51 protein-coding genes, 1 other RNA gene and 3 pseudogenes are annotated in these 55,812 nt (G+C 71.7%); 30 read left to right on the top strand and 25 right to left on the bottom strand.

Translation table 11 applies throughout. The annotated features are described in order from the left end of the window. From QMK28_RS15975 to QMK28_RS15995, 5 genes are all read right to left on the bottom strand, one after another. Positions 1 to 1,678, bottom strand: a 1,678-nt coding sequence (locus QMK28_RS15975; RefSeq protein ID WP_326438367.1) for an ABC transporter ATP-binding protein, incomplete at its 3' end; no start/stop codon positions are given. Next, positions 1,675 to 2,982 (bottom strand): energy-coupling factor transporter transmembrane component T, encoded by a 1,308-nt coding sequence (locus QMK28_RS15980; RefSeq protein WP_326438464.1) that lies wholly within the window; start codon positions 2,980 to 2,982, stop codon positions 1,675 to 1,677. The genes QMK28_RS15980 and QMK28_RS15975, both read right to left, overlap by 4 nt. A gap of 380 nt (positions 2,983 to 3,362) precedes the next feature. Continuing rightward, positions 3,363 to 4,055, bottom strand: a complete 693-nt coding sequence (locus tag QMK28_RS15985; RefSeq protein WP_326438466.1) for an SCO2322 family protein — start codon at positions 4,053 to 4,055, stop codon at positions 3,363 to 3,365. Positions 4,056 to 4,393: 338 nt separating this feature from the next. Continuing rightward, positions 4,394 to 5,674, bottom strand: a complete 1,281-nt coding sequence (locus tag QMK28_RS15990) for a prenyltransferase/squalene oxidase repeat-containing protein (RefSeq protein WP_326438369.1) — start codon at positions 5,672 to 5,674, stop codon at positions 4,394 to 4,396. A 421-nt stretch (positions 5,675 to 6,095) separates the two neighbouring features. After that, positions 6,096 to 7,292, bottom strand: a complete 1,197-nt coding sequence (locus QMK28_RS15995; RefSeq protein WP_326438371.1) for an MBL fold metallo-hydrolase — start codon at positions 7,290 to 7,292, stop codon at positions 6,096 to 6,098. A gap of 191 nt (positions 7,293 to 7,483) precedes the next feature. Here QMK28_RS15995 and QMK28_RS16000 point away from each other — a divergent pair, with 191 nt between their 5' ends. Then, entirely contained in the window at positions 7,484 to 8,941 is a 1,458-nt protein-coding gene (locus tag QMK28_RS16000; protein ID WP_326438373.1) for an aldehyde dehydrogenase, read from the top strand. After that, a complete protein-coding gene (locus QMK28_RS16005) occupies positions 8,941 to 9,195 on the top strand; it encodes a ferredoxin (RefSeq protein WP_326438375.1) in 255 nt (84 codons plus the stop codon). Before QMK28_RS16000 ends, QMK28_RS16005 begins: the two co-directional genes overlap by 1 nt. Before the next feature lie 243 nt (positions 9,196 to 9,438). On the opposite strand, the gene QMK28_RS16010 is transcribed toward QMK28_RS16005, so the two are convergent. Continuing rightward, positions 9,439 to 9,660, bottom strand: a complete 222-nt coding sequence (locus tag QMK28_RS16010; RefSeq protein ID WP_326438377.1) for a DUF397 domain-containing protein — start codon at positions 9,658 to 9,660, stop codon at positions 9,439 to 9,441. Continuing rightward, positions 9,650 to 10,453, bottom strand: a complete 804-nt coding sequence (locus QMK28_RS16015; RefSeq protein ID WP_326438379.1) for a helix-turn-helix domain-containing protein — start codon at positions 10,451 to 10,453, stop codon at positions 9,650 to 9,652. Before QMK28_RS16015 ends, QMK28_RS16010 begins: the two co-directional genes overlap by 11 nt. Before the next feature lie 389 nt (positions 10,454 to 10,842). Here QMK28_RS16015 and QMK28_RS16020 point away from each other — a divergent pair, with 389 nt between their 5' ends. Both QMK28_RS16020 and QMK28_RS16025 read left to right on the top strand, forming a co-directional pair. Continuing rightward, positions 10,843 to 10,974: a hypothetical protein gene (locus tag QMK28_RS16020; protein WP_326438381.1), complete on the top strand. Its 132-nt coding sequence runs from the start codon at positions 10,843 to 10,845 to the stop codon at positions 10,972 to 10,974. Beyond that, positions 10,971 to 12,140: a methyltransferase domain-containing protein gene (locus tag QMK28_RS16025; protein ID WP_326438382.1), complete on the top strand. Its 1,170-nt coding sequence runs from the start codon at positions 10,971 to 10,973 to the stop codon at positions 12,138 to 12,140. Before QMK28_RS16020 ends, QMK28_RS16025 begins: the two co-directional genes overlap by 4 nt. Before the next feature lie 119 nt (positions 12,141 to 12,259). On the opposite strand, the gene tnpA is transcribed toward QMK28_RS16025, so the two are convergent. Next, positions 12,260 to 12,688, bottom strand: coding sequence for an IS200/IS605 family transposase (gene tnpA / locus QMK28_RS16030; protein ID WP_326438384.1), 429 nt, complete (start codon positions 12,686 to 12,688; stop codon positions 12,260 to 12,262). A gap of 50 nt (positions 12,689 to 12,738) precedes the next feature. Here tnpA and QMK28_RS16035 point away from each other — a divergent pair, with 50 nt between their 5' ends. From QMK28_RS16035 to tgmC, 8 genes and pseudogenes are all read left to right on the top strand, one after another. After that, positions 12,739 to 13,953, top strand: a complete 1,215-nt coding sequence (locus QMK28_RS16035; RefSeq protein ID WP_326438467.1) for an RNA-guided endonuclease InsQ/TnpB family protein — start codon at positions 12,739 to 12,741, stop codon at positions 13,951 to 13,953. Between the two features lie 244 nt (positions 13,954 to 14,197). Next, entirely contained in the window at positions 14,198 to 15,412 is a 1,215-nt protein-coding gene (locus tag QMK28_RS16040; protein WP_326438386.1) for a helix-turn-helix domain-containing protein, read from the top strand. A gap of 248 nt (positions 15,413 to 15,660) precedes the next feature. Beyond that, positions 15,661 to 16,896, top strand: coding sequence for a helix-turn-helix transcriptional regulator (locus QMK28_RS16045; RefSeq protein WP_326438388.1), 1,236 nt, complete (start codon positions 15,661 to 15,663; stop codon positions 16,894 to 16,896). Positions 16,897 to 17,223: 327 nt separating this feature from the next. Next, positions 17,224 to 17,475, top strand: coding sequence for a hypothetical protein (locus QMK28_RS16050; RefSeq protein WP_326438390.1), 252 nt, complete (start codon positions 17,224 to 17,226; stop codon positions 17,473 to 17,475). After that, positions 17,475 to 17,756 (top strand): DUF7848 domain-containing protein, encoded by a 282-nt coding sequence (locus QMK28_RS16055; protein WP_326438392.1) that lies wholly within the window; start codon positions 17,475 to 17,477, stop codon positions 17,754 to 17,756. Before QMK28_RS16050 ends, QMK28_RS16055 begins: the two co-directional genes overlap by 1 nt. Positions 17,757 to 17,867: 111 nt before the next feature. Beyond that, a pseudogene (locus QMK28_RS16060) lies at positions 17,868 to 17,972 on the top strand (putative ATP-grasp-modified RiPP); the annotation flags it as partial. A 143-nt stretch (positions 17,973 to 18,115) separates the two neighbouring features. After that, positions 18,116 to 18,469, top strand: a complete 354-nt coding sequence (locus QMK28_RS16065) for a hypothetical protein (RefSeq protein ID WP_326438395.1) — start codon at positions 18,116 to 18,118, stop codon at positions 18,467 to 18,469. After that, on the top strand, positions 18,466 to 19,599 hold the full coding sequence (gene tgmC / locus QMK28_RS16070) for an ATP-grasp peptide maturase system methyltransferase (RefSeq protein WP_326438397.1): 1,134 nt from the start codon (positions 18,466 to 18,468) through the stop codon (positions 19,597 to 19,599). The genes QMK28_RS16065 and tgmC overlap by 4 nt, the downstream gene beginning before the upstream one ends. A gap of 17 nt (positions 19,600 to 19,616) precedes the next feature. On the opposite strand, the gene QMK28_RS16075 is transcribed toward tgmC, so the two are convergent. Together QMK28_RS16075 and QMK28_RS16080 are read right to left on the bottom strand one after the other, a co-directional pair. Beyond that, positions 19,617 to 20,543 carry a helix-turn-helix transcriptional regulator gene (locus QMK28_RS16075; protein ID WP_326438399.1) on the bottom strand — a complete coding sequence of 309 codons (927 nt, stop codon included), beginning with the start codon at positions 20,541 to 20,543 and terminating at the stop codon, positions 19,617 to 19,619. Positions 20,544 to 20,568: 25 nt separating this feature from the next. Further along, a complete protein-coding gene (locus tag QMK28_RS16080; protein WP_326438401.1) occupies positions 20,569 to 21,180 on the bottom strand; it encodes a TetR family transcriptional regulator in 612 nt (203 codons plus the stop codon). 221 nt (positions 21,181 to 21,401) lie between these two features. On the opposite strand from QMK28_RS16080, the gene QMK28_RS16085 reads away from it, so the two are divergent. From QMK28_RS16085 to QMK28_RS16095, 3 genes are all read left to right on the top strand, one after another. Beyond that, positions 21,402 to 22,772, top strand: coding sequence for a glycosyltransferase family 4 protein (locus QMK28_RS16085; RefSeq protein ID WP_443050738.1), 1,371 nt, complete (start codon positions 21,402 to 21,404; stop codon positions 22,770 to 22,772). A 111-nt stretch (positions 22,773 to 22,883) separates the two neighbouring features. Then, entirely contained in the window at positions 22,884 to 23,729 is an 846-nt protein-coding gene (locus QMK28_RS16090) for a class I SAM-dependent methyltransferase (protein WP_326438403.1), read from the top strand. Next, on the top strand, positions 23,726 to 24,892 hold the full coding sequence (locus QMK28_RS16095; protein ID WP_326438405.1) for a prenyltransferase: 1,167 nt from the start codon (positions 23,726 to 23,728) through the stop codon (positions 24,890 to 24,892). The genes QMK28_RS16090 and QMK28_RS16095 overlap by 4 nt, the downstream gene beginning before the upstream one ends. A 103-nt stretch (positions 24,893 to 24,995) precedes the next feature. Here QMK28_RS16095 and QMK28_RS16100 read toward each other — a convergent pair whose 3' ends face one another. From QMK28_RS16100 to QMK28_RS16120, 5 genes are all read right to left on the bottom strand, one after another. Next, entirely contained in the window at positions 24,996 to 25,289 is a 294-nt protein-coding gene (locus QMK28_RS16100; RefSeq protein ID WP_326438407.1) for a hypothetical protein, read from the bottom strand. A 156-nt stretch (positions 25,290 to 25,445) separates the two neighbouring features. Continuing rightward, entirely contained in the window at positions 25,446 to 26,465 is a 1,020-nt protein-coding gene (locus tag QMK28_RS16105; protein WP_326438409.1) for an LLM class F420-dependent oxidoreductase, read from the bottom strand. A 210-nt stretch (positions 26,466 to 26,675) separates the two neighbouring features. After that, positions 26,676 to 27,524, bottom strand: coding sequence for a hypothetical protein (locus tag QMK28_RS16110; RefSeq protein WP_326438411.1), 849 nt, complete (start codon positions 27,522 to 27,524; stop codon positions 26,676 to 26,678). A gap of 211 nt (positions 27,525 to 27,735) precedes the next feature. Beyond that, positions 27,736 to 28,755 carry an N-acetylmuramoyl-L-alanine amidase gene (locus tag QMK28_RS16115; protein WP_326438413.1) on the bottom strand — a complete coding sequence of 340 codons (1,020 nt, stop codon included), beginning with the start codon at positions 28,753 to 28,755 and terminating at the stop codon, positions 27,736 to 27,738. A gap of 22 nt (positions 28,756 to 28,777) precedes the next feature. Then, positions 28,778 to 29,383 (bottom strand): class I SAM-dependent methyltransferase, encoded by a 606-nt coding sequence (locus tag QMK28_RS16120; protein WP_326438471.1) that lies wholly within the window; start codon positions 29,381 to 29,383, stop codon positions 28,778 to 28,780. Positions 29,384 to 29,664: 281 nt separating this feature from the next. Between QMK28_RS16120 and QMK28_RS16125 the strand changes: the two genes are divergently transcribed. The 4 genes from QMK28_RS16125 (at position 29,665) to QMK28_RS16140 (ending at position 34,785) form a co-directional block, all read left to right on the top strand. Next, positions 29,665 to 31,956 carry an acyl-CoA dehydrogenase gene (locus QMK28_RS16125; protein WP_326438415.1) on the top strand — a complete coding sequence of 764 codons (2,292 nt, stop codon included), beginning with the start codon at positions 29,665 to 29,667 and terminating at the stop codon, positions 31,954 to 31,956. Between the two features lie 129 nt (positions 31,957 to 32,085). After that, entirely contained in the window at positions 32,086 to 33,288 is a 1,203-nt protein-coding gene (locus QMK28_RS16130; protein WP_326438417.1) for a lipid-transfer protein, read from the top strand. A gap of 103 nt (positions 33,289 to 33,391) precedes the next feature. Continuing rightward, positions 33,392 to 33,958 (top strand): SigE family RNA polymerase sigma factor, encoded by a 567-nt coding sequence (locus tag QMK28_RS16135; protein WP_326438420.1) that lies wholly within the window; start codon positions 33,392 to 33,394, stop codon positions 33,956 to 33,958. After that, positions 33,955 to 34,785, top strand: a complete 831-nt coding sequence (locus QMK28_RS16140) for a hypothetical protein (protein ID WP_326438422.1) — start codon at positions 33,955 to 33,957, stop codon at positions 34,783 to 34,785. The genes QMK28_RS16135 and QMK28_RS16140 overlap by 4 nt, the downstream gene beginning before the upstream one ends. Before the next feature lie 96 nt (positions 34,786 to 34,881). Here QMK28_RS16140 and QMK28_RS16145 read toward each other — a convergent pair. Then, positions 34,882 to 35,018: pseudogene (locus QMK28_RS16145) on the bottom strand (LuxR C-terminal-related transcriptional regulator); the annotation flags it as partial. A 263-nt stretch (positions 35,019 to 35,281) separates the two neighbouring features. On the opposite strand from QMK28_RS16145, the gene QMK28_RS16150 reads away from it, so the two are divergent. The 3 genes from QMK28_RS16150 (at position 35,282) to QMK28_RS16160 (ending at position 38,412) form a co-directional block, all read left to right on the top strand. After that, positions 35,282 to 36,166, top strand: coding sequence for a MaoC/PaaZ C-terminal domain-containing protein (locus tag QMK28_RS16150; protein ID WP_326438424.1), 885 nt, complete (start codon positions 35,282 to 35,284; stop codon positions 36,164 to 36,166). 140 nt (positions 36,167 to 36,306) lie between these two features. Continuing rightward, positions 36,307 to 37,383 carry a Zn-dependent alcohol dehydrogenase gene (locus tag QMK28_RS16155; protein WP_326438426.1) on the top strand — a complete coding sequence of 359 codons (1,077 nt, stop codon included), beginning with the start codon at positions 36,307 to 36,309 and terminating at the stop codon, positions 37,381 to 37,383. Between the two features lie 75 nt (positions 37,384 to 37,458). Beyond that, positions 37,459 to 38,412, top strand: a complete 954-nt coding sequence (locus QMK28_RS16160) for a 3-oxoacyl-ACP reductase (RefSeq protein ID WP_326438428.1) — start codon at positions 37,459 to 37,461, stop codon at positions 38,410 to 38,412. A gap of 12 nt (positions 38,413 to 38,424) precedes the next feature. On the opposite strand, the gene QMK28_RS16165 is transcribed toward QMK28_RS16160, so the two are convergent. Further along, positions 38,425 to 38,586, bottom strand: coding sequence for a hypothetical protein (locus QMK28_RS16165; protein WP_326438430.1), 162 nt, complete (start codon positions 38,584 to 38,586; stop codon positions 38,425 to 38,427). A gap of 167 nt (positions 38,587 to 38,753) precedes the next feature. Next, positions 38,754 to 39,929 carry a hypothetical protein gene (locus tag QMK28_RS16170; protein ID WP_443050739.1) on the bottom strand — a complete coding sequence of 392 codons (1,176 nt, stop codon included), beginning with the start codon at positions 39,927 to 39,929 and terminating at the stop codon, positions 38,754 to 38,756. A 629-nt stretch (positions 39,930 to 40,558) separates the two neighbouring features. Here QMK28_RS16170 and QMK28_RS16175 point away from each other — a divergent pair. From QMK28_RS16175 to QMK28_RS16190, 4 genes and pseudogenes are all read left to right on the top strand, one after another. After that, a pseudogene (locus QMK28_RS16175) lies at positions 40,559 to 41,598 on the top strand (ABC transporter substrate-binding protein). A 248-nt stretch (positions 41,599 to 41,846) separates the two neighbouring features. Then, positions 41,847 to 42,707 (top strand): Nif3-like dinuclear metal center hexameric protein, encoded by an 861-nt coding sequence (locus tag QMK28_RS16180; protein WP_326438434.1) that lies wholly within the window; start codon positions 41,847 to 41,849, stop codon positions 42,705 to 42,707. Positions 42,708 to 42,745: 38 nt separating this feature from the next. Then, entirely contained in the window at positions 42,746 to 43,489 is a 744-nt protein-coding gene (locus tag QMK28_RS16185) for a zinc ribbon domain-containing protein (protein ID WP_326438473.1), read from the top strand. A 4-nt stretch (positions 43,490 to 43,493) separates the two neighbouring features. Further along, positions 43,494 to 44,732 carry a bifunctional RNase H/acid phosphatase gene (locus tag QMK28_RS16190; protein ID WP_326438436.1) on the top strand — a complete coding sequence of 413 codons (1,239 nt, stop codon included), beginning with the start codon at positions 43,494 to 43,496 and terminating at the stop codon, positions 44,730 to 44,732. Between the two features lie 551 nt (positions 44,733 to 45,283). Here the strand turns inward: QMK28_RS16190 and eda are convergent. Next, positions 45,284 to 45,955, bottom strand: a complete 672-nt coding sequence (gene eda / locus QMK28_RS16195; protein WP_326438438.1) for a bifunctional 4-hydroxy-2-oxoglutarate aldolase/2-dehydro-3-deoxy-phosphogluconate aldolase — start codon at positions 45,953 to 45,955, stop codon at positions 45,284 to 45,286. A gap of 95 nt (positions 45,956 to 46,050) precedes the next feature. Continuing rightward, positions 46,051 to 46,848 carry a peroxide stress protein YaaA gene (gene yaaA, locus QMK28_RS16200; RefSeq protein WP_326438440.1) on the bottom strand — a complete coding sequence of 266 codons (798 nt, stop codon included), beginning with the start codon at positions 46,846 to 46,848 and terminating at the stop codon, positions 46,051 to 46,053. A gap of 409 nt (positions 46,849 to 47,257) precedes the next feature. On the opposite strand from yaaA, the gene rnpB reads away from it, so the two are divergent. Then, an RNA gene (rnpB, locus tag QMK28_RS16205) (RNase P RNA component class A) lies at positions 47,258 to 47,661 on the top strand. A 426-nt stretch (positions 47,662 to 48,087) separates the two neighbouring features. Here the strand turns inward: rnpB and QMK28_RS16210 are convergent. The 3 genes from QMK28_RS16210 to QMK28_RS16220 form a co-directional block, all read right to left on the bottom strand. Then, on the bottom strand, positions 48,088 to 48,888 hold the full coding sequence (locus tag QMK28_RS16210) for an AAA family ATPase (RefSeq protein WP_326438442.1): 801 nt from the start codon (positions 48,886 to 48,888) through the stop codon (positions 48,088 to 48,090). Between the two features lie 65 nt (positions 48,889 to 48,953). Continuing rightward, a complete protein-coding gene (locus tag QMK28_RS16215; protein WP_326438444.1) occupies positions 48,954 to 49,415 on the bottom strand; it encodes an AAA family ATPase in 462 nt (153 codons plus the stop codon). 505 nt (positions 49,416 to 49,920) lie between these two features. Continuing rightward, positions 49,921 to 50,385, bottom strand: a complete 465-nt coding sequence (locus QMK28_RS16220) for a lamin tail domain-containing protein (protein WP_326438446.1) — start codon at positions 50,383 to 50,385, stop codon at positions 49,921 to 49,923. A gap of 314 nt (positions 50,386 to 50,699) precedes the next feature. Between QMK28_RS16220 and QMK28_RS16225 the strand changes: the two genes are divergently transcribed. The 3 genes from QMK28_RS16225 (at position 50,700) to QMK28_RS16235 (ending at position 53,760) form a co-directional block, all read left to right on the top strand. After that, complete coding sequence (locus QMK28_RS16225; protein ID WP_326438448.1) at positions 50,700 to 51,269, top strand: PadR family transcriptional regulator; 570 nt, start codon at positions 50,700 to 50,702, stop codon at positions 51,267 to 51,269. Continuing rightward, positions 51,256 to 52,089 carry an SGNH/GDSL hydrolase family protein gene (locus QMK28_RS16230; protein ID WP_326438450.1) on the top strand — a complete coding sequence of 278 codons (834 nt, stop codon included), beginning with the start codon at positions 51,256 to 51,258 and terminating at the stop codon, positions 52,087 to 52,089. Before QMK28_RS16225 ends, QMK28_RS16230 begins: the two co-directional genes overlap by 14 nt. Positions 52,090 to 52,224: 135 nt before the next feature. Further along, positions 52,225 to 53,760 carry an ATP-dependent DNA ligase gene (locus tag QMK28_RS16235; RefSeq protein WP_326438452.1) on the top strand — a complete coding sequence of 512 codons (1,536 nt, stop codon included), beginning with the start codon at positions 52,225 to 52,227 and terminating at the stop codon, positions 53,758 to 53,760. Positions 53,761 to 53,901: 141 nt separating this feature from the next. On the opposite strand, the gene QMK28_RS16240 is transcribed toward QMK28_RS16235, so the two are convergent. Beyond that, the gene (locus QMK28_RS16240) at positions 53,902 to 54,657 is read right to left on the bottom strand and encodes an SDR family oxidoreductase (protein ID WP_326438454.1); all 756 of its coding nucleotides are present in this window, start codon (positions 54,655 to 54,657) and stop codon (positions 53,902 to 53,904) included. Positions 54,658 to 54,693: 36 nt separating this feature from the next. Further along, positions 54,694 to 55,659 (bottom strand): DUF4429 domain-containing protein, encoded by a 966-nt coding sequence (locus tag QMK28_RS16245; protein ID WP_326438456.1) that lies wholly within the window; start codon positions 55,657 to 55,659, stop codon positions 54,694 to 54,696. Between the last annotated feature and the right edge of the window lie 153 nt (positions 55,660 to 55,812).

Genomic DNA, 55,812 nt, shown 5'->3' on the forward strand with positions numbered 1-55,812 from the left:
CCACGACGTCCGGGGTCGGTCCGTCGGCGACGACCTCGCCGTCCGCCAGGATGACGACGCGGTGCGCGAGTTCGGCGGCCAGTTCCACATCGTGCGTGGCCAGCACGATCGCGTGGCCGTCCGCCGCGAGGTCGCGCAGGATCTCGACGAGCCGGGCCTTCGCTGCGTAGTCCAGGCCGCGCGTCGGCTCGTCGAGGAGGACCAGCGGCGGGCGGGCCGTCAGGATCACGGAGAGCGCGAGCGCGAGGCGCTGACCCTCGGACAGGTCGCGCGGGTGGGTGTCGTCCGGGACGTCCGGGAGCAGGCGGCTGACCAGCGCGCGGCAGCTCCCGGCGGGGGCGTCCGCGTCCCGGTCGGCCGCCGCGCACTCGGCCGCGACGGTGTCCGCGTACAGCAGGTCGCGGGGCTCCTGCGGTACGAGGCCGACGTGGCGGAGCAGTTCGCGGGGGTCCGTACGGTGCGGTTCGACGCCGGCAGGGCTGGTTCGGCTGCCGCCGCTCCGGGGCCCGCCGCTTCGGCCGGTGCCGACCAGGCCGGTGCCGACCCGGCTCGCGCCGCCTCGGCCTCCGCCGGCCTTGCCGACCCCGTCCCCGGTCCCCGTACCGGCCCCGGCCCCGCCCCCGGCGTCCGTACGGCCGCCGACCCGCGCCGACCCGGAAGTGGGCGCGTGCAGGCCGACGAGGGTGTTGAGGAGCGTCGACTTGCCCGCCCCGTTGCGGCCCATCAGCGCGACCGTCTCACCGGGGCGTACGGCCAGGTCCACCCGGTGCAGCGCGTCGATGCGGCCGCGCCGGACGGACAGCGCCGTCGTCTGCCCGATGGGAGCGGCGGCGGCCGGAGGCGCGGGGGAGGGGGGAGTGAGCGCGGCCAGGCGCTCGCGCAGCGGGCCGGCCTTGCGGCGGGCGTCGCGTACGGAGAGCGGGAGGGGCCGCCAGCCCGCGAGGCGGCCGAGGGCGACCACGGGCGGGTGGACGGGGGAGACCGCCATGATCTCGGCCGGCGCGCCGACGACGGGGGTCGCGCCGGGGGCGGGCAGCAGGATGACCGTGTCCGCGTACTGCACGACCCGCTCCAGCCGGTGTTCGGCCAGCAGGACCGTGGTGCCCAGGTCGTGCACGAGGCGCTGGAGCACCGAGAGCACCTCCTCGGCGGCGGCCGGGTCGAGGGCGGAGGTCGGCTCGTCCAGGACCAGCACCTTGGGGTGGGTGGTCAGCACGGAGCCGATCGCGACGCGCTGCTGCTGGCCGCCGGAGAGGGTGGCGATGGGCCGCTCGCGCAGCTCCGCGAGGCCGAGCAGGTCGAGGGTCTCCTCGACGCGGCGGCGCATGGTGGCGGGGGCGAGGCCCAGCGACTCCATCCCGTAGGCGAGTTCGTCCTCGACGGTGTCGGTGACGAAGTGGGCGAGCGGGTCCTGGCCGACCGTGCCGACGACGTCCGCGAGCTCGCGCGGCTTGTGCGTACGGGTGTCGCGGCCGGCCACGGTCACCCGGCCGCGCAGGGTGCCGCCGGTGAAGTGCGGGACCAGCCCGGAGACGGAGTTGAGCAGAGTCGATTTACCGACTCCGGACGGGCCGACGAGCAGACACAGCTCCCCCTCGGGGACGGTCAGGTCCACGCCCTGGACCGCGGGGGCGGCGGCGTCGCCGTAGGTGACCGACACCTGCTCGAAGCGGATCACTGCGGGGGCTCCTTCGGGTTCTGCGGTTGGTCGGGGCCGCCGGGCCGCGGGGGGACGGCCCGGGTCGGGTCCCTGCTGAGGGGATCGAGGGGGGCGTCCACCGGGCCGCCGGTGGTGGGGCGGTCCGTACCGCCGGGGCCGAGAGCGGGGTCGCGCATCGCCCCGCCGGGTTCGCCGCCCGATCCGTCGGCGGCCCCGCCCGCCCCCCGCCTCGCCGCCGGGGCCCGCTGCGGCAGCGGTGCGACGACCGCCGGGAGCAGGCCGAGCAGTACCGAGAGCGCGGGCCACAGCGGCAGGGCCGGCGCGGTGAGCGGGACCGTGGGCGGGTGCAGCGCCTCGGGGGCGTACGAACCCGCGTAGATCATCAGCGCGCCGACCGCGATCCCCGAGGCGGACACCAGCCAGGCCCGTACGCCCCACCGGTCGGGCCGGTAGCGGCTGCGTACCGAGCGGCGGCCGCCCAGCCACAGCCCGCCGAGCGCGGCGGCGAGCCCGAGGAGCAGCACCGGCAGGCCGAAGCCCGCGCCCTGCGCGGCGAGCAGCCCGTACGTTCCGGTGCAGACGCCGAGCAGGCCGCCCAGCGTCAGGACGGTGGTGGTGCGGCGGACGGCGGGCGGTACGTGGGCGGAGCGGCCGTAGCCGCGCGCGTCCATGGCGGCGGCCAGCGCGACCGAGCGCTCCAGCGCGCCCTCCAGGACCGGGAGTCCGACCTGGAGCAGCGCCTTGAAGCCCTTGTCCGTACGGCCGCGCAGCCGCCGCGCGGCCCGTAGCCGCTGCACGTCGGCGACCAGGTTCGGCGCGAAGGTCATGGCGACGACGATCGCCACGCCCGCCTCGTACAGCGCGCCCGGCAGTGACTTGAGCAGCCGGGCAGGGTTGGCGAGGGCGTTCGCCGCGCCGACGCAGACGAGCAGGGTGGCCAGCTTCAGCCCGTCGTAGAAGGCGAAGAGCAGGCCCTCGGCCGTCACCCGGCCGCCGATCCGGACGCCCTTGGCCCAGTCCGGGAGCGGCACTTCGGGCAGCGTGACCAGGACGTGCGAGCCGGGGATCGGTGAGCCCAGCAGGACCGCGAAGACCAGTCGGATCACGATCACCAGCAGGCCGAGCTTGAGGAACGCGCCGTACGAGCGGGCCCAGGGCGCGTCCGTGCGGCGCGCGGCGACGACGTAGCCCGCCGTCACGACCAGCAGGGCGAGCAGCAGCGGGTTGGTGGTGCGCGAGGCGGCGGTGGCCAGACCCAGCGCCCACAGCCACCACGCGCCCGCGTGCAGCGCGGTGTTGCGGGTGGCGAGCGCCGGGCGCAGCGCCGACGCGAGGCGGGGGCGGCCGGGCGGGGGGCCGGAGCGGAGGGGGGTGCGGCCGGAGTGCTTCGAGGCGAGGCCGGAGTGGCCCGGAGGGGGGACGGGGCGGTCCGAGGCGGGATCGGAGCGGTCTGACGTCAGGCCGGGGCAGTCCGGTGGGGGGTAGGGATGGCCCGGGGCGGGATCGGGGCGGTCTGACGTGACGTCGGGGCGGTCTGACGTCAGGCCGGGGTGGTCCGAGGTGGGATCGGGGCGGTCTGACGTGATGTCGGAGCGGTCTGACGTGACGTCGGGGTGGGCCGACGGCACGCCGGGGCGGTCCGGGGCGACGGCTCGCTCCGACGGCTGGGCGTCGCCGTGGTTCTCGGGGTGCGGTTCGTGACTCATGCGCGGCGGCGGCGTGCCTGCCACACGGCGGCGGCGGCCAGCAGGCAGACGGCCGCGATGCCGCCGATCAGGCCGGCCGACGGGCCGGAGTCGCCGGAGTCGGAGCCGTCGGACGCGGCGGCGGAACCGGAGGCGGAAGCGCCGGGCCCGGCGGACGGGGGCGTGGACTCGCCGCCACCGGACCCGGAGCCGGACCCGGCGACCTGCTCGCCGCAGCCCGTCTCCGGGTATCCGGTGATGGAGCACAGCAGCGCGGCGGAGTCGTAGCGCAGCGGCTTCGCGGTGGCGGCCAGCGCGTCGCCGACGCTCGCGTCCTCGGGCACGCGAGCGCACTCCGTACGGGGCGCGGGCGGTCGCTCGCCGTCGGGCGCGTCCGCGGCGGTGCCGAAGTCGATGACGAGCGCGACGCGCTTGCGACCGTCCCGGGCGGCGGTGTCGGCGCAGATCGCGTCGAAGTCGGCGGCGCCGCGCGGCTCGGTCGCGTCGCGGGAGTCCTCGCTGACCGCGAACCGGAAGCCCTGGACGTCGCCGTCGGAGGGGCGGGCGGTGGACGGGCCCTGGGTCGCGTACGACCACGAGTCGCCGTCCCGGTCCCAGAACGACCAGTAGCGGTAGCCGTCGTCGGCCTGCGCGGGCGTCGCCACGAGCACCGGCGCGGCGATGGCCAGCGCGAGCACGACGACCGTCATCCGGCCGCCGAGCCGCCCACGGGTCCGCCCGCAGCCCCGCCGGCCGACGAGACGGCGGCGGCGCTGCGGGGTGGAGGCGGCGGGGGCGGTGACGGTGGTCGCCGGGGCCGGGCCGGGCTCGCGGGCGGGGAGCCGGACCTCGGCGAGGGCCTCGCCCGGCCCCCGGACGCGTCCGGGGTGCGAGGCGCGGGGCGCGTCGGCGCGTACGGTCGCCCGCGCCGCCGTTCCCCGCACGGCGTCCCGGACGGCGTCTCGCACGGCCTGACGCACGACCTGTGCCGCGCGGACCGCCCCGCCCCGGCGGAACGCCGGCGGGTCCGCCTCGCAGCGGAAGCGCATCAGGAGAGCTTCTTCTTGCGGCCGCTCAGCAGGAAACCGATGCCGATGCCCGCGACCAGGAAGGCGCCGACGTACCACCAGACGTCCGAGCCGACCCCGTCGTCGTCCTTCTCGTCGTTCTTGCCCGGGGCCTCGGTGGCGGCCGGCTTGGGGCCGGTCGCGTTGAGCTGCTTGACGAGGTCGGCGCCGCCGAAGTCGCGCGGGTCGCCGCCGGCGGCGTGCGTGGTGAGTACGAGCTGCGCGTACGCGGCCGGTCCTGACTGCTTCGCCCAGACCGCGGAGTTCTTCTTCAGCCAGGCGAGCGGCTTCGCGAGGGCGTCGCGGTGCTCGCCGGCCGCGAGGGCGAGGATCGCGTCCGCGGTGTTGCCGACGTCCGGCTGGTCCTTCGCGCCGGGCATCGCGGACTTCAGGTGCTGGCCGTTCGCGCCGAGCACCCCGGAGAGATAGGCGGCGGCGGCGTCGGCGGCGGCCTCGGCCGCATCCTCCGAGTCACCTGCGGGCTTCTTGCCGCCGGGCGCGCAGTCGAGCGGCGTGACGGCTTTGTCGTCGTCCTTCTCCAGCGGCTCCACGACGAAGCCCTGGCCCAGGCCGCCGAGCGCCGCCGAGCCCGTCGCGTCGTCGTTGGCGGCGAGCTTGCCGGCCTTGTCGGGCTGGAAGGCGAACGCGCCGCGCTCGCCCTTCTTCGCGTCGCAGCCGAGCCGGAAGGCCAGCAGCGCGTCGTAGCCGTTCTTGGCGCCCTTCTTCGAGGTGACCTTCTCCGGGTCGCCGCCGGTCGCGTCGAGGGTGCCGAGCACCAGCGAGGTGGAGTTGGCGTCGCTGGGGCCGCCGGGCATCGAGGGCCAGCCGCCGTCGTCGTTCTGCACCGACTTGAGCCAGGTCACGGCCTTGCGCACGGCGTCGCTGTGCCCGCCGAGCGCGGCCAGCGACTGCGCTGCGGCGGCGGTCTGGTTGGTGTCCTTCTTGATCTTCGCGTCGCACGGCTTGCCCGCGCCCGCGCGGAAGGAGGGGAAAGCGCCGTCGTCGCACTGCTGGCCGGCCAGCCAGTCCACGGACTTCTTCGCCGGGGTGACCCCCACCGTGTCCTGGGCGAGCAGTGCCAGGGACTGCCGCCACACACCGTCGTACTGCGGGTCGAGCGTCCCGTACAGCCCGGCGGGCAGCTTCGCCGGGGCCTTCGGCGACGGCGAGGCGTCGGCGAAGGCGGTGGGGGCGAGGACCGTGCCCAGGACGGCGGCGGCGGCGAGCGCCGTGCAGGTGCGGCGCGCGGGGACGGCGAACATGGGGGCCAAGGGGGCCATCGGGGTCGGTGCCTCTCGGTGGATGTCACGGCGTGGAAATCGCGGCAGGCGGTACGCGGCCGGGCACGGCCGCCCACCCGCGCGATCACGCGGTGGCACCGGGCTCGGGTCCGTATACCTCGACGGTCCGGTGACCGGCGGGCGCCGCGACGCGACGGTCCGTCCGGACTCCGGGAGCCAGCTCGCCTCCGCACGGGTGCTCCGGCTCGTACGGCCGTGGCCCCGCCCGGCACGGGGCGGGGCGAGGGCACGGGCCGTACTCACGGTTGCGGGTCAGCGCCGGATTCGCACCGGCTTTCCCCGTTCGGAGGCGGGATGAAGTTTGTCGCCTACACCTTAACCGGCGGCGGATCAGGACTCGGACGGCCTGGCAGCAGATGGCCCGGTACCGGATGGCCTGGGGTCAGACGGCCTGGTAGGTGACCGGGTCGCTGTCCTGCGTCGGCTCGGCGAGGCCGAGCTTGACGAGCCGCCGCACATGGGCCTCCGCCTCGGACAGCGCGATGTTCCGGGAGCCGTACGGGATCTGCGCCCAGGGGCGGTTCCACTCCATGGACTCGGCGAGCCGCCACAGGGTCAGGGGCCTGACGGCGAGCAGTTCGCGCAGGTCGGCCAGCCGGGCGGCGTGGTGCTCCAGCAACTCGCGGACCCGGCCCGCGGCGTCGGTGAAGGCGTACTGGTGGGCGGGCAGGACTTCGGCGGGGCCGAGCCGGCCGATGCGTTCGAGCGAGTCGAGGTAGTCGCCGAGCGGGTCGGTGACGGTGAGGTCGTCCGGGTCCTCGTAGAGGCCGATGTGCGGCGTGATGCCGGGGAGCAGATGGTCGCCGGAGAAGAGGCGGCCGTGGCCGGCGGGGGTGTGGCCGATGGCCCCGTGCGCGCCCCCGGCGTGTCCATGGGTGTGCGCGCCCCCGGCGTGGTGCGCGCCCCCGGTGTGGTGCGCGGCCCCGATGACGGCCGCGCCGCTCGCGCGCGGCCCTCCGGCCCCCGGCTCGTGGCTCAGCCCCGGGTGCCGCTCCTCCAGATGCAGGCAGACATGGCCGGGCGTGTGCCCCGGCGTCCAGATCGCGCGCAGCCGGCGGCCCGCGAGGTCGAGCAGCTCACCGGGCACGATCTCCCGGTCCGGCAGCGCGGCGCGCAGATGCGGGAGGGTGCGCATCCGGCCCTCGTCGCGGGCCGTGCGCAGCGGCGCGAGATGGTCCTCGGGCGCGCCGGCCAGGGTGAGCTTGCCGATCAGATAGTCGAGCCACACGCCGGGCCGGGACTCCCGGCTGCGCAGGACCACGTTCGTATCGGCCGCGTGCATCGCGAGCCAGGCCCCGGACGCCTCCCTGACCCGGCCGGAGAGACCGTGGTGATCGGGGTGGTGGTGGGTGATGAGGACGCCGTGGATCTCGCCGACGGCGACCCCGCAGGCGGCGAGTCCGGCGACCAGGGTGTCCCAGGAGGCGGGGTCGTCCCAGCCGGTGTCGATGAGGACCGGGCCTCGGTCGGTGTCCAGGAGGTGCACGAGGGTGTGGCCGAGGGGGTTGTCCGGGATGGGGACCGGGATGCTCCACACCCCGCCGCCGTGGTCGGTCACCTGATGTTTCAGCGGGGTCATCGGGTCCTCGTCTCTCGTCGGCGCGCGCATCGCCCACTATAACTAGAACTGGTTGCAGTCCGGGATCAAGTGGCCTTACGGGTAAGGCCGGTCGGCCGTCCCGTGGACTACTGCAACTAGAACTGGTATCAGTTCTGATGCAGTGTCAGAAGAAGTGTCACCGGGTGGCCGACACGTAGGAGGCAGCAGCGATGAGCGACCTCATAGAACACGGAAAGCTCTTCATCGGCGGCGAGTTGGTCGATCCGGCGGGCGCCGAGACCATCGACGTCGTCTCGCCGCACACCGAACAGGTCATCGGCCGGGTGCCGCACGCCTCGCGCGCGGACGTGGACCGGGCGGTGGCCGTCGCGCGCGAGGCGTTCGACGAGGGGCCCTGGCCGCGGATGCCGCTCGACGAGCGGATCGCCGTCGTCACCCGGATCAAGGACGCGATCCTGGCCCGGCACGAGGAGATCGCCAAGCTCATCAGCTCGCAGAACGGCTCCCCGTACTCCTGGAGCGTGCTGGCGCAGGCGCTCGGCGCGATGATGGTATGGGACTCGGCGATCACCGTCGCGCGGGACTTCGTCTTCGAGGAGCGGCGGGCGGGAGCGCTCGGGCCGTTGCTCGTGCGGCGGGAGCCGGTGGGCGTGGTGGCGGCCGTCGTGCCGTGGAACGTGCCGCAGTTCGTCGCCGCCGCGAAGCTCGGGCCCGCGCTGCTCAGCGGCTGTTCGGTGGTGCTCAAGCCGTCGCCGGAGACGCCGCTCGACTCGTACCTCCTCGCGGAGATCGCGACCGGGGCAGGGCTGCCCCAAGGCGTGCTGAGCATCCTGCCGGCCGACCGCGAGGTCAGCGAGTACCTCGTCGGGCACCCCGGCGTCGACAAGGTGTCCTTCACCGGCTCGGTCGCCGCCGGCCGGCGGGTGATGGAGGTCGCCTCCCGCAATCTGACCCGTGTCACCCTGGAGCTGGGCGGCAAGTCCGCGGCCGTCATCCTCCCCGACGCCGACCTGGAGGCCGCCGTCGCCGGGATCGTGCCCAACGCCTGGATGAACAACGGCCAGGCGTGCGTGGCGCAGACCCGCATCCTCGCGCCCCGCAGCCACTACGACGAGATCGCCGACCGTCTCGCGGCGGCGGCCTCCGCGCTGGTGGTCGGCGACCCGCTGGACCCGGCCACCGAGGTCGGCCCGCTGGTCGCCGAGCGGCAACGGCAGCGCTCGCTCGACTACATCGCGATCGGCCGGCAGGAGGGCGCGAAGGTGCTGACGGGCGGCGGGCGTCCGGCGGGCAGGGACCAGGGCTGGTACGTCGAGCCGACACTGTTCGGCGAGGTCGCCAACTCGATGCGGATCGCCCGCGAGGAGATCTTCGGGCCGGTCATCTGCCTGCTGCCGTACGAGGACGAGGCGGAGGCGGTCCGGATCGCCAACGACTCCGACTACGGGCTGTCCGGGACGGTATGGACCGCCGACGTGGAGCACGGCATCGGCATCGCGCGCCAGGTGCGCACCGGCACGTACTCGGTGAACACCTTCAGCCTCGACATGCTCGGGCCGTTCGGCGGCTACAAGAACTCCGGCCTGGGGCGGGAGTTCGGGCCCGAGGGCTTCAGCGAGTACCTGGAGCACAAGATGATCCACCTGCCCGCGGACTGGGAGGGCTGATGGCCGACAGCGGCGCGCGCGGCGACCGCTGGCTCGTCGAGGTGGACCGCGCGGTCTGCATCGGCTCGGGCCTGTGCGTGAGCAGCGCCCCGGAGGACTTCACGCTCGACGCGGTCGGCCGTAAGTCCCACCCGGTCGCGGACGAGACGGACGCGACGGAAGCGGTGCTGGCCGCCGCGGAGGGCTGCCCGGTCGAGGCGATCAGCATCCGGCTGCGGAAGAACGGGGAGGTGGTCTTCCCGCCGGAGGAGTAGCGGGCGGCGGGCGGAGAGCCGAAGCGGCGGTCGGCGGCCTACCGGTTGGGCAGTGGGTGGGCGCCCATTCCCACCCGTCGGCGTCGCCGGTCACGCGGCTGACCGGCCGGAGATCGTCCGGGCGTCCGGACGGGTCCGTCGAGCGCAGCGGGCGCGCCGGTCAGCCCGGGAACCGGACCGCGTGCGCTGCGGACGAAACCCCGCCACTCCAGAGGGCGACGGGGTCATACGGGGCAGGGGCGCTCAGGTGGCGAATCGCCCGAACTTGACGTCCTGGACGAACGCCGACCATGCGTCAGCGGGGAATATGAGGGCGGGGCCATGAGGGTCCTTGGAGTCGCGTACGGGAACGTCGGCGTAGCCGTCCGCGACCTCAACGCAGCTGTCTTGATCGCCCCCGCTGTAGGTGGACTTCCGCCAACCGGTCAGCGTGGATGCCTGGGGGGTGATGTGCTCAGTTGTCATCGTGTCCGTAGTCCTTTGCTGTCGCCCTCAAGAGGGCAAGTGACTCTTTCAACGGCAACGCGTCGCTCAGCGCAAGATCGTATGTGCCCTGGAAGCGTTCCACCAGCGCCGGGGAGTCGTGGAGCTTGCCCGTGAGCAGCCCCTCGACGTAGGCGATCGGGGGTTGATCCTCGAACCACATCAGCGTGACCATGCTCTGTAGCAGCGGGTGCACCCCCACACCGAACGGGATCACGTGAACGCGGATACGGCCGCTGTCCACCAAGTCCGCAAGATGGGTGAGCTGTTCCGCCATGACCGCTGGGCTGCCCATCGGACGCCGTAGTACTGCCTCGTCCAGCAGTGCCCACACCATGGGCGTCACTGGGTCGGCGAGGATGCGCGCCCGTTCAAGGCGTGTGACGACGCCCTTGTCACACTCTTCTTGGCTCCAGCGTGGGTACGCCGCTCCGCCTAGTACCGCACGGGCATACGCCTCTGTCTGGAGGATTCCTGGAACGAACGAAATTGCGAACTCTCGCAATACCGTTGCCTGCTGCTCAAGCTGGCGGGCTGTCTCGAAGCGATGGGCAACAGGGCTGCCATCCCCACTGGGCAAGAAGCTGGACAGCACGTTTCCCGTGTTCAGGGCCTTGTCCAGCCGCCTGGCGTCCTCTTTCGAGGGCCATCGCCGCCCGGCCTCGATGTGAGCGATGTGCGTACGAGTCATGATCGCCGCTTCAGCCAGCACCTGCTGCGTCAGCTTGGCTTTCTCGCGCTGTTCCTTCAGCCATTCTCCATAAGCCATGGCCATAACGTAACTCTCCTTTGTGACCTATGAGTTGTCACCCGCTACCCTCTGTTGAGGTTACCCACCTTGCCGGAATGTTGTGCCCAGATTGAGAGATGGCGACGATGCGAAGGGTGCACGACCATGGCGGACCATTCAGCACCAGCACCAGCCGCGACACCGGTCACGACAGGCGACCGCTGCGAGTTGGACGTGCTGATAGCGGCAGGTGGCTTCTGGCGTCTCGCTCCCGATTGGCTGCCCCAGACGTACGCGGAGCCAACCCCCTTCATTCTGCGCGATGTCGCGGCAGGACTCAGGCGGTTGAATTGATGATGAGCAATCGAAACTCGGCCGGGGTGTCACGGCACGGACACGGACTCTGTGCCGGCACAACAAAGGAGAGGTACACGATGAACGCGATCTTGCGGACCAACGGCGGTGGCGACGGAGGGAACGGCGACAAGCTGCCGGGTGGGCCGTGGCCCGTCCCGGACGAGAAGTCGAGTCCTGACGGTGGCCCGCGTGTGGTCGCCCGCCGATGACCACGGCTGAGCAGGAAGGGGGCCGGTCCGCGCTGGGCCGGTCCCTGCTCGAATCCAAGGCGCTTTCCTCGGATTGGTCCCCCGCGTTCACGGCAGTGCCCCGTTCGGCGTTCCTGCCTGAACTCATGTGGCCATTCGACATGGACACGGGTAGCAGTGTCGCGGTGAACAAGGCGGCCGATCCGGCTGCTTGGCAGGAGTACGCGGACGCGAACACGCCCATCGTCACGCAATGGGACGACGGGAAGCACAGCGGCACGGAGCCGGGCGAGGATTCCAGCAGTTCGGCGTCCATGCCCAGCGTCGTGTTCCGAATGCTCCGGGATTTGGACGTACGGGCCGGAAACACCGCAATGGAGATCGGTACGGGTACGGGCTGGAACGCCGCATTGCTGGCTCACCGCTTGGGCGCTGAAAATGTCGTCACAGTGGAAGTGGATGAAGCCGTTGCGGCGTCAGCTCGGGCGGCCCTTGAACGGTTCGGGCTGCCCGTCCGCGTCGTACATGGGGACGGATTCCTTGGCTACCCGGCGGGAGCGCCGTACGACCGGATCATTGCGACCTGCGGTCTCCGGTCGATCCCGTTCGCGTGGGTTCAGCAGAGCCGACCAGGTGGGGTCATCGTGGCCCCGTGGGGGACGCACTACAGCCACCAGGACGCGGTTGCCCGGCTGGTTGTCTCACGGGACGGAGAGAGCGCGTCGGGTGTTTTCACGGGGCCTGCGGAGTTCATGAAGCTGCGGGCCCAGCGTCGCCCGCCCGTGGTGCATGCCGAGTACGTCACGGGCAGTGTGGCCGAGGGGGACGAGTCGGCCACGACGATCTCGGAAGCTCAGTTCGTCGGGGAGAAGTTCAGCCCCCAACGCTTCGCCCTGGGGCTCCGCGTCCGCGACTGCCGGCACGCCGTTGCCGACAAGCGCGACGGCGCCCGGCCCGTCTGGTTCTACGGACTGACCGACCGCTCATGGGCGTGCGTGATGTTCCGCGACGGGGACACGGCACGCGTCTGGCAGTCGGGGCCGCGCCGACTGTGGGACGAAGCGGAGGCCGCCTACCGGTGGTGGGAAGGCAAGGGCAAGCCGGGGCACGAGCGGTTCGGGCTCACCGTTACGGCGGAAGGGCAAACTGTCTGGCTGGACGATCCAGCCGAGTCCTGGCCGGTGTGAGACTGCCTCGTCCATCCCTGATCTTCGCAGGGAATCCCGGCCTTTAGGCCGGGAGGGAATGCGATCCTTGGCCCGGAGCCGCGCAGCGGCGGAGCTCCCTTCGTCTCTATCGGTGACGGTCAGGCAGGGCGCTTCTGGTTTTCGATGTAGTCCTTGACGATGCCCAGCGGGGCGCCACCGCAGGAACCCGCGAAGTACGAGGGTGACCAGAACACCGAGCCCATGCCGATGCGGTTGATGCGCCCGGTGTACTCGGCTCGCAGGTAGCGGGAGCTGACGCCTTTGAGGCTGTTGACCAGCTTGGAGACGGACACCTTCGGCGGGTAGTGCACGAGGAGGTGGACGTGATCGCCTTCGCCGTTGAACTCGCGCAGCTCAGCGCCGAAGCTCAGGCACACGTCGCACATGATCTCCTCGCAGCGGGTGAGCATGGCGTCATCGAAGATGCCGCGCCGGTACTTGGTGACGAACACCAAGTGTGCGTGCAGGTTGTAGATGACGTGGTTTCCGCGTCGGATATCGGGGTCTGGTTCCCAGCGTGGTGACATACACCAAATGTAGTATGGTCAACGGAACCAGATGGAAGGGGGTGGGTCGGGTGATGCGTGCGTACAAGTTCCTCATGCGGCCCACCGTGGGGCAGGCGATCGCGCTCGGCGAGATGCTGCGGGATCACTGCTCCTTGTACAACGGGGCGTTGCAGGAGCGCCGCGACGCCTACCGTCACGTGTCGAAGACGAGCGTCAAGTACGGGATGCAGTCGGCGCAGCTCAAGGAGATCCGGGCGTTCGATCCGGAGCGTCAGGGCCGCTGGTCGTTCTCCTCGCAGCAGGCCACGCTGCGTCGTCTCGACAAGGCGTTCGTCGCGTTCTTCCGCCGCATCAAGTCCGGCGACACCCCCGGCTACCCGCGCTTTCGCGGCGCCAACTGGTTCGACACGGTCGACTTTCCCAAGGACGGGGATGGCTGCCGATGGGACTCCACCCCCCACGACCCGGTCACCCGCGTCCGCTTTCAGGGTGTCGGTCACGTCAAGGTGCACCAGCACCGTGCCGTGGTCGGCAGGGTCAAGACCGTCAGCGTGAAGCGTGAGGGCCGTAAGTGGTTCGTCGTGCTGACCGCCGAGCAGGCCCAGCCCGATCCGCTGCCGCCGACGGGCTCCGTGGCCGGTATCGACATGGGTATCGCGAACTTCCTCGCCGACTCCAACGGCTCCTTCGTGCCCAACCCGCGCCACGGGCGCAGTAACACCGCCCGGCTCGAATCCGCACAGCAGGCCCTCAGCAAGTTCCCGCGCGTGCGCCGTGACAAGCGCACGGCCAACCACCGGCGCGCGGTGGAGAAGGTCGCGGGACTGCACGGGAAGGCGCGCCGCCAGCGCCTCGACCACGCACACAAGACCGCGCTGACACTGGTCCGTGAGCACGACTTCATCGCGCACGAGAACCTCACGATCCGCAACATGGTCCGCACCGCCGCCCCCAAGCCCGACCCCGAACAGCCGGGCAGCTTCCTGCCCAACGGTGCGGCGGCCAAGACCGGACTCAACCGCTCGATTTCCGATGCCGGATGGGGGGTGTTCCTGACGATCCTGCACGCCAAGGCTGAAAGCGCCGGACGGGAAGTCATCGCCGTGGACCCCCGCAACACCTCCCGACGCTGCCCCGAATGCGGGCACACCGCCAAGGAGAACCGGACCACACAGGACAAGTTCCACTGCGTCGCCTGCGGCCACAACGCGCACGCCGACACAGTCGGAGCTGTCAACGTTCTACGGGCCGGGCTGGTCCGTCGCGACGCCAACACGGCATAGCGAGAAGCCCCCTCCTTCTTCAGGAGGGGGAGGAGTCACGTGCAATTCCCCCGGAGTGGTCTCCGACCAGCCCTACCGGCGCGTTCGGGGAGCGGCCGGCGTGCGATGCCAGGGCGCGCGCCCGTGACAACTGGCGCGCGGTCTCCAGACGCCTGCCCCCAGCGCCGGATCAGGCTGGGCCGGCGCGGTCGGCGCGGCCGGCGTCAGGCCTCCTGCGTGCGCCATGCCGCCGTACGCTTGCGCCATGGGTGAGCATCTGGGCAACCGGCTGGGTCGGCTGCGCCGGCTCTCTGACCAGACACAGGAAGGGCTGTCAGAGCGCTCCGGCGTGTCCGTGGACGTGATCCGAAAGCTTGAGCAGCAACGCAAGCACAGTGCGCGTCTGCCGACCCTTCATGCCCTGGCGCAAGGCTTGGGCGTCGAGTTGACGGCGCTACTGGGCGATCCGCCCGGCGTGCCGTCGAACGGTGAAGGCGACCCACCGCAGCTCGTCGCCGTGCGTCGCGCGATCATGCCGCCGATGTTCGCTCCACCGGCTGAGCCGTCGGGCGCGGAGCGGCTGACCGTGGCACTCCTGCGGGCGGAGATTTCCGACGGATGGACGCTCTACCACAACGCCGAGTTCGGCCGTCTCATGGACGTACTGCCCGGCATGATTGCCGATGCGCGTCTCATGGCAGCTGCGGGTGCCGGAAGTCAACGAGCAGCCGGCCAGGCGGCGTTGGGCAAGGCTCTGCAACTCGGCGGTCACCTCGCGATCCGGCTGGGGAAGACGGACCTGGCGCTGTCGGCGCTTGAGCGGGCCATGAACGCCGCTGAGCAGTCGTCCGACCCGCTGCTGGGGCCGATGGTCAGCAACTCCGTCGCATGGAACTACCAGCGCCAGAACCGACTTGACGACGCTGAACGCCTGGCCGTCCGTGCCGCCGACGGTGTCGAGAAGCGGAATGGGCAGACGGCCGAGGGTGTGCGCGTATGGGGCGGGTTGATCATGTCGGCGGCGACCAGCGCGGCCCGAGGCGGCGACTACGAAACCGCCAACGACATGATGCAGACGGCAGAGGACGCGACCGGCCGCCTCCGGAAGCTCCCGCCGCCCACTGACGGCAAAATGGTGTCGGTGTTCAGTCGGTCATCCGTACGCATCGAGCGTGTTCGGCTTGCCGTGCAGCACGCCCGCCCCGAAGAGGCGTTGGCGCTGGCGAGGGGAATACGCCTGAGCGCCGGCACGCCACCGTCGTGGCGCATATGGCTGTTGTTGGACATAGCCCGCGCGTACACGGACATCGGGAACGCGGAGGGGGCCGTCAAGGCTCTTGAGTCCCTGCGGCGGGTCGCTCCGGGGTGGATGCGGCATCACACGCTCGCCGTGTCCATCGTGGGCGACCTGTGGGCCGGGCCGCAGCGTCCGCCGGGGCTCCGCAAGTTCGTCGGGCTCCTGGGAATGGCCACCCGATAGCGCCGCGAAAGCAGGAGCCGACTTCGGACATTCTGCCACCACTCGGGCTGCCGGTCGGCGGGGTGCGCTCGCCGTTCCGCTAGCCCCTGGAGCGGTCTCCGGCCAGCCCTACTGACGAGTCCGGGGAGCGGCCGGTGCTGCCCCCGCGCCCCCGGCGCACGACCGGCGCGCATGCGGCGTGGCGGATTCCGGAGGACTTCCGACCACTGAACGGTGGGCATACGCTGGATGTGAGGGGACGGTGGCTCATGTCCACAGGGTTGGCTGACAACGTCAGGAAATACCGTCGCGCGGCCGGTCTCAGCCAGGAGCAACTGGCCCATGAAGCGGGGCTGTCGCTGAGCGTCGTACGCAAGGTGGAGCAAGGCGGAGACGCGCGCGTCGAGACGCTGCATGCTCTTGCCCGCGCGTTGGGAGTGTCCACGTCCGCGCTCTTCGCGACCGAAACCCCGAATCCCGTCGTCGGCGATGAAGGCAACCGGCGCTACCTGGCTGAACTTCGGCGCGCGCTCATGCCCCCGATCGGACTCGACAGCACTCTTGCGGACCTTGGGGAAGCCGGAGATCTATCGACCATACGGCGGGAGATCGAAGACGGCCACGCGCTCTACCAGGCCGACCGGTACAGCTCAATAGCGAAAAAGCTGCCGAGCCTGCTGCGGTCCGCCGAAGCGGCTGTTGCCAGCCTTGAGGGGGCTGAGCAGCAACTCGCGATGATCGCGCGCTCTCACGCCCTCTTGCTGGCGGGCAAGTACCTGACTCAGGTCCGGCAGTACGACATGGCGTACCACGCGCTCGCTGAGGCGATCAGACTTGCCCGCGCAACCGGCCGGCGCCTCACCGCGGCTACGGGCGTCGTGGGCATGTGCTGGCTGCTGCTGCGGCAGGACCGGTTCGATGAGAGCGAGCAACTGGCAAGTGTCACAGCCGCTGACATGGAACCGCGCATCTCGGAGTCAAGCCCCGGACAGATGGCCGTATGGGGCGAACTCTCGCTACGGGTCGCATCGGCAGCCGTCCGCAACAACCGTCCGGACGTGGCCCGCGAAGCTCGCAGGATGGCGGCGACGGCCGCTAGTGCGCTCGACAAGGAACACATCGACTACCGATCGCACTGGACGACGTTCGGCCCCGTCACGGCGGAACTCAAGGCTGTTGAAGACCTCTCGATCATCGGTGATGCTCGCGGCGTGCTTCAGCGTGCCGACGACGGGCTGTTGAGCCAGAAGGCAGTCCGTAGCTACGGCAAGCCGAGCGCGAACAACTGGGACCGCCACCGGCTCGACGTGAGCAAAGCTCATGTCACCCTCGGGTCGCATCAAGACGCCATGGACGTTCTGGCATCCATTCGCGAGACGTCGGGCGAGTGGATCAAACATCAGGTCATGGCCCGGTACGTCATGAGCGACATTCTCAAATCGCGTAAGCGGACGCTGACTCAGGACATGCGGGATATGGCCGCTCACCTGGGCGTCGCCGGATAGCTACCTCGGAGCGTGTTACTTCTTCGCCTCCGGCCATTCAACTACCGTTCTAAGAACGTGGTGTGAGTGTCTGAGCGCCCGTACGTTCCTCGTACCGAGCAACCGGAACGAGGAGGCCGATGTGGTGCACAGAACGGCAGTCGAATGGCAGCGTCGGCGCGACCTTGCCGATGTGGCATCGGGCGACTGGCAAGCCGCTGAGCTTGAACAGATCATTGCCGCCTGGGGCTTCTGGCGACTCGTTCCGGAGTGGTCGCCCCGGATATACGCGGAGCCGACTTCGGAGGTTCTGCGGGACGTCGAGGCCGGCCTCCGGCGGTTGATCGCATGAGCGCCCAAGAAGACCCCGCAGCGCCCGAGTACGCCCCCGAAGGCGGCGAGACGGTCCGGGACGCCGGCAGTGGCAGGGTCGGTGTGGTGATGGGCAAGGTGGGCCCGTACTACCAACTGCGCCCGGTCGGTGGCGGGAAAGAGTGGGACGTTCCGCCTTCGAACATCCGCGCCATAAGCCAGACCGAAGTCCTGAGTGTGCGAGTCGCTGTCGCGAATGAGCGCAGCCGTCAGGGGAGTCGGATCTGATGCGGGCCGTCATGCGTTACGTACCGTTCGCCACGACTCAAGATCTCGAAGCCGAGCCGGAATACGCGGCAGAATGCGTATCGGGTGATGAAGAGGCTTGCGGCGAGACGTCGGGCAGGCGTATTGATCCGGCGCGTGTTGAGGAGTGGATGCGACGGCATACTCAGGCAACCCGGCATCAGCACTATCGCCGTACCTTCACGGACTTCGCGGTCATGGCCCCGGCCGACGAACTTCCGGCCGGACTCGAACCGGCGCGCGTTGTGCGGGTGTCGGCGTGATGCGGGATACCGGGGCCGGTGGTCAGATTCATGGGCGGTCAAGGAGGAAAAATGATGGGTAGTCGCATCAGGCCGGAGTCGGCTTCGCCGATTCCGTGGGGAATGGCTCGCATGACTCCGTTGCGAAACGGCGAACCTCACCCCTGGCACTACACAGGAATCGACTCGCAGACACAGACCGGTCGTTGGGTCGGCAGTGACGGAGTGATGACTCCCGCCGAACTCGGAAAGCATGGCACTTCCGTCAACACTTACCCGCCCACTCAGGTCGGGTCGAAGTCGAAGGCGAGCCCGCCGGTATCTGGGCGGCTCCCGTCGAGCCCGGCGAAATAGACGATGCTGTGATCCATTGTGCGCACTTGTTCCAAGCCCAGGTTTCCAAGACTTCCGACGTGCGCGCGGTTGTCGTTGGCGAGCAGGTTCTCTGTGCCCGGATCACCGCTCCGCGCGGTGTGGTGGACTGGCGCGCTGAGTACCGAAACCTCAGCTATGAGCCGATCCAGTGTCCGGATGGCATGCGGCGGGCAATCCTACGGTTCCTCGCCGGCTTCGGGCTCAACTTCGGCGCGTTCGACTTCGCCGTAACCGCAGATGGCACATGGTGGTTTCTGGAATGCAACCCGAATGGCCAATGGGCATGGCTCGAAGCTGCTGCCGGACTGCCCATCACCTCAGCTATCGCTGACCTGCTGGAGAACGGAGAAAGCAAGTGACTGACGTGACTGACGACGTTTCTTCCGAAGGGCTGCGCGCAGACCTCGCTCGGCATCTTTCCGCAACCGGAGTACTGCGAAGTCTGGAATGGGAAGCCGCAGTCATGGCAGTGCCGCGTGAGGTGTTCCTGGCCGACGGGTGGTTCGAGTACGAGGACGGGGGCTGGTACCGGCCTGCATTCCTCGCCGATGCCCCCGAACGGCTCAGGCGTGTGTACGAGGACGACACGCTTGTCACTCAGGTAGCGGGAACGGTGGTCCCCCGTCAGGTGGACGGGCGTATCGCGCACCGCCCTTCGTCGTCGTCCACCTTGCCGGGGCTCGTGGTGCGCATGCTCGAAGAGCTGCATGCGGCTCAGGGAACGCAGGTTCTCGAAATCGGGACCGGCACGGGCTATTCGACCGCCCTTCTGTCGCACGTGGTCGGCGACGACAACGTGACTTCGATCGAGGTCGATGCGGATATTTCCTCCCGCGCCGGGGTGACTCTCGGCGGGTTGGGTTACTGGCCCAACCTGGTGGTCGGCGACGGGCTGGCAGGACACAAGGACGGTGCCCCCTACGACCGTGTGATTGCCACGTGCGGAGTTCATACGGTCCCGACCGAGTGGATCGCTCAGACGCGTCTCGGCGGTGAAATTCTGGTCACGGTCTGCGGGTGGATGAATGCCTCCGAACTCGTACGCCTGACCGTGGCGGACGACGGAACAGCGAGCGGCCCCGTCCTGGGCGGACAGGTCTCCTTCATGTTGGCGCGGCCGCACCTCCCCCCGGCGCTCGGGATACTGCCCGATCTCGATTCGGCGGAATCCGTCCCCACGGATATCGGGGGTGACGTACTGGACGAGTGGGCAGCGCGTTTCGTCGCTCAGTTCGCAGCACCACGGGCCCAGCGCTTCACGCTGCCGCGCAACGGCCGAGACGAATATGTGGTCATCGACGCAGAAGCCGGAGCGTGGGCAGCCGTATTCGAGGACGGCGGGCAATGGATGGCCCGGCAGGGCGGCCCCGCCCGGCTGTGGGACGCCATCGCTGACCGGATCACCGGATGGCGCGAGGCCGGCAAGCCGGCCGCTGAGCGATTGCGGCTGCACGTCGGGCCTACGGGGCAGCGTCTCACCTGGGACTAGTCACTGAAGCTCGTCGGCTACGCCGACCCCGGCGGCCGCAACAACCCCCGCAGCCGCTCCGCCGAAACCGTCCCAGGCGTAGCGAAGTGGGCGACCACGCTGCGCCCCGGGTCGTCCTCCACGGCCAGCCGTACGTACGTCAATTCCAGGTCGCCCACGATCGGGTGCCGGAAGAGCCGGAGCGAGGGGCGTGCGGGCTGTGCGCGGTCCGGGGTCGCGGGGGTCTCGGCGTTCCACAGTTCGCGGAAGAGGGGGCTGGCGCGTTGCAGGGAGGCGACGACTTCCGCGAAGCGCGGGTTGTCGAGTTCGTACGCGGACTGGGCGCGCAGCATGCCGGCCAGCCAGGCCGCTTCGGTCTGCCAGTGCGGTACGAGCTGTTGCAGCCGCTCGTCGTTGAACATCAGCCACAGGACGTTGAATTCGGTGTGCGGCCGGTCCTCGTGGAGGCCGCCGTGCAGGGCGGCCTCGGCGCGGTTCCAGGCGAGGATGTCGAAGCAGCGGTCGATGACGAACGCGGGGGTCGGGTCGAGGGAGTCCAGGAACGCCTGGAGGTCGCGGGAGACGGTGCTCTGCGGGCGGGGCGTCTCGGACGGCGGCTGCCGGCCGGCCAGCGCGAACAGTTCGTCCCGCTCGGCCGGGCCGAGGCCGAGGGCGGCGGCCAGGGCGCGCAGCGCCTGCTCGGAGATGTGGCTGGGCCTGCCCTGTTCCAGCCAGGTGTACCAGGTCAGGCTGGTGCCGGAGAGCTGGGCGACCTCTTCGCGGGACAGCCCGGCGGGGTGCGCCGAAGCGGTCGGGGATGCGCCGGTGGTCTGGGACGGGCCGGTGGCGGCGCTGCCGGTGCCGTCGCCCGTTCCGTCGTCGCCGGCCGGGGACGCGGACTCGCGGTGCGAGCGCAGGAACTCACCCAGCCGCTTGCGGTCGTGCTCACTCAGGGGAGATGTCACGCGCTGTCTCCAGGGTCGAGCCGCCCTACGGCGGCGGCGGGGCCGTCAGTTCGATGAGTCTGCAGACCGTCTCGATGTCGATCTTCACCTGGGCGATCGAGGCGCGCCCGGAGAGCCAGGTGATCAGGGCGGAGTGCCAGGTGTGCTCGATGACCCGGACCGCGGAGAGCTGCTCGGGGGTGGGCGGGCCGTCCAGGCCCATCGCGTCCAGGATGATCGTGGTGGTCAGCCGCGAGACGGTGTCCACCTCGGGGCTCACCGAGCGGTCGGCGAAGGTCAGGGCGCGCACCATGGCGTCCGCCAGATGCGGCTCGCGCTGCATCGCGCGGAACGCCCGCATCAGCGTCTGGGCCACCCGGGCGGCCGGGTCCTCCTCCGTCGGAGGGCGCTTGCGCAGCGTCTCGTGCAGGTGCTGCAACTGGTCCTGCATGGTCGCGACCAGCAGATGGATCTTGGAAGGGAAGTAGCGGTAGAGGGTGCCGAGGGCGACGCTGGAGGACTCCGCGACCTCGCGCATCTGCACCGCGTCGAACCCGCCGCGGCTGGCCAGTTGTGCGCTCGCGTGCAGGATGCGGCGTCGGCGCGCCTCCTGACGCTCGGTCAAGGGCGGAGCGGACGGCTTGGGTTCTGTCGTCATGTGTCCCATTCCGTGGTGATCCGTCCGGTCGGGGGGTCCGCAGTCGCGATGGGACAGCATGGCAGGGGTCGCCCCGTGGCGCGAATCACCTGTTCCGGCCCTTTCGGGCAGTCCGTCGCCCGGTAGATTCAATGCTTCTTGGACGATCCAGTCTGAAACTTGTTCTAGATTAGCGCGAGCGGTTACGCTCCGGCAGAAGTGCAGTGAGAAGGGGGCCGAGAGTGACCGCTGAGGCAGCCGCGCCTCCCGTCTCCGCCGGGATGACCGCGGCAGGCGGTGACCGACCGCTGCGCATCGCGCTGCTCACCTACAAGGGCAACCCGTTCTGCGGCGGCCAGGGCGTCTACGTACGACACCTCTCCCGTGAGCTGGCCCGGCTGGGCCACCGGGTCGAGGTCATCGGCGCCCAGCCCTACCCGGTCCTGGACGAGGGCGTGCCCGTGACCGAGCTGCCCAGCCTCGACCTCTACCGGCAGCCCGACCCCTTCCGCACCCCCAGGCCCGGCGAGTACCGCGACTGGATCGACGCCCTCGAAGTCGCCACCATGTGGACCGGCGGCTTCCCGGAACCGCTCACCTTCTCGCTGCGTGCCCGCCGCCACCTCGCGGCCCGCCGCGGCGACTTCGACGTCGTCCACGACAACCAGACGCTCGGCTACGGCCTGTTGGGCGTGGACCGGCTCGGCGTCCCGCTGGTCACCACGATCCACCACCCCATCACCGTCGACCGGCGGCTCGACCTCGACGCTGCCGCCGGCTGGCGCCGCCGCGCCTCCGTACGCCGCTGGTACGGGTTCACCCGGATGCAGAAGCGGGTGGCCCGCAGGCTGCCGTCGGTCCTCACCGTCTCCGGCTCCTCCCGGCAGGAGATCGTCGACCACCTCGGCGTCCGCGAGGACCGGGTGCACGTCGTGCACATCGGCGCCGACACCCGGCTGTTCTCGCCCGACCCGGCCGTCGCCGAGATCCCCGGCCGGATCGTCACCACCTCCAGCGCGGACGTGCCCCTCAAGGGCCTCGTCCACCTCGTCGAGGCGCTCGCCAAGCTCCGTACCGAGAACCCGGACGCGCACCTCGTCGTCGTCGGCCACCGGGCCGAGGAAGGCCCGGTGGCCGGAGCCATCGAACGGCACGGCCTCCAGGGCGCCGTCCAGTTCGTCAAGGGCATCACCGACGCCGAACTCGTCGATCTGGTGCGCGGCGCGCAGGTCGCCTGCGTCCCCTCCCTCTACGAGGGCTTCTCGCTGCCCGCCGCCGAGGCGATGGCCACCGGCACCCCGCTCGTCGCCACCACCGGCGGTGCGATCCCCGAGGTCGCCGGGCCCGACGGCGAGACCTGTCTGGCCGTGCCGCCGGGAGACGCGGGCGCGCTGTCCGCGGCGCTCGGCCGGCTGCTGGGCGACCCCGCGCTGCGCCGCCGGCTCGGCGCGGCCGGGCGCGAGCGGGTGCTGCGCCGCTTCACCTGGGAACAGGCCGCGCGCGGCACCGTCGAGCACTACCGCGAGGCGATCGAGGAACGGGGCCGGCGCAGCCCGGACTCGCCCGCCGCCCGGCGGTCCGCCGACGCGCCGGCGCAGCTCGCCGGCGGCTGACGTGCCGGCCCGCGTTCCCCCGCTCCGGGTCGCCGACCCCGAGCGCCTCCGCAGCGCGGACGTCCGTACCCCGGACGCCGCGACCACCCGCCGGATGAAAGCAGAGCCCTCGTGCTGACCGTCGATTTCTCCCGCTTCCCGCTCGCCCCAGGCGACCGGGTACTCGATCTCGGCTGTGGGGCCGGCCGGCACGCTTTCGAGTGTTACCGACGCGGGGCGCGGGTCGTCGCGCTCGACCGCAACGGCGAGGAGATCCGCGAGGTCGCCAAGTGGTTCGCCGCCATGAAGGAGGCCGGTGAAGCCCCCGCGGGCGCGACCGCCACCGCCATGGAGGGCGACGCGCTCGCGCTGCCGTTCCCCGACGACAGCTTCGACGTCGTGATCATCTCCGAGGTCATGGAGCACATCCCGGACGACAAGGGCGTGCTCGCCGAGATGGTCAGGGTGCTCAGGCCCGGCGGCCGGATCGCCATCACCGTGCCGCGCTACGGGCCGGAGAAGATCTGCTGGGCGCTCTCCGACGCCTATCACGAGGTCGAGGGCGGCCACATCCGCATCTACCGGGGCGACGAACTGCTCGGCAAGATGCGGGAGGCCGGACTGCGCCCGTACGGAACCCACCACGCGCACGGGCTGCACAGCCCGTACTGGTGGATCAAATGCGCGGTCGGCGTGGACAACGACAAGTCCTTGCCGGTGAAGGCGTACCACAAGCTTCTCGTCTGGGACATCATGAAGAAACCGCTGGCCACCCGGGTCGCCGAACAGGCGCTGAACCCGCTGATCGGCAAGAGCTTCGTCGCCTACGCGACCAAGCCGCACCTTCCTGCGCAGGCGGCCGAGCAGGCCGCGGAACAGGGCACTACGGAGTCGGCCACGGAGCCGGCCACGCAGGCCGAGCCCGCGAAGACCGCCAAGCCCGCGAAGACCGCCAAGACCGCGAAGGCGGGCGTGTGACGAGCCCCGGGCGCACCGAGCGCCTCGTACTGCCCGGCGTGCTCTCCGCGGAGCAGTCCGCCGAGACCGTGGCCGGCATCCTCGCCGTGCAGCGCGCCGACGGCGCGATCCCGTGGTTCCGGGGCCACCACCTCGACCCGTGGGACCACATCGAGGCCGCCATGGCGCTGGACGCCGCGGGCGAGCACGAGCGCGCCGAGGCCGCCTACCGCTGGCTCGCCGACCACCAGAACCCGGACGGGTCCTGGTACGCGGCCTACCCCGACGGCCCCGACGGCGTCGACGCCGACGCGCCCACCGACCTGAGCCGCGAGACCAACTTCTGCGCCTACATCGCCGTCGGCGCGTGGCACCACTACCTCTCGACCGGCGACGACGCCTTCCTCGAATACCTGTGGCCGACGGTCCACGGCGCGATCGAGTTCGTCCTCGCACTCCAGCAGCCCGGCGGCCAGATCGGCTGGAAGCGCTCCGAGCCGGAACCGGCGGAATCCGCCACGGCGGAATCCGGTACAGGGGAATCCCGTACGGCCGACGCGGCGACGGCGGTCGGCCCGGCGGAGACGGACGCGCTGCTCACCGGCTCGTCCTCGATCCACCAGGCGCTGCGCTGCGCCCTCGCCGTCGCCGACCAGTGCGACGAGCCGCAGCCGGACTGGGAGCTGGCCGTCGGCCTGCTCGGCCACGCCGTACGCGAGCACCCCGAGCGGTTCCTCGACAAGGGCCGCTTCTCGATGGACTGGTACTACCCGGTGCTGGGCGGCGCGGTCACCGGACCGGCCGCCAAGGCCCGTATCGAAGACGGCTGGGACCGCTTCGTGGTCCCGGGGCTCGGCGTGCGCTGCGTGGCCGACCGGCCGTGGGTGACGGGCGGCGAGAGCGCCGAATTCGCCCTCGCGCTCTGGGCGATGGGCGAATCCGAGCAGGCGGTGCAGGTGCTGAAGTGGATTCAGCACCTGCGCGCCGAGGGCGGGATGTACTGGACGGGTTACGTCTTCGAGGACGACGCCGTCTGGCCCCGGGAGCTGACCTCCTGGACGGCGGGATCGTTGCTGCTGGCCGTGGCCGCACTCGGGGGGGACGAGGCGACCACGGCGGTCTTCGGCGGCGAGTGGCTGCCGTCGGGACTGGAGCCGGACTGCTGCCGGGGCGCCTCGGGCTGAGGCCGCTCCGGCGGTGTCGGCCGGCTGGGGATGGGCCGGCGGGGGACGGGATGTGCGGACGGGGGGCTCGGGCCGAGGGGGGACGGCCCGAGCGGCTTCGGGGTCAGGCGCGCCGGATGCGTCCGGCTATCGCGTGCCCGATCAGTAGGTAGACCAGCGCGGGCAGGCCGTAGTTGAGCACGACGCGCACCCAGTCGGTGTCCATCGTGAACAGGTCGTGCGACCAGCCCGCGAGCCAGCGGGCGGCGTCGTGCACGAAGTCGACCAGATCGTTGGCGCGGTTGGCGTCCAACAGGTACATCAGGATCCATAGGGCCAGAATGGCCGCGGCGATATCGGCGATCACGACCACGACCGTGGCGGCCGCGTTTCCTCCACTGCGAGAACGTCTGGTCATATCGAACGTGTTGCCGGATCGGAGATCGGCAAACGCTGTCGGCGGGGGCGGACTGTAGGAGCGCGCGCCCCCGGAGTGCCGCTGTGTGCGCCCTGTCCCGCTGACGCACCGGCGCACTGGCGCGCCCGTGCGCCCCTCCGCCCGCCTGGTGCGCCGTCAGCTGTTCAGCTCGGCCAGCACCCGTAGCGTGGCCGGGTCGGGGGCGGTCACCAGGAGGTCGGTCACCGGGCCCGCGCGCCACAGCTCCAGCCGCTCCGCGATGCGACTCCGCGGCCCGACGAGGGAGATCTCGTCGGCGAAGGCGTCGGGCACCGCGTCGACGGCCTCCGCGCGGCGGCCCGCGAGAAACAGCTCCTGGACGCGCCGCGCCTCGTCCCCGAAGCCCATCCGGGCCATCAGGTCAGCGTGGAAGTTACGGGCCGCGTGGCCCATCCCGCCGATGTAGAAGCCGAGCATCGCCTTGACCGGCAACAGCCCCTCGGCGACGTCGTCGCAGACCTGGGCCCGTGCCATCGGCGCGACCATGAAGCCCTTCGGGGCCTCCGTGAGCGAGGCCTCGTAGACCTCCGTGCGCACCGGCGACCAGTACAGCGGCAGCCAGCCGTCGGCTATCCGCGAGGTCTGCGCGATGTTCTTGGGGCCCTCCGCGCCCAGCAGGATGGGCAGTTCGGCCCGCAGCGGGTGGGTGATGGACCTGAGCGGCTTGCCCAGGCCGGTGCCCGCGGGGCCGTCGGTGCCGCTGTAGGGGTGGCTGTGGAAGCGTCCGGCCAGCTCCACCGGGCCCTCGCGGCGGAGTGCCTGGCGGATCACGTCGACGTACTCGCGGGTAGCGGTCAGCGGGCTCTTGGGGAACGGCCGCCCGTACCAGCCCTCCACCACCTGCGGTCCCGAGAGCCCCAGGCCCAGCATCATCCGGCCGCCGCTGAGATGGTCGAGGGTGAGCGCGTGCATCGCGGTGGCGGTGGGGGTGCGGGCCGCCATCTGCGCGACGGCGGTGCCCAGCCGGATGCGCGAGGTGTGCGCGGCGATCCAGGTGAGCGTGGTGAAGGCGTCCGATCCCCAGGCCTCGGCCGTCCAGACGGAGTCGTAGCCGAGCCGCTCGGCCTCCTGGGCGAGTTCGACGTGCCCCGGGTCGGGGCCGCGACCCCAGTAGCCGAGCGCGAGACCGAGCCGCATGCCGTCCCCTCCCTGCCGATGTCTGACGTCGCGTCAGGTCGGTGATCGTACGGGCCGGGTGCGGACGAAGGCAACGGCGCCCGGGTTCGGTGGACTCGGCATGCGGCGGACAAGGCAACGGCCCCTCATCCGGGTTCGGATGAGGGGCCGGGTGCGCTGCCGGTCGGAGTGACTAGCGCCGCGACGAGGCAAAGCCTGCCGGGAGGGGCACTAGCCGCGCTGAATGCCGGTGGTGTCCTGCAACAGGCCGCGACGGCCGTCCTGCGTCTGCGCGATGAGCGCGGGACCGCGCTGGTCCACCGCGAGGTACCAGGTGCCGGGCGCCAGTTCGGCGATCGGCGTCGGCGAGCCGTCCTCGCCGTACAGCGAACGGGCGACGGGCACCGCGAACCAGAACGGCGCGAAGTCGGAGCCGCCGGCCGCCGGGCCGGGCTGCGCCGCCGCCGGAGCGGGCTGGCCGCCCTGCGACTGCTGCGCGCCGTACGGCTGCTGCTGACCGGGCTGACCGGGCTGCGCGCCGTACGGGGAGGCGCCGCCGGGCTGCGGGCCGCCCGGGTAGCCGTAGCCGGCCGGGGGCTGCTGGGCGCCGTACGGGGACGGGGCCTGCGGGCGCGGGGCGGCCAGCAGGGGCAGTTGGAGGGCCGGGACCTTGGCGCTCAGCATGCCCACCGCGGCCATCGCGAGAGCGGCGACCAGCGACAGGAATCCGCCGACGCCCGGGCTGATCTGCGCGGGACCGCGGAACAGCGTCCACAGCGCGGACCAGGCGGTGAAGACCGCGAGGGCGACACCCCACTGGTCGAGGCCGAGGCCGCCGATCTTGCGACCGGTCGGCTGGAGGCGCGCGAAGCAGATGAGCCCCGCCGCGATCAGCCCGGCCAGCGTGACGGTCGGGAGAAGGGGGAAGAGGGAGGGCTCCCACGCGCTCGAGTCGCAGAACGACGCGTCGCTGTTGGCACAGCCATCGATGGAGTAGAAGTTGAGGAACGAGGCGATGAACAGCAACACCGCTGCTCCGATCACCACGCCGTCGCCTCGTGTGAGGGAGCGGATGTTCACTTGAAGTCCTTTGTCGGTCTCATCGGTCTCGTCGGTGCCGTCGGAGTCGTCGGCGGGGCAGACGATCGCGGTCGCTGTCGCCAGGTGCGCGGAGCGGGGCGCGGGGGTCGGCCCCCCATCGTACGGATGAATCTATCGGTCGTTCCCGTGGGGTGTCTGCCGGGCCACCGGGGTCGCCGTTTCCCCGAGTCGCCATCCGAGCTGCCGTTTTCTACCTCTTCAGGAAGCTCTCTAGGCCGTTCGACATCCCCTGTGCGGCGTGTTGCCGCCAAGCCGCGCTCGTCAGTTGTGCGGCATCCCGCGGATCGCGCATATTGCCACACTCGATGAACACCTTGGGCACGGTCGACAGATTGAGCCCCCCGAGATCACCGCGGACATCCAAGCCGGTGCCGCCCGCGAGGTAGTTGGCGGGCTTGCTGCCGGTCTCCTTCGTGAACTGCGAGACGAGGTCGCCGCCAAGGCGGCGCGACGGGGCGCTGATGGCGGAGGTGTCGACTCCGCCGCCGCGCACCACCGCGGGCAGGATGACGTGGAACCCGCGGTCCCCGACCGGCGCGCCGTCCGCGTGCACGGACAGGGCCGCGTCGGCCTTCGCCCGGTTGCCGACCTCGGCGCGCTCGTCGATGCACGGGCCGAACGGGCGGTCGCCGTCGTGGGTGAACTTCACCGTCGCGCCCCGCGCTTCGAGCAGGGTGCGGACGCGGTGCGCGACGTCCAGGGTGAAGGTCGCCTCGGCGTAGCCCGCGTCGGTGGAGGTGCCGGTGGTGTCGCAGCCCTTGCGCGTCGAGCCGATGTCGACGAGGCGGGCGATCTCGGCGGAGTGGTCGTGGTTGCGCGGATTGTGGCCGGGGTCGATGACGACGACCTTGCCCTTGAGCGGCTTGTCCTCGGAGGGCTTGTCGGCCGACGATCCGCCGGTCTTCTCATCGTCCTTCTTGCCGCCCGCGCCGCCGCTCTTGGCGGCGTCGCCGTCCCCGGCGTCGGCCCGGTCGCGGTCGCCGGGCTTGCCGCTGCTGCCGTTCTCGCCGTCCGTGTCACCGGCCCTTCCCGGGTGCGCGGACGCGGACGCGCCGGGCGGCGTCAGGCGGGTCGGCCCGTCCGGGTCCGGTTCGTCCACCGAGCGCCACACCAGCCAGCCCGCGAAGCAGAGGGGCACGAGTGCGGCCAGCACGATGACGAGGGTGCCGCCCAGGCGACGGGGCGTAGGGGGAAAGCTGCCGTAGGACACGCCGCGATGCTATCGGCGTCCGCTAGATCCGCTCGCCGGTACGGCGCAGGACGCGCAGCGAGCGGGTCGCGGAGACCTCGCTGAACGCGCCGGACGCGAGCGCGCGGCAGTAGATCCGGTACGGGGCCCGGCCGCCGTCGGCCGGGTCGGGAAAGACGTCGTGGATGACGAGACAGCCGCCCGGCGCGACATGCGGGGCCCAGCCCTCGTAGTCGGCGGTGGCGTGCTCGTCGGTGTGGCCGCCGTCGATGAAGACCAGCCCGGCGGGCCTGCCCCAGACCGCCGCGACCTGCGGGGAGCGGCCTACGACGGCGATCACGTGGTCCTCCAGCCCGGCCGCGTGCAGGGTGCGGCGGAAGGTGGGCAGCGTGTCCATCCGGCCGACCTCGGGGTCGACGACCTTCGGGTCGTGGTATTCCCAGCCCGGCTGCTGCTCCTCGGAGCCGCGGTGGTGGTCGACGGTCACGGCCACGCACAGCGGGCTGCCCTGGGCCGCCTCGCGGGCGGCGGCGGCCAGCAGGATCGTCGATCGTCCGCAGTAAGTACCGACCTCGATCAGCGGGAGGCCGAGCCGGTTGGCCGCCTCGGCCGCCGCCGCGTATAGGGCGAGGCCCTCGTCGACGGGCATGAAGCCCTTCGCCGCCTCGAACGCGGCGATCACGCGGGGGGGGGGGGGGGGGGGGGGGGGTGTGCGTGGGAGCGGCCGGGGGGTGCGTTCGCGCCTTCGGGGCCGCGCGGACTGGTTCCCTCGGGAGGCGGGGGCCCGTGTCCCGACGCGCATCCGGGCACGTATCCGGCGGGCATCCGATGGACATCCGATGGACATCCGGCACGTATCTGACCTTCCGTCAGAATGGAACGTGTTCTAGTGTGGCCGGGTCTCTGGCCCTGCGACCGGCGAGGATGCGGATGAGCATCGGAATCACGCAAGAGCAACGGGAGTTGGCCGAGTCCGTGCGGGGTTGGGCCGCACGGGTCGTGCCACCCGAAGAGGTGCGCAAGCTGCTCGACGCGCCGCCCCCGGCCGGGCAGCGGCCCGCCTATTGGGACCGGCTGGCCGAACAGGGCCTGCTCGGGCCGCACCTCCCGGAGGAGTGCGGCGGCGGGGGAGGGGAGCTGCTGGACCTGGCCGTCGTCCTGGAGGAGCTGGGACGGGCTGCGCTGCCCGGTCCGTACCTGCCGAGTGTGCTGGCCTCGGCGCTTCTGGCCGAGGCTGGGGACGGGGCTGGGGACGGGGCTGGTGTTGAAGCGGGGGCCGGGGGTGCCGCTGGGGCAGGGGGCGGCGTCGCGGGCGAGACCCGAAGCCGTACTGGGGCGGAAGCCGAGCGCGCGGCGCTGCTGCGCGACCTGGCGTCGGGGCGGCGGATCGGCGCGGTCGCCCTCGGCGCCGGCTCGCTGACCGCCGTAGCGGTCGAGGGCGGCGGTCATCTGCTGGACGGGGTCGCGCCGCCGGTGCTGGGCGGGGCCGAGGCCGATCTGATCGTGCTCGCGGCGGAGAGCGCGGCCGGGACGCTCTGGTTCGCCGTCGACGCCGCGACCCTGACCGTACGGGCCCAAAAGAGCGCCGACCCGACCCGGCCGACGGCCGAGGTCGGCGCGCGCGGCGCCGAGGTTCCGGCCGGGCGTGCGCTGCCGGTCGACGCCGGCCTCGTACGGGATCTGGCGCACCTGCTGTTCTCCGCCGAGGCGTGCGGCATCGCCGGCTGGGCGCTGCACACCGCCGCCGAGTACGCCAAGGTGCGCGAGCAGTTCGGCCGCCCCATCGGGCAGTTCCAGGCGGTCAAACATCTGTGTGCCGACATGCTCGTGCGCGTCGAGCAGGCGCGGGCGCTGACCTGGGACGCGGCGCGGGCCGGTACGCAGGGTCCGCGGGCGCGCGGGCTGGTGGCCTCGCTGGCCGCCGCCACCGCCCTGGACGCGGCCTTCTCGTGCGCCAAGGACTGCGTCCAGATCCTCGGCGGCATCGGCTTCACCTGGGAGCACGACGCCCATCTGTATCTGCGCCGGGCCACCGTCTCGCGTCAACTGCTCGGAGCCGGCGGCAGCCATCGGCTGCGCGCGGCGCGGCTCGCGGCGGCGGGCGTGCGGCGGGAGCTGCGGCTCGAGCTGCCGCCCTCGGCGGGGGCGCACCAGGAACGGGCGCGCGCCGTCATCGAGAGCGCGCGCGCCGGGCTCGACCGGCCGGACGACCCGGCGGCCCTGCGCCGCGCCCTCGCGCCCACCGGCTACGCCGCCCCGCACCTGCCGGAGCCGTACGGGCTGGGAGCCGGCCCCGTACAGCAGCTCGCCGTGCAGCAGGAACTGCGGGCCGCCGGGGCCAGGCTGAGCGATCTGGGCATCGGGACCTGGGTGGTGCCCTCGCTCATCGCCTACGGCACACAGGCGCAGCGCGAGCAGTACTTACTGCCGACGCTCCGTGGCGACGTGCTGTGGTGCCAGCTGTTCTCCGAGCCGGGGGCGGGGTCCGACCTCGCGTCGCTGCGCACCAGGGCCGAGCGGACCGGCGACGGGCGCTGGCTGATCACCGGGCAGAAGGTGTGGACCTCGGCCGCGCAATGGGCGGACTACGGAATCCTGCTGGCCCGCACCGACCCGGAAGCCCCCAAGCACCAGGGGCTCACGTACTTCCTGGTGGACATGAAGCGGACGGCGGGGATCGACATCCGGCCACTCAAGGAGATCACCGGGGACGCCCTGTTCAACGAGGTCTACTTCGACGGAGCGTCGCTGGCCCCGGACGCGGTAGTCGGTGAGGTGAACGGCGGCTGGCGGGTGGCCCGCAACACCCTGGGCAACGAACGCGTCCACATGGCCGACCAGATGACCTTCGACACCGGTCTGGAGGCGCTCATCGAGCGCTCGGCGGAGGTGGACGGGGCGGTGCGGGAGCGCGTCGGGGGGCTCGCGGCAGAGGCGCACGCGCTGGCGTGCATCGGGCTGCGCACCACCCTCCAGCAGGTCTCGGGCCAGGAGCCCGGCGCGGGCGCGAGCGTCCGCAAGCTCGTGCAGACCCCGCACCAGCAGAAGGTCGCCGAGCTGGCCCTGGAGCTGCTGGGGCCGGCGGGCGCGGTGTGCGAGGGGGCAGGCGAACGGGGCGTGCACGGCTTCCTGATGTCGCGCTGCCTGACCATCGCGGGAGGCACCACCCAGGTGCAGCTGAACGTCGTCGCCGAGCGCATCCTCGGCCTCCCGCGTGACTGAACTGCGGGTGCGTGAGCGAACGGCGCGGGACCGGACGGCGGCTGGAACTCGCGCTGGATCATTCCGCCGATGCCGTGCTGGACTCGTGCGGACTCGTGCGGGACGCGTGACCGAAGGGGAGAACGGGACATGAAGGCGTACATCGTCGGTGTGGGCATGACGAAGTTCGAGAAGCCCGAGACACGCGACTGGCAGTACTGGGACATGGCGAAGGAGGCCGGCGGCAGGGCACTCGCGGACGCCGGGATTCCGTACGACCGGGTGGAACAGGTGCCAGTCGGCTACTGCTACCAGGCGTCCACGGCCGGCCAGCGCGCGGTCTACGAGCTGGGCCTGAGCGGCGTCCCCGTCTACAACGTCAACAACAACTGCGCGACCGCCTCGACGGCCCTGATGATGGCGCGGCAGTTCGTCGAGGGCGGGATCAACGACTGCGTGCTCGCGCTCGGCTTCGAGAAGATGGCCAAGGGCGCGCTCGGCGGCAGCACCGGCGGCGGCGACTCGCAGGCGGCGGGGAAGACCTCCCCCGTCGCCCGGCACTACGGCGTGATGGCGGCGGCGCACGGCTTCGAGATGACGCCGCCCACCGCGCAGCTCTTCGGGAACGCGGCGCGCGAGCACATGGAGCGCTACGGCACCACCGTCGAACAGCTGGCGGCGGTCGGCGAGAAGAACCACCGGCACTCGGCGAACAACCCCAACGCCCAGTTCCAGGACGTCTACACGGTCGAGGAGATCCTCGCCGCCAGGACCATCCACCATCCGCTGACCAAGCTCCAGTGCTCGCCGACCTCCGACGGCTCCGCGGCGGCCGTCGTCGTCTCGGAACGCTTCGTGGCTGAACACGGCCTGGAGGAACGGGCGGTGGAGATCGCGGCGCAGGCGATGACCACCGACACCCCGGAGAGCTTCGCCTCCGGTTCGTGCATCGACGTGGTCGGCAAGCCCATGTCGCGCGCGGCGGCGCGGCAGGTCTACGAGGCGTCCGGGCTGGGCATCGAGGACGTCGACGTGATCGAGCTGCACGACTGCTTCTCGGTCAACGAACTGCTGACGTACGAGGCGCTGGGCATGTGCGCGGACGGCGAGTCCGGCAAGCTCGTCCAGGACGGTGCCACCACCTACGGCGGACGGTGGGTCGTCAACCCGTCCGGCGGGCTGATCTCCAAGGGCCACCCGCTCGGCGCGACCGGCCTCGCGCAGGCCGCCGAACTCGTCTGGCAGCTGCGGGGGACGGCGGGGCCCCGGCAGGTCGAGGGCGCGCGGGTGGGGCTGGCGCACAACGTCGGCCTCGGCGGCGCGGCGGTGGTCACCCTCCTGCGGAAGCCCTAGGGCGGGCGGGCCGGGCCGGGTGCGCCGGGGCCGGCCCGGCCCGGGGGACGGTTGGGGGCAACGGTTCGCGGGCCTCGTGGACTCCTATGAGTAGGAGGTGCCCATGGGGGACGGGAAAGCAGCTCTGGACGAAGAGTTCCGGGGATTCGTGGTGGGGCGCTGGTCGAGGCTGCTGCGCACGGCATTCCTCCTGACGGGGGAGCAGCACGCGGCAGAGGATCTGGTCCAGACATCCCTGGAGAAGGTCTACGTGGCGTGGCGGCGGGTGAGCGCGGCCGAAGATCCGGACGCGTATGTCCGCCGCGTCATGATCAACGCGCACGCGAGACGGCATCGCAGGAAGCTCAAGGAGTTCTTGGCGCCCGCGCGCTCGGATCCCGAGGGCCCGGACACGGCCCTCGGCGCACAGGGCGACCAGCCCGACCGCCGGGACCCGATGGAGCAGGCCGACGACCGCGCGGCGCTGCTGAGCGCGTTGGCCGGGCTGCCGCCCAGGCAGCGCGAAGCGGTGGTGCTGCGCTACTGGGAAGACCTGAGCGAGACCCAGACCGCGGAGGCGATGCGGTGTTCGACGGGCACCGTCAAGAGCCAGGCGGCGAAGGGGCTGGCGAAGCTCCGCGCCATACCGACGTTGGCCGAGGCGGTCGGAAACCGAGGGGAGGCACGATGAACGAGGCAGCGGACCAGGAACAGGGCGGCATCGCGGGTCGGCTGGCCGACGCCGCACAGGCGGCGATAGTGGGGCCCGTCCCGTACGAGGCCGTGGTCCGAGGGGGGCGCCGACGCACGGCGCGCAGGTGGGCGGTGGCGGGGGCCACGGCATTGGTGATCGCCGGGTCGACGGGGACGCTGGCGCTGGCCGGCGTCGTGGGCGGGGCGGACCGGGACGGGACGAGCGTGGCGGCCTCGGCTTCCGCCTCGGCTTCGGCGGAGCAGCGCCATGTGTTCCGACCACAACGGACCACCCTCGGCAGCGGCCGCGACGGCGGCCACGACTGGAAGGTCACCATCGAGGTCTGGGGTGCGCCGAAGGCTGACTGGGAAGCGGTCGCGCAGTACCGGGAGATGGCCGAGCGCGGTGACGCTCCGCGAGGGCATGACGGGCGGTCTCCCAGCCGCCGGAACGGCTGGCACTTCGTGCACGTCATCGTGGACGGGAAATCGTCCACGCGGGTGCAGGACGAGAATCCGGACCCTGAGGACAAGCCGTCGGGCCATTTCGAGAGCTACGAGCTCGCTCCCGATCGGAGCCCGGCTCCCACGTTCCTTGTCGGCCAGGTGGAACGGGGCGTGGAGCAGGTCGTGGCCACCTGGAAAGGCGGCTCGCTCCAGGAAGTCGGTCCCGTTCCGAAGGGGCAGGGATTCGCCGGTGTGGGCGGGCCGATGCTGGTTCCTGTGAAGGGCATGGAGCAGGAGAACTGGTTCGCGATCGTGGAGCCGAAGAACGAGGGCCCGGAGTCCGTCACAATCCATATCGCCAAGAAGGGGGGGAACTAGGCCATCGTCCGACGGGCCCCGGTCCGACCCTGCCGAGGTTCGAGGCCGACTGTCGCATCCAACAGCTCAAAGGCCCCTGCCGCGCCCAATGCCGCCTCAGAGCCAACCTGCCGGCGGGCCGCCCGTACGGCCTCCATCCGGTTTCGGGTGCCGGTCTTGCCGATCGCGGCCGAGAGGTAGTTGCGGACCGTCGCGGGGGAGAGGCGGCCCGTCGCCGCGATGTCGGCGACGGTCGGCCGGGACGAATGTCATGGCCCGGCGTGGCCGCAGTCGCGCATCTGACTAGTCGTCAGGCGTCTTCACAAGCTCAGGGGGGTGCGTTATACATGGTGGCCATCGGCTAGAACGCGTTCTAGATCGAGCGGGCTGGAAGGAGCGCGCTGGATCGCGCGTTGTCGGCCGGTCCTGCACGACCCCGGTGCGTCCGACGGTGCGGACGGCCGCGCCGGGGTCTTCAGACAGCCGTGAGCAACCGTGGTGAAGGAGCAGTACACCGATGCCCATCGATGTCGCCGAGGCCATCGCGGCCGAGCCGCGCGAGACCGACCTCGCCTGGGACCACAAGGACGTCCAGCTCTACCACCTCGGTCTTGGCGCCGGGTCGGTGCCGGGCAGGCGGGACGCCGCCACCGACCCCGACGAGCTGCGTTACACGCTGGAGAGCAGGCTGCACGTCCTGCCCAGCTTCGCCACCGTCGCGGGCGGGGCGCTGGCCGCGGGCGGCGGGCTGTCCGCCCCCGGCATCGACGTCGACCTCGCCGCCGTGCTGCACGGCGGCCAGCGCATCGAGCTGCACCGCCCGCTGCCCGTCGCGGGCCGTGCCACCCAGACCGCCCGGGTCGCCGCCGTCCACGACAAGGGGAAAGCAGCGGTCATCGTGCTGCGCTCCGAGGTCGCCGACGCCGACGGCCCGCTCTGGACCTCCGACACCCAGATCTACGTACGCGGCGAAGGCGGCTTCGGCGGCGAACGCGGCCCCTCCGCGCGGCTCGAACTGCCCGACCGGACACCGGACCTGACGGTCGAGCGCCCCATTCGCCCGGACCAGGCGCTGCTCTACCGGCTCTCCGGCGACTGGAATCCGCTGCACGCCGACCCCGAGTTCGCCAAGCTCGCGGGCTTCGACAAGCCGATCCTGCACGGCCTGTGCTCGTACGGCATGGCGCTCAAGGCCGTCGTGGACACCGCACTCGACGGGGACGTCGCGCGCGTCCGCTCCTACAGCACGCGCTTCGCCGGAGTCGTCTTCCCCGGCGAGACGCTGCGCGTCCGGATGTGGCGGACCGAGTCGGAGAACGGCCGTCGTATCCAGGTGTCGGTGACCGCCGTGGAACGGGACGACGCGCCGGTCCTCGCCGACACGGTCATCGAGCCCGTGTAGCCGGTCCTCCATCGGCCCGATCCGCCCCGACCCTGACCCCGCCCCCAGCCACAACTCACCCGAACTCACCCCCGAACTCACCCCCGAACTCACCCCTGAAATCCCCCGACTCAGCCCGTCCGCTCGGAAGGAGCCGCACCGTGCGCGCAGCCATACAGCACGAGATAGGGCAGGACAAGCTCGAAGTCCACGACGACGTCGAGGCGGTGGGCTTTGGCCCCGGAAAGGTGAAGCTCCGGATCAGGGCCACCGGCCTGTGCCACTCGGACCTCTCCGCGATGAGCGGCGTGCTGCCGCAGCCCGCTCCCTTCGTACCGGGCCACGAGGGCGCGGGCGAGATCATCGACGTGGGCGACGGCGTCACCGGCCTCACCCAGGGGGACCGGGTGCTGGTCTGCTGGCTGCCCGCCTGCGGCAGCTGTCCGGCCTGCAAGCGGGGTCAGACGCAACTCTGCCTCGCCGGATTCATGAACGCCGGCACGCCCAACTTCAAGCGCCTCGACGGCGATGTCTTCGGCTTCGCCGGAACCGGCACCTTCACTGAGGAGGTCGTGGTCGACGCGGGCTGCGCCGTCCCGATCCCGGACGACGTGCCGTTCGAGATCGCCGCGCTCATCGGCTGCGGTGTCACCACCGGGCTCGGCGCGGCGCTCAACACCGCGAAGGTGGAGGCCGGCTCATCGGTTGCGGTGGTCGGCTGCGGCGGGGTCGGCATCAGCGCGATCCAGGGCGCGCGGGCCTCGGGCGCCGCCCAGATCATCGCCGTCGACCCGGTCGAGTCCCGCCGCGAAGCCGCGCTGCGCTTCGGCGCCACCGAAGCCGTGTCGCCCGAAGGGTTCGCCGACGCCAAGAGCCGGGTCACCGCCAACGAGGGCTTCGACTACGTCTTCGAGGTCGTCGGCAAGTCCGCCACCGCCCGCGTCGCGTACGACAACACCCGGCGCGGCGGCACGCTCTGCATCGTGGGCGCGGGGGCCATGGACGACTTCTTCCAGGTCAACATGTTCGAGCTGTTCTTCGACGAGAAGAAGATCCTGCCTTCGATGTACGGCGGCGGCGACGTGCTCCGGTCGTACGAGCGGGCCATCGCCCTGTGGCGCGCGGGCCGTATCGATCTCGAAGGTCTCATCACGCACCGCGTACAGCTCGCCGAGATCAATGACGCGATCGACCAGATGCGCACCGGCGAGGCGCTGCGCACCTGCATCTCGATCTGAGCATCTCGATCCGAGCGTGCGGCCCGAAGCCCGTTACTCCCGCCCACCGTCCACCGTCCGTTCCAGGGAGCGCAGATGTACTTGCAGGGGAAGACCGCGATCGTCACTGGTGCGGGCCGGGGCCTGGGCCGGGCCGAGGCTCTTGAACTGGCGCGGCTCGGCGCGAATGTCGTGGTGAACGACTTCGGCCAGCCGGGCCGCGACGGCTCGGGCGAAGCCTCCGCGACTCCGGCCGAGGAGGTCGTGGCGGAGATCCGGGCCGCGGGCGGCCCGGCCGTCGCGCACCTCGGCGACGTGGCCGACTTCGAGCAGGCGCGCGGCCTGGTGCGGCTCGCGATCGACACCTACGGATCGCTCGACATCCTGGTCAACAACGCGGGCATCCTGCGGGACCGGATGGTCTTCTCGATGACCGAGGAGGAGTGGGACTCGGTCATCCACGTCCACCTCAAGGGCCACTTCAACACCACGCACTTCGCCGCCGCGCACTGGCGCGCCCAGTCCAAGGCGGCGGGCGGCCCGGTCTACGGACGGATCGTCAACACGTCCTCGGAAGCGTTCCTGGCCGGATCAGCGGGCCAGCCGAACTACGCGGCGGCCAAGGGCGGCATCGTCGGCCTCACCACCTCCACCGCGGACGCGCTGCGCAAGTACGGCGTCACGGCCAACGCCATCTGCCCGCGCGCCCGTACCCGGATGACCGAGGACGTTTTCTCGTCCATCCCCGCCGGTCAGGAAGGCGGGCCGGCTGGGGAGGGCGCGTTCGACATCCTCGCCCCCGAGCACGTCTCACCGCTCGTCGGCTATCTCTCCGCGCCGGCGGCCGAGCGCATCAGCGGGCAGGTCTTCGTGGTCCACGGCGGGATGGTCGCGCTCGTCGACCGGCCCAAGGTGGCCGCCAAGTTCGACACCGCCAAGGAGGTGTTCAGCTACGAGGAACTCGACGGGCTGCTCACGCCGTACTTCGCGGAGCGCCCGCCGAACGAGACCTTCGCCGCGACTGAGGTGCTGGGCCTCAAGCACGGCTAGCCGCAAGCACGGCTAGCGGTCGGCCGCCGGTTCGTCGCGCCGGTGGCGGCCGCCGTTGGCCAGGTCGGGGGCCTCCTTGGACGAGGTCGAGCCCCGGTGTTTTCCGTGGCCCGTCGGCTGGTCCGCGCTGTTCTGGAGGCGTGCGTCGTTCGTCTCACTGCGGGCTATGGGCATGTGGCAATTCGCTCCGTGGATCGCTGCGTGCGGCGTGCTGCGTGCGGCGTGCTGTGTTCGGCGTGCTGCGTGCGGCGTCCTGTGTTCGACGTGCTGTGTTCGGCGGAGGTTGCTCGCCCCGGCCGAACACAGTAACCAGTGTGATGATCCGGTATCCACCGCGCGATCTAACGCGCCTGAGTGAGCGGCGCCTGTTGCAGTGGCACCGGCCGCAGCACCAACGTCCGCTCGTCGCCTTCCTCCTCCGGTTGCCCCGGCACGCTTGATGACGTCGCCGTGGCCGACTCCATACCCGTGATCGACGTGATTGATGTGACTGAAGTAACCGATGAATCCGACGAGGTCCGAGACCTGCCCGCTCCCCCCGGCCGGCGCCGCGAGGCCGAGGCGTGGGGGATGCCGCCCGTGTCGAGGTCGCAGGCCGCCTCGGGCGGCCGTACCCGCGCGAGCCCGCAGGGCGTCTGCGCGGTGGCGTACGGGAGGAGGAGCTGACCCTCCCGCGTCCACAGGCCCGCGCCGGCCAGCCAGCCGGGCGGCGTGGCCACCGGGTTCGACCGCCGGTCCGACGGCCGCCAGACGCTGGCCCAACTGCCCTGCGCGCCGTCGACGCGGAGCGCCACCGCGCAGCGCTCCGGCATCAGGTCCTGCCCCGGCTGCACGGCGAAGGGCACCATGGACGTGCCGTCCTCGGGCAGTAGTCCCTCCGGGAAGCGCACCGGCCGCTGGCTGCCGAGTACGCCCCAGCCGAACCGGTCGTGGCCGGGCGCGTCAGAGTGTACGAGCAGCAGTCCGCTGTCCGGATCGGCCAGCAGCAGGCGGTCGTTGCTGTGCTCCGCGATCTGGAGGAGCGGGGTCACCTCGCCGCCGCGCCGCAGATCCACCGCGACCGTCTTCGTCCGGCCCTCCAGCTCGCGGTCGAGGGCGAGCATCCGGCCCGTGCGGTCCAGCCAGGCGCCGCCCGAACAACGGCCCCGGATCTCGGCGATGTGCTCTGGGCCAAACGTTCCGCCACATACGAGCCAGACCGCCGTCGAGCGCTCGCCGGGCGCGAGAGCGTAGACGGCCGAGCCGCCGGGGGCCGGTGGCAGCAGGGTCAGCCACGGGCATTCGACGGAGCCGAGCGGCAGCTCACCGGTCTGCGGACCGGTCGGGTACAGCAGGGAGAACGCGTAGCGGTCGGCGACCCGGCGGCGGATCAGCACCCGCCCGTCGGCGAGCGGCAGCAACTCGCTGTCGGCCTCCTCGGGCTGGGTGCCCGCCAGCGGGACGGCGTACGGCTCGGGGCCGTCCAGCGTCCAGCGCTCGGGGTACCAGCCGCCTGACGCCATGAACCCTGACGCCATGAACCCTGACGCCATGAACCCGGGCGGCATAGCCCCGGGTGCCGTGGCCCCGGACACCATGGGCCCGCCGCGCCGACCGTCCCCGTGTCCGCCGCGCTCCCCGTGCCAGTCGGGCCCTCCTGGCCCGCCGCGCCCGCTCGCGCCATCGTTCCGGTCGGATCCGTAGTTCCGGCCGAACCCGTCGGATCCGCCGGTCCCACCGGACCCAGCGCTCCCACCGGGCCCGCCGGACCCGCCGAATCCGCCACTCCGCACCAGCCGCGCGGCGTACGCCCCGTCAGCGGCAATGGTCAAACCCGCCCGATGCGGGCTGCCGCTCAGCGCGGCACCCTCGGTGACACAGGCCGTCATCACACGGTCACCTCCTGCAACCGAAAGTAGTTATCGCACTCCCTGCCGAACACCGCCGCTGGAGGCGCTTCACACATACGGGTGCCTGTTGCCCGGTTCGGCTGAGGCGACGGCTCCGGATGTGCTCGGGGCGCGTCGGGTGATCGAAACCACAGGTCACGCGGTTGAACCACAGGCCATGCGGTTGCCGAGGCGGAGTGAGCGGCGCTTAAGGTCAGGGTCGCCTAAGCGTCATTTCCTGCTGGGCCGTCCTCGTTCGACCCTGTCAGGAGCCCGTCATGTCCCTACGACGCCGCGGTACCGCCGCCGTCGCCCTCGCCGTGGCCGCCGCACTCTCCCTCGCGGCCTGTGGCGGCGAAAAGAGCGACGGGGCCGACGCCGGGGGCACGGCCGCCGACAAGAAGTCCGTCGCGCAGGGCGGCGAGGACTTCACGGAGGCCGCCAAGGACACCGCCGCGATGCGATGGGCAGCGACGCCGAGCCGGGCGAGTTCCCCCGCACCGTGAAGCACGCGATGGGCAGCACCGAGCTCCCGTCCGCGCCGAAGCGCGTCGTCGTCCTGGACGTCGGCGAGCTCGACAACGTCGTCTCGCTCGGCATGAAGCCGGTCGGCTTCAGCCCCACCGAGGGCGACGACGGCATACCCGGCTACCTCAAGAAGGCCGCCGGCAACCCCAAGAGCGTCGGCACCGTCAACAACCTCAACCTTGAGGCCATCAACGCGCTGCACCCCGACCTGATCCTCGGCAGCCAACTGCGCGCCGCGGACAAGTACGACCAGCTCTCGAAGATCGCGCCGACCGTCTTCTCCATCCGTCCGGGCTTCACCTGGAAGCAGAACTACCTCCTCAACGCGTCGGCTCTGGACAGGACCGCGGCGGCGAAGAAGAACCTCGCCGCGTACCGGGCCAAGGTCGAGGAGCTGGGCGAGGACATCGGCGACAAGAAGCCGACGATCACGATGCCGCGCTACATGCCGGAGATGATCCGGCTCTACGCGAAGGCGTCCTTCATCGGCACCGTCCTCGACGACGCGGGCCTGCCGCGGCCGAAGAACCAGCAGGTCAACGACCTCGCGGCGGAGGTCAGCCCGGAGAAGATCGCCGACGCCGACGCCGACTGGATCTTCACCGGCGTCTACGGCGACGCCAAGGCCACCGAGCGCAACAAGGCCGAGGACAACCCGCTCTGGAAGAAGCTGGGCGCGGTCAAGGCCGGCCACGCGAAGGACGTGCCGGACGAGACCTGGTACCTCGGCCTCGGCGTCACCGCGGCCGACAGCGTCCTGGGCGACCTCCGGGGCTATCTCGTCAAGTAGCCGTACGGGAGTAGGCGCACGGGAGCAGGCGTACGACGCGGGCCGGGCGCGGGGGTGAAGAGAGGCGGGCGCGGGGCGGGCGTTTCCCCCAGTGCGCCCCCGCGCGGCACCGGCGCCCCGGCCGGCCCCGCCCGCATCCGTGGCCGCGCCCCGCCCGTACCCCCGTGCCGCCCCGGCCCGCACCCCAGCCCGTATCCGTCAAGCAGCGACTCACCGCGCGGGCACAGCTGGGAGGTAACCTCTCACCTGTGCCCGCACTGTCTGAAGTCCTCGCCGCGCTCGATGTCCTGTGGCCCCCCGAGCGGGCCGAGCAGTGGGATGCCGTCGGCACCGTCTGCGGCGATGTCGGCAACCCCGGCGCGGAAGTCCGGCGGGTGCTGTTCGCCGTCGACCCCGTGCAGGAGATCGTCGACGAGGCCGTGAAGCTCGGCGCCGACCTGATCGTCACGCACCACCCGCTCTACCTGCGCGGCACGACGACCGTCGCGGCCGACACCTTCAAGGGCCGGGTCGTGCACACCCTGATCAAGCAGGACATCGCGCTGCACGTCGCGCACACCAACGCCGACCGCGCCGACCCCGGCGTCTCGGACGCCCTCGCAGGCGCGCTCGGCCTGCGGGTCACCGGTCCGCTGGTGCCCGACGCGAGCGACCCGGCGGGCCGTCGCGGCCTCGGCCGGATCTGCGAGCTCGACGCACCGCAGACGCCGGCCGCCTTCGCCGAACGGGTCGCCGCCCGGCTGCCGCGCACCGCGCAGGGCATCCGCGTCGCGGGCGACCCGCAGCGCACGATCCGTACCGTCGCCGTCTGCGGCGGCTCCGGCGACAGCCTCTTCGACGAGGTCCGCGCCGCCGGGGTCGACGCCTACGTCACCGCCGATCTGCGCCACCACCCGGCCTCCGAGGCCCAGCGGCAGAGCCCGCTCGTGCTCGTGGACGCCGCGCACTGGGCCACCGAGTGGCCGTGGTGCGAGCAGGCAGCCGCCCAGCTCGACGCGGTCTCCGAGCGGCACGGCTGGGGCCTGCGCACCCATGTCTCCCGTACGGTCACCGACCCGTGGACCGCGCACGCGGCCTCCCCGGCGCCGGACCCGACCGACGCCCCCTGAACCTTTCCCGCCCCAACCAGCAGCCCAGGAGCCCCAAGCTGAACGCCGCGCCCGCCGACCAGATCCGCCTCCTCGACGTCCAAGCCCTGGACGTCCGCAGCGCGCAGCTCGCGCACAGGCGCAGCAGCCTGCCGGAGCACGCCGAGATCCAGACCCTGGAGGGCGACCTCGCGCAGCTGCGCGACCTGCTCGTCGCCTCCACGACCGAAGAGAGCGACACCGCTCGCGAGCAGACCAAGGCCGAGCACGACGTGGACCAGGTGCGCCAGCGCGCCGCCCGCGACCAGCAGCGCCTCGACTCCGGCGCGGTCAGCTCGCCGAAGGACCTGGAGAACCTCCAGCGCGAGATCGTCTCGCTCGCCAAGCGCCAGGGTGACCTGGAGGACGTCGTCCTCGAAGTCATGGAGCGCCGCGAGTCCGCCCAGGAGCGCGCCGCCGAGCTGACCGGCCGCGTCGCCTCCCTCGAAGCCAAGCTCGCCGACGCCGCGACCCGGCGCGACGCCGCGTTCGCGGAGATGGAGACGGAGAGCGCCGCCGTCGCCAAGGAGCGCGAGCTGACCGTCGCGACGCTCCCCGCCGACCTGCTGAAGCTGTACGACAAGCTCTGCCAGCAGCAGGGCGGCGTCGGCGCGGCCCGGCTCTTCCAGCGCCGCTGCGAGGGCTGCCGGCTGGAGCTCAACATCACCGAGCTGAACGAGGTCCGCGCGGCGGCTCCGGACACCGTGGTGCGCTGCGAGAACTGTCTCCGCATCCTGGTCCGCACGCCCGAATCGGGGCTCTGAGCAGATGGCCGCCGCTCACCAGGCGCGCCGCCGCTTCGTGGTCGAGGCCGACGGCGGCTCCCGGGGCAACCCGGGGCCCGCGGGCTACGGCGCGGTAGTGCTGGACCCGGCGACCGGCGAAGCGCTCGCCGAGGCCGCCGATGGCATCGGGACGGCGACCAACAACGTCGCCGAGTACCGGGGGCTGATCGCCGGCCTGCGGGCCGCGAAGGCGCTCGATCCCGAGGCCGAGGTCCACGTCCGGATGGACTCCAAGCTCGTCGTCGAGCAGATGTCGGGCCGCTGGAAGATCAAGCACCCGGACATGCGCCCGCTCGCCGCCGAGGCGAAGGGCATCCTGCCGGTCGGCCAGGTCTCGTACGAGTGGATTCCGCGCGAGAAGAACAAGCACGCGGACCGGCTCGCCAACGAGGCGATGGACGCGGCCAAGCGGGGCAAGAAGTGGCAGCCCGCGGAGTCCATGGCCGCGCTCCGCACGCCGGCCGCGGCGAGGGCGTCGGCCCCCGCCGGGACCTCCGCCGCCTCGGCCGTCGGGGCGGGCACGCTCCCGGACCCGATCGCCGAGCCGCTGAGCGAGCCCAAGGTCACCGCGGTCGGCTGGGCCGCCACCGCCGATCTGGGGACGCCCACCACCTTCGTGCTGCTCCGGCACGGCGAGACGGCCCTCACTCCCGAGAAGCGCTTCTCGGGCAGCGGCGGCACCGACCCCGAACTCTCCGCCGCGGGCCGCCGTCAGGCCGAGCAGGCCGCGGTCGCGCTGGCCGCGCGCGGCACCGTCCAGGCCGTCGTCAGCTCGCCGCTGCGGCGCTGCGTCGAGACCGCTGAGGCGGTGGCGGGCCGCCTCGGGCTCGACGTCCGCATCGAACAGGGCCTGCGCGAGACCGACTTCGGGGCTTGGGAGGGCCTGACCTTCGCCGAGGTGCGGGAGCGCTACCCCGAAGACCTCGACGCTTGGCTGGCCTCCGCGAGAACCGCCCCCACCGGCGGGGGCGAAGCCTTCGCGACGGTCACCCGCCGCGTCGGCGTCGCCCGCGACAAGCTGCTCGCGCGCTACGCGGGCAAGACGGTGCTGCTCGTCACACACGTCACGCCGGTCAAAACCCTCGTCCGCCTCGCGCTCGGCGCCCCGCCGGAGTCCCTGTTCCGGATGGAACTCTCGGCGGCTTCGTTCTCGGCTCTGGCGTACTACGGCGACGGCAACGCGTCGGTGCGGCTGCTGAACGATACGGGGCACCTGCGGTAGCTGCGGGTGGTTTTCGGGCTGCGGTTCGGTTCGTCGTACGCGCGGGTCCTGGAATCCGGCTGCGCCCTGAGGGCGGACACGATGTCCGCCTCGGGGCGCAGCCGTTTTGGGGCGGGGCGCTGCGGGGTGCGGTGCGGCGCGGTGCTATCCGGCTCAGCGGTTCGCGGCTCACGGGCCGATGGGCAACGGCGGGCTCTCGAAGAGCCTGGGTTCGACCGGCCCGGGTTCACCAAGCCCGCGCGGGGCCCGCGCCCAACGCGGTGGGGCGCCGCTCAACGCCGCGGTGCGCTCAACGCGCCGGCGAACTCGGCGCCGGCGAACCCCGCGCCGGCGAAGCCGCCTTGTGGGCACCAGCCCTTGGTCCTGAGCCCGACACCGCCGCGACCTACCGTCCCCGTGCCCAACGCCGCAGGCTGCTCAGCGTGACATCGAGGCCCGCGGCAGCGAAGCCGCTGCGCGCGGGCGCGGTCCGTGGGCCTGGGCCGGATGGACCCGCTGCGCGCCGGGCCCGCGCCCAACGCGGAGACGCGCCGCTCAACACCGCCGCGCGCTCAACGCCCCACCGAAGCCCGCGGCAGCGAAGCCGCCTCGCGGGCGAGCCGCTCCACCCGTGCCCAGTCCTTCGTCGCCAGCGCGTCCGCGGGCAGCATCCAGGTGCCGCCGACACAGCCGACGTTGGACAGTTCGAGGTACGAGGGAGCCGAGGCCAGGCCGATGCCGCCGGTGGGGCAGAAGCGGGCCTGGGGGAGTGGTGCGGAGAGTGACTTGAGGTACGCGGTGCCGCCTGCGGCCTCCGCCGGGAAGAACTTCATCTCGGTGACGCCGCGCTCCAGCAGCGCGACGACCTCGGAGGCGGTCGAGACGCCGGGGAGGAACGGCACTCCGGACGCCCGCATGGCGCCCAGCAGCCGGTCCGTCCAACCGGGGCTGACCAGGAAGCGCGATCCGGCCTCGACCGCAGCCGCGACCTGCTCGGGGGTGATGACCGTGCCCGCGCCGATCACCGCGTCCGGTACCTCGGCGGCGATCGCGCGGATGGCGTCGAGGGCGGCCGGGGTGCGGAGGGTCACCTCGATGGCGGGCAGCCCGCCCGCGACCAGGGCGCGGGCCAGTGGCACGGCGTCGGCGGCGTCGTCGAGGACGACGACCGGTACGACCGGGGCCAGATCGAGGACGGACTTCGGGGCGGCGGGGAAGGGGGCAGCGCTAGTCACGCTGCCCATCCTGCCGCCGCCGGACATTCTGTGCAACGAGCGTTGCGCAAGACGCAACGCTGTCGCAGGCTGTCGCAGGCTGCCGCCTCAGAGTTCCGTGACGATCACAGCTCCGTGACGATCACATCGAGCAGCCACACCCGGCCGACCCGCGTCGGGGCCGTGAGCTCGACCGCGTACCCCAGATCCCGCAGCGCCTCCGCCAGCTCGGCGGGCGCCTTCGGCTCGATGCCCGCTGTCAGCAGGTCCCGCACGATCCGGCCCTTGGTGGCCTTGTTGAAGTGGCTGACCACCGACCGCTTCTCGACGCCGTCCACGATCTTCGAGTGGAGGACGCGTACGCCGGCCGTGCGCGCCGAGACCTCGCCCTTCGGCTTCCAGGCCGTCGCGTACGCGGCCGAGCGCAGATCCAGCACCAGGCTGTCCCCGGCGGCCTCCTGCAGCACCTTGCCCATGGGGGCGCGCCAGTAGGTCCCGAGCGCCCCCAGCGCGGGCAGCTTCACGCCCATCGAGCAGCGGTAGGAGGGGATCGCGTCGTTGATCCGTACCGCGCCCCACAGCCCGGAGAACACCAGCAGCGAGCGCTCCGCCCGCTGCCGGGCCGCCGCGTCGAGGGTGGCCAGGCCCAGCGCGTCGTACAGCACGCCCGTGTAGATCTCGCCCGCGGGCCGCGTACCGGCGGTCGGCAGCGCGGCGTTCTTCGCGACCTCGCCGCGCAGCCCCTCGCTCAGCCCGAGCACGGTCCGTGCCTTCTCCTCGTCCGCCGAGCACAGCTCGACCAGCTCCCGGAATACCGTGGCCCGCGCCTGCGCGAGCTTCGGCAGGGACAGTCCGGCCGGCTCCAGTGTCGGACCGGTTCCGCCGGTGGCCTTCCCTTCGGACGGGGGCAACAGCACGAGCACGATGTTCTCCTTGTACGGGCGGTACGGGTGATGCACGCAATGCGGGTGAGGCAGGCGGTGCGGGGCGGCGCGGGCTGACGGCCGAACAAAACCCCCGCCGCAGCCTAAGGCCTCCGGCATACAGGTCCGATCCGGCGGATATGGGCGATGCGTACGCGGCCGGTGCGCGGCCCGTACGCAGCCCTTACGCAGCCCGTACACAGTCGGCCACAGCGGCTCGCGGTGAGCGCCCGCGCACGCCCCACGGCGTACCGCCTCGCCGTGCTCCCCGCGCACTCCCCCACCGCGCTCGCCGTGCCGCCGCCATACGCTCGGAACCATGCCCCGCCGTCCTACGCATGTTGCGGCTTCGCAGCCCCGACCTCTCCGGAGCCGGCCCGGCGGCGGGTAGCATGGTCGGCACGGCGGACGAGCCGGCCGGGCGGCCGCGTCGAGGTCTCAGGATCTCGCCGAGGAACGTCCGGGCTCCACAAGGCAGGGTGGTGGGTAACGCCCACCCGGGGTGACCCGCGGGACAGTGCCACAGAAAATAGACCGCCGGAGGCCGCGAGGCCGCCGGTAAGGGTGAAACGGTGGTGTAAGAGACCACCAGCGTCCAGGGTGACCTGGACGGCTAGGTAAACCCCACCCGGAGCAAGGTCAAGAAGAGCCGCTGTAAAACGGCTCTGCGCGGGCGTTCGAGGGCAGCCGGCCCGAGTCCGCGGGTAGACCGCAGGAGGCTGTCGGCAACGGCAGTCGTAGATGGATGGCCGCCTCCCCCAGGGCCGCGAGGCGCTGGGGAGACAGAATCCGGCGTACAGGCCGACTCGTCCGCTACACCGCTCCGACCCTGGTCGGAGCGGTGTTCCACTCCGTCCTGCGCCTGCGGGGTCGAATCGAGCAGGAAGGTCGTTCCACGGACCAGCCCACCCTCGCGCCGCGATGGTCAGCAGCACTCAAGCGCCGTACAGTCCACGCCACTCGTCCAGTGCCGCTACCGTCTTCGCCCCCAGGACATTGGCGGCTGCCGTGGGCGTCAGCCCTTCCATAGCGCGCACCACACCTGTGAATGGCGAAATCCGCAGCGCATCGGCGATCTGCGCCGCTTGAGCAGTCCGCGCACGTGACGCTTGGCGGCCTTGGCGTTGGCCCACTCCTCGCGCGCCGTCGTGCTGGTCCCACCCCGGACCGTGACGTTCACGCTGCGCCTGGTCAGAAGCCGCTGGGTAGCCGGTGGTGCGGTGATCCGCTGTACAGGGATCACCGTTCGCCACCCAAGCGGGCCGCCACCTCGGTCACCCGGGCTTCCAGCGAACTGGCCAGGAGCCCGCTCAGCTTCGAGTACTCCGTGACCTCCTCCGCGTCGGCGGTCCCGGCGTAGACCTTCCGCTCCAGCGCCACCAGACGCTGCCTCTTGTGTTCGGCTCGGTCGGAGTACGGACTCTCCAGGCCGAACAGCGCCGACAGCACCGCGTCGTCCCCGCTGCCGTAGACGATGCGCTGGTACAGCTTCTCGTCCACCACTTCGGGCGGCCGCCGCTCGTCCGGCCCCGGCAGTCGGATCAGGCCGCCTGGGTCGGCGGCCTGGCAGATGTACGGGCTGTGGCTGGAGACGATGAACTGGATGTTCGGGAAGTGCCGCCGCATCCAGCCGCCGATGTGCCGCTGCCAGGTGACGTGCAAATGCGCGTCCAGCTCATCGATCAACACCACGCCGGGCGCGCCGATTGCGACGCCGCCGTCGTCCGTCGACACTACGTGCAGGCTGCCGTAGGCGGCCTGGATCTGCCGGGTCATGTCCAGCACCAGAGCGGCTACCGTGCGGTAGCCGTCACTCATCTCGCGCAGCGGATAGGAGCGTTTGAGGCCTTTCTTCGCCACCCACAGCCCGTCCGAGTCAACTCGCCTGACCTGGTAGTCGTCCGGCAGCAGCCCGTCCGACAGCAGGGTTGTGACCGTCCTCAGCAGGCTGGCAGCACCCGGACGCCTCTCCAGACGCCGCAGATGCAGGTCGACCAGCCATGAGACACCTTCCGCCAGCGAGGTGTCCTCGTGGAACAAGGTCGCCAACCTGCCTGCGGGGCCGGGCGCGAGCATGAGTCGCTGAGCCTCTCCGGAACCACCCATCAACCGCCGGAACGGCCCGTATCCGGCGCAGAACCATCCGCACGGGTTCCCCGCCCACGGGCCGCGCTCGGCGCCTTGAAGGGCTCCATGGACGGCCGCAGGCTCTCCAGTCGCTCGCCGCCGCCCTGCACGGGCCGGGACCAATTCAGTCCGAGCACCAGCTCACCCTTCGGTGCGCGGCCGCGGCCGGTGAGGGCGTCGGACTCGTCACGGACGACGCTAGCCTCTGCCCAGCCCAAACGGGCCCGGGTCGTGAGCCAGCCACCGAAGTCCGCCACCAGGGTGCGGGAGACCGACGGGCCGCCGAGTGTCAGCGCGACCGCTTGGAGCAGGGTTGTCTTCCCGGAACCGTTGCGCCCTGCGAGCACGGTCCAGCTGCCACGCGCGGGCAGCGCCAGATCCACCGCGCGCTTTCCGGTGAAGCCTCTGATGTTCGACAGACGGACTCTCGCGACGTACACCCGTGTCCGTCTTCCTCTGGTCGGTGCGCCCACCCGCGGTGTCCTGTGCGATGCGCCTGAGGCGGGCCCCTGGCGTGTTCACCATCTCACGAACCGCTCTGCGTCCGACGCCCGCTTTCTGAAGAGCCCGTATCCGGAATTTCAGACGCAGCGGCGTCGTCTGTGTGTTCCGCATGGTGCGCGATGCGCAGGCTGAACGGTCACCGGAGCGGAAGGAGTTCTCGCCTGGCGGGATACATCTAGCACAGGCGGCTCAGAAGCGGCCGGCCCTGGCGACGGGCAAGAGTCCGTCGCCAGGGTTGCGTTCCGTGAGGGTCCCCGACCAATGTCGGGGACCCTCATCGCATTCGGCCTGCCGGCCAAGTTCAGCTGGGGAGCGGGCCCGCGCTGCCCGCGATTGCGGTCGGCGACCACGGCTGCCGCTGTGTCAGACGGCAGACGGCAGACGGCAGACGTCATGAATCGGGCGTCGGCCCGCGCGTGGCGCGCAGCGGAGGGAGCCGCGTCAGTGACAGCTGGCCGCGCCGCCGCCCGACCCGCTCCAGGAGCAGGAGTCGCGCTGCGCGCCGCTCGGCTTGAGCAGGCGGGCCTTGTCGCCGGTGTTGTTCCAGACGTAGGAGCCACGGTTCCAGTACACGACGCCGGAGGCGTTGTTCCCTCGGCCCGTGCGGACCTTCACGGTCTTGCCCGCGCCGATCCGGTAGCTCCCGAAGGTGTACGCGTAGCCGGTGTTGTCCTTGAGCTTGTAGCCCTTGAGCTGCACGGACGAGCGGGAGTTGTTGTGGATGTCGACCCATTCGGCGTTCAGCGAGGCGTTGGTTCTGGTGTCACGGCCGGGGCTGTCGTACTGGATGGCACCCAGGTGCAGCCCGCTCTGATGGGCGGCGGCCTGCGCCGGCGCGGCGGCCAGCAGGCCACCCGCCAGGGCGACGGCGGCGAGCAGGGCGGGTGTGGCTATGTGTGTGCGCAACGGGATCTCCGAGGGATGAGGCAAGCGGCGAGCGGGTGCTGGCGCGAGTGGTGACACGGATGCCGGTGCTGCTGACATGGCTGCGCGGTCGTTCTTGCGCTGTTCCGATGTCAGTTCGCCTGGTCGCCCTATGTTTACGCACTGGTAGGGGGCATCGGTGGCTTCTTCCGGAACAAGGCGCAGATTGTTGCTGGTGAACCTTTGTTCTTGGTGCCTGCATGGTCACTGGCAAGGTCATTGATATAGCCATAGAAGTGGCTAGTCATTTTTTTGACTATGGTGGGTAGTCCACCCGGCAAGGCAAGGAGGACACGATGGCGCTCCGCCACGCGGTGCTCGCCGCGCTACTCGACGGCGAGTACAGCGGCTACCAGCTGGCCAAGGCGTTCGACGTCGGCGTAGCCAACTTCTGGTACGCGCTGCCGCAGCAGCTCTACCTCGAACTGGCCGGGCTGGAGAGGGACGGGCTGGTCGCCGGACGGCGGGTCGTTCAGGAAACCCGGCCGAACAAGCGGCTGTTCACGGTCACAGCGGCGGGACTGGCCGAGCTGGAACGCTTCGCGGTCGCCGCGTCCAAGCCGTCCTTCATCCGGGACGACCTGCTGGTCAAGGTTCAGGCGATCGACCGCATCGGTGCGGAACCGGTGATCGCGCAGCTCGAAGAGCGGGCGGCGGTCGCCACTGGCAGGATCGAGGTCTTCGGCAAGCTCCTCCAGCGTCTCCGCGGCGATGAGACCGAGGAGAGGTATCTGCGCGACGGGGAGCGGATCGGGCCGTACCTGACCTGTCTGCGCGGCCGGGAGTTCGAACAGGGGCACCACGACTGGTGCCTGAGGACCGCTGAGCTTCTGAGAAGCCGGGAGGCCGCCCGTGCCGAGCGATGACTTCACCTCCGTCGATCGCGTCCCGCGCGCCGCTCCCGCCTACGCGCGCTACGTCGCGATCGGCGACAGCCAGACCGAGGGGCTCAACGACGGCGACGAGGTCCACGGCTACCGGGGCTGGGCCGACCGGCTCGCCGAACGCCTCGCGGCGGTGAACCCGGAGGTCCGTTACGCGAACCTGGCCGTGCGCGGGCATCTCGCGGGCCAGGTCCGCGCCGCGCAGCTTCCGGCCGCGCTCGCGTTGCGGCCCGATCTGGCCACCGTGGTCGCGGGCATGAACGATCTCATCCGTCCCCGGTACGACGCGGCGGAAGTCGTCGGACACCTCGATGCGATGTTCGCCGGGCTCTCCGCCGCCGGAGTGCACGTCGTCGCGGTCACGTTTCCCGATATCGGGAAGATCGCGCCCATCGCCCGCCCGTTGAGATCCCGCGTGCTGGATCTCAACGCCCGGATCAGGGTCGCCGCCCGACGCCACGGAGCCACGCTCGTCGACACCTTCCCCCATGCCGTCACGACCGACCCGCGGATCTGGAGCCCGGACCGGCTGCACGCCAACGCCCTCGGCCATGACCGCATCGCTGCCGCTGTGGCCCACGGCCTGAGCCTGCCCGGCAGCGACGACACCTGGGCTCTGCCCCTGCCGCCGGGGACCGCTCACTCGGGGTGGCGGGTCGCGCGCACCGAACTCCAGTGGGCCGCTGATTTCCTTGGGCCCTGGATCGTGCGGCGGCTCCGAAACCGCTCCTCCGGAGACGCGCACCTGGCCAAACGCCCCGAACTCGGCCCGGTGACACCCCCACCGGATGGCGCGCTGTGACCTGCCGAAGCCGGCGTAGGCCTCGGTCATGGCGCGGGCCCGTGCGCCCGCTCGCGCTCCCGTCCGGCGCGCCCCCAGGCACGCTGTCGCGCCCGTCGGGCTGCGCCCGCGCCCCCGCCGGGTGAGGATGAGCGCATGCTGCTGGCCGAGATCGCCCGGACCTCGCGGGAGGTCGCCGAGACCGCCGCCCGTTCGACCAAGACCGCGCTGCTCGCGGAGCTGTTCCGGGGGACCGAGCCCGCCGAGGCGCCGGTAGTGATCACTTACCTCGCGGGGCGGCTGCCGCAGCGCAGGATCGGCGTCGGCTGGGGCACGCTGCGGGAGTCCGTGCCGCCGGCCGAGGCGCCGGGGCTCGCGGTGCTGGAGGTGCACGGGCTGCTGGACCGGATCGCGGCCGTCGCCGGGCAGGGCGCGCAGGGTGAGCGGAAGCGGCTGCTGCGCGCCCTGATGTCCGCCGCTACTACCGAGGAGCAGGGGTTTCTGGTCCGGCTGATCAGCGGTGAGGTGCGGCAGGGCGCGCTGGACGCGCTCGCCGTCGAAGCGCTGGCGGCGGCGAGCGGTGCGGCGGCCGTGGACGTACGGCGGGCCGTCATGCTCGGCGGTTCGCTCGGCGCGGTGGCCGAGGTGCTGCTCGCGCGCGGGCCGGCCGCGCTGGCCGACTTCCGGCTGGAGGTCGGCCGTCCGGTGCTGCCGATGCTCGCGCACACCGCCAAGGACGTCGACGAGGCCCTCGACAGGCTCGGCCCCTGCGCGGTCGAGGAGAAGCTCGACGGCGTACGGGTGCAGGTCCACCGGGACGGCGGCGCCGTACGGATCTGGACCCGCACCCTGGACGAGATCACCGACCGGCTGCCCGAGGTCGTCGCGGCCGCTCTGGAGCTGGCGGCCGAACAGGCGGTGCTGGACGGCGAGGTGCTCGCGCTGGGCGAGGACGGCCGGCCGCGCCCGTTCCAGGAGACGGCCGGGCGGGTCGGCTCCCGGCTGGACGTCGCGGGCGCGCGGGTCTCGCTGCCGCTCTCGCCGGTCTTCTTCGACCTGCTGGCCGTGGACGGCCGTGATCTGCTCGCGCTCCCCGCTCAGGAGCGTCACGCCGAGCTGGCCAGGGTGGCTCCTGAGCGGTTGCGCGTACGGCGGCTGGTCGCCGATGACCCCGGCTCGGCCGCGACCCGTGCGGCGGCGCGGGCGTTCGCGGCGGACGCGCTGACCCGCGGTCAGGAGGGCGTCATGGTCAAGGCGCTGGACTCGCCGTACAACGCGGGCCGCCGGGGCGCGTCCTGGCTGAAGGTCAAGCCCGTCCACACGCTCGACCTGGTGGTGCTGGCCGCCGAGTGGGGGCACGGCCGCCGGACCGGCAAGCTGTCCAATCTGCACCTGGGCGCGCGGCAGTCGGACGGCTCGTTCGCGATGCTCGGCAAGACCTTCAAGGGCATGACGGACGTGATGCTGGCCTGGCAGACCGAACGGCTCCAGGAACTGGCCGTCGAGACGCCTGCCTGGGGCGTGGTGGTCCGGCCCGAGCTGGTGGTGGAGATCGCCTTCGACGGGGTCCAGGGCTCCTCCCGCTATCCGGCGGGGGTGACCCTGCGCTTCGCGCGGGTGCTCAGGTACCGCGAGGACAAGCGCGCGGCCGACGCCGACACGGTCGCGACGGTCGTCGCGTTGCGCGGCTGACGCGCGCCGGACCCGGCAGCCGCGCGCCTTCCCGAGCGCCGCGCGCCCTCTTCAGCCCCGCGCCGTTCCCCGCGCCCTCACGCCCCTTCAGCCCCGCGCCCTCTCAGCCTCCCGCGCCCTCGCGCGCGCCCCCGCGCCCCCTCAGCCCCGCCCGATGTACGGCATGGCCGTCGCCATCACCGTCGCGAACTGGACGTTCGCGGCGAGCGGCAGCGACGCCATGTGCAGCACCGTGCGGGCCACGTCCGCCGCGTCCATCACCGGCTCCACGGCGGTCGTCCCGTTGGCCTGCGGGACGCCGGTCCGCATGCGCTCGGTCATCTCCGTCGCCGCGTTGCCGATGTCGAGCTGGCCGCAGGCGATGCCGTACGCCCGTCCGTCCAGCGACAGCGACTTGGTGAGGCCGGTCATCGCGTGCTTCGTCGCGGTGTAGGCGACGCTGTTCGGGCGCGGGACATGGGCCGAGATGGAGCCGTTGTTGATGATCCGGCCGCCCTGCGGGTGCTGCTCCTTCATCAGCCGGAAGGCGCCCTGCGCGCAGAGGAACGCTCCGGTGAGGTTGACGTCCACGACCGAGCGCCACTCGTCGTACGTCAGCTCCTCCAGCGGTACCGAGGGGCCGAAGCCGCCCGCGTTGTTGAACAGCAGGTCGAGCCGCCCGAAGTGGTCCCGTACGGTCGCGAAGAGCGCGTCGACGCGCTCCGGGCGCGTCACATCGCACGGCACCGGCAGCGCCGCCGTGCTGTTCCCCGCCAGGCCCGCCGTCTCCCGCAGGGCCGGCTCACGCCGTCCCGCCAGGGCCACGGCCCATCCGGCGTCGGCGAGGGTCAGCGCGACCGCCCGGCCGATTCCGGAGCCCGCGCCGGTCACTACCGCGACTTTCTGGATCTCACTCATGGCATCGCAGGGTAGAGGGGAACGGCGGGCCCCCGGTCAGCCGCCCCCGTGGAAGGGGGCCAGCACCGTCTGTTTGGCGGCGGCGAACTCCTCGTCGGTGAGGACGCCGTCGCGGCGCAGTTCGCCGAGTTCGCGCAGTCGGCGCAGCAGGGCGTCGTGGTCGTTGCCGGTGCTGTCGCCGGGGGCGCGGGTCGCCTCTCGGGTGGGGGCCGGCGCGCTCATGTCGCCGGGGGCTTCCTGGCCCGCGTCGCCAGTCGCCGGCTCACCGGACCCGCCGGCCCCGGCCACCTCGATTCCGGCCGCCGGATGCGGCAGCCGGGCCGCTACGGCCGCCGCCAGCAGCGCCGTCGTCCCGCTTTCCTTCTTGAAGCCCCACACCAGCAGGCAGTTGGGGTCGTGCTCGGGCTTCATCTTGGTGACCATGCCTTTGGGGACGAAGCGCAGGCAGCCGCTCTCCAGCCCTATCGCGGGGGTCCACCCCACGCCCGCCAGGTCGTCCAGCGCGAAGCTGCGGCTTCCCGCGGCCTTCTTGCTCTCCTCGACCATCCAGTTCCATTCGAGGCGGACCCGTTCGCCGTCGAAGGTCGCGGTGCCGTCCACCGCGGTCGCGGAGAGCGGGACAGCCGGTCCCGGCAGCAGGAAGCGGTCGCACGGGCCGGTCGGCACCTGCTCGACGACCATCGCGTTGCGCACCTCGTCGGCGAAGTACTCCGCGACGCCCGTGCGGTCCGAGCCCACCGCCGCCTGATACGGATCGGCGGCTTCCGGCAGCCCGCCGCCGGTGACGTGCAGCAGCGGATCGGCGCCCGCGCGCAGTCGCAGCCGCAGCCGGCCGCCCTTCTTGCCCGGTTCGTACGCGATCCCGGCCAGCGCCTGGAGCGGCACGGCTATCTCGCCGAGCAGCTGCCGCAGCTTGTGCACGCCCCGGTCGCGCCCCGGCACGATCCGGATGACCTCGCCGTCGAACGTCCAGGTGCCGTCTCGTGCCATCAGCTCTGCCATGGCGCGATTTTACGACTGCGCGCGGCCGGGGCCGACGACCGGATGGAGTCCGCCGGTGACCGTACGGGGGGCCGGTCGGCAGCGGGCTGCCACAGCGGCGTGCGCGTCGGCCGTGCGCCCCCTTGACCGCCCCTTGTGCGCCCGTTGCGCGCC

The organism is Streptomyces sp. H27-D2 (assembly GCF_035828615.1).
Classification (GTDB): Bacteria; Actinomycetota; Actinomycetes; order Streptomycetales; family Streptomycetaceae; genus Streptomyces.

Bases quoted from the DNA above. Each gene is read 5' to 3' on its own strand.
- QMK28_RS16160 (WP_326438428.1), top strand. From the start codon at position 37,459: ATGTACTTGCAGGGGAAGACCGCGATCGTCACTGGTGCGGGCCGGGGC.
- QMK28_RS16225 (WP_326438448.1), top strand. From the start codon at position 50,700: ATGGCGCTCCGCCACGCGGTGCTCGCCGCGCTACTCGACGGCGAGTAC.
- QMK28_RS16050 (WP_326438390.1), top strand. From the start codon at position 17,224: ATGAGCGCCCAAGAAGACCCCGCAGCGCCCGAGTACGCCCCCGAAGGC.
- QMK28_RS16165 (WP_326438430.1), bottom strand. From the start codon at position 38,586: ATGCCCATAGCCCGCAGTGAGACGAACGACGCACGCCTCCAGAACAGC.
- QMK28_RS16130 (WP_326438417.1), top strand. From the start codon at position 32,086: ATGAAGGCGTACATCGTCGGTGTGGGCATGACGAAGTTCGAGAAGCCC.
- QMK28_RS16015 (WP_326438379.1), bottom strand. From the start codon at position 10,453: ATGGCCATGGCTTATGGAGAATGGCTGAAGGAACAGCGCGAGAAAGCC.
- QMK28_RS16045 (WP_326438388.1), top strand. From the start codon at position 15,661: ATGTCCACAGGGTTGGCTGACAACGTCAGGAAATACCGTCGCGCGGCC.
- QMK28_RS16080 (WP_326438401.1), bottom strand. From the start codon at position 21,180: ATGACGACAGAACCCAAGCCGTCCGCTCCGCCCTTGACCGAGCGTCAG.
- QMK28_RS16005 (WP_326438375.1), top strand. From the start codon at position 8,941: ATGGCCGACAGCGGCGCGCGCGGCGACCGCTGGCTCGTCGAGGTGGAC.
- tnpA (WP_326438384.1), bottom strand. From the start codon at position 12,688: ATGTCACCACGCTGGGAACCAGACCCCGATATCCGACGCGGAAACCAC.
- QMK28_RS16040 (WP_326438386.1), top strand. From the start codon at position 14,198: ATGGGTGAGCATCTGGGCAACCGGCTGGGTCGGCTGCGCCGGCTCTCT.
- QMK28_RS16140 (WP_326438422.1), top strand. From the start codon at position 33,955: ATGAACGAGGCAGCGGACCAGGAACAGGGCGGCATCGCGGGTCGGCTG.
- QMK28_RS16245 (WP_326438456.1), bottom strand. From the start codon at position 55,659: ATGGCAGAGCTGATGGCACGAGACGGCACCTGGACGTTCGACGGCGAG.
- QMK28_RS16190 (WP_326438436.1), top strand. From the start codon at position 43,494: ATGGCCGCCGCTCACCAGGCGCGCCGCCGCTTCGTGGTCGAGGCCGAC.
- eda (WP_326438438.1), bottom strand. From the start codon at position 45,955: ATGGGCAGCGTGACTAGCGCTGCCCCCTTCCCCGCCGCCCCGAAGTCC.
- QMK28_RS16025 (WP_326438382.1), top strand. From the start codon at position 10,971: ATGACCACGGCTGAGCAGGAAGGGGGCCGGTCCGCGCTGGGCCGGTCC.
- QMK28_RS16170 (WP_443050739.1), bottom strand. From the start codon at position 39,929: ATGGCGTCAGGGTTCATGGCGTCAGGCGGCTGGTACCCCGAGCGCTGG.
- QMK28_RS15995 (WP_326438371.1), bottom strand. From the start codon at position 7,292: ATGACCCCGCTGAAACATCAGGTGACCGACCACGGCGGCGGGGTGTGG.
- QMK28_RS16135 (WP_326438420.1), top strand. From the start codon at position 33,392: ATGGGGGACGGGAAAGCAGCTCTGGACGAAGAGTTCCGGGGATTCGTG.
- QMK28_RS16100 (WP_326438407.1), bottom strand. From the start codon at position 25,289: ATGACCAGACGTTCTCGCAGTGGAGGAAACGCGGCCGCCACGGTCGTG.
- QMK28_RS16120 (WP_326438471.1), bottom strand. From the start codon at position 29,383: ATGCCCGTCGACGAGGGCCTCGCCCTATACGCGGCGGCGGCCGAGGCG.
- QMK28_RS16000 (WP_326438373.1), top strand. From the start codon at position 7,484: ATGAGCGACCTCATAGAACACGGAAAGCTCTTCATCGGCGGCGAGTTG.
- QMK28_RS16105 (WP_326438409.1), bottom strand. From the start codon at position 26,465: ATGCGGCTCGGTCTCGCGCTCGGCTACTGGGGTCGCGGCCCCGACCCG.
- QMK28_RS16055 (WP_326438392.1), top strand. From the start codon at position 17,475: ATGCGGGCCGTCATGCGTTACGTACCGTTCGCCACGACTCAAGATCTC.
- QMK28_RS16125 (WP_326438415.1), top strand. From the start codon at position 29,665: ATGAGCATCGGAATCACGCAAGAGCAACGGGAGTTGGCCGAGTCCGTG.
- QMK28_RS15990 (WP_326438369.1), bottom strand. From the start codon at position 5,674: ATGTTCGCCGTCCCCGCGCGCCGCACCTGCACGGCGCTCGCCGCCGCC.
- QMK28_RS16020 (WP_326438381.1), top strand. From the start codon at position 10,843: ATGAACGCGATCTTGCGGACCAACGGCGGTGGCGACGGAGGGAACGGC.
- QMK28_RS15985 (WP_326438466.1), bottom strand. From the start codon at position 4,055: ATGACGGTCGTCGTGCTCGCGCTGGCCATCGCCGCGCCGGTGCTCGTG.
- QMK28_RS16235 (WP_326438452.1), top strand. From the start codon at position 52,225: ATGCTGCTGGCCGAGATCGCCCGGACCTCGCGGGAGGTCGCCGAGACC.
- QMK28_RS16150 (WP_326438424.1), top strand. From the start codon at position 35,282: ATGCCCATCGATGTCGCCGAGGCCATCGCGGCCGAGCCGCGCGAGACC.
- QMK28_RS16010 (WP_326438377.1), bottom strand. From the start codon at position 9,660: ATGACAACTGAGCACATCACCCCCCAGGCATCCACGCTGACCGGTTGG.
- QMK28_RS16240 (WP_326438454.1), bottom strand. From the start codon at position 54,657: ATGAGTGAGATCCAGAAAGTCGCGGTAGTGACCGGCGCGGGCTCCGGA.